Origin of the sequence: Micromonospora sp. NPDC005197 (assembly GCF_040608295.1) — a bacterium.
GTDB lineage: Bacteria > Actinomycetota > Actinomycetes > Mycobacteriales > Micromonosporaceae > Micromonospora.
Map to the genome: position 1 here is coordinate 1 of NZ_JBEXHY010000010.1, position 57,671 is coordinate 57,671.

47 protein-coding genes (1 of these 47 running past the window's edge) are annotated in these 57,671 nt (G+C 71.5%); 23 read left to right on the forward strand and 24 right to left on the reverse strand.

The annotated features are described in order from the left end of the window. Positions 1-126: 126 nt before the first annotated feature. Entirely contained in the window at positions 127-1,032 is a 906-nt protein-coding gene (locus ABZU46_RS06315) for a hypothetical protein (protein WP_354855395.1), read from the reverse strand. A 25-nt stretch (positions 1,033-1,057) separates the two neighbouring features. Next, entirely contained in the window at positions 1,058-1,579 is a 522-nt protein-coding gene (locus ABZU46_RS06320) for a VOC family protein (protein ID WP_354855396.1), read from the reverse strand. Positions 1,580-1,628: 49 nt separating this feature from the next. Between ABZU46_RS06320 and ABZU46_RS06325 the strand changes: the two genes are divergently transcribed. Continuing rightward, positions 1,629-2,090 carry a MarR family transcriptional regulator gene (locus ABZU46_RS06325; protein ID WP_354855453.1) on the forward strand — a complete coding sequence of 154 codons (462 nt, stop codon included), beginning with the start codon at positions 1,629-1,631 and terminating at the stop codon, positions 2,088-2,090. Between the two features lie 57 nt (positions 2,091-2,147). Continuing rightward, a complete protein-coding gene (locus tag ABZU46_RS06330; RefSeq protein WP_354855397.1) occupies positions 2,148-3,779 on the forward strand; it encodes a tetratricopeptide repeat protein in 1,632 nt (543 codons plus the stop codon). A gap of 25 nt (positions 3,780-3,804) precedes the next feature. Here the strand turns inward: ABZU46_RS06330 and ABZU46_RS06335 are convergent, their stop codons facing one another. Both ABZU46_RS06335 and ABZU46_RS06340 read right to left on the reverse strand, forming a co-directional pair. Continuing rightward, positions 3,805-5,187 carry an ATP-binding protein gene (locus ABZU46_RS06335; protein ID WP_354855454.1) on the reverse strand — a complete coding sequence of 461 codons (1,383 nt, stop codon included), beginning with the start codon at positions 5,185-5,187 and terminating at the stop codon, positions 3,805-3,807. Positions 5,188-5,294: 107 nt separating this feature from the next. Further along, the gene (locus ABZU46_RS06340; RefSeq protein WP_234581645.1) at positions 5,295-5,951 is read right to left on the reverse strand and encodes a response regulator transcription factor; all 657 of its coding nucleotides are present in this window, start codon (positions 5,949-5,951) and stop codon (positions 5,295-5,297) included. A 95-nt stretch (positions 5,952-6,046) separates the two neighbouring features. On the opposite strand from ABZU46_RS06340, the gene ABZU46_RS06345 reads away from it, so the two are divergent. Both ABZU46_RS06345 and ABZU46_RS06350 read left to right on the forward strand, forming a co-directional pair. Further along, a complete protein-coding gene (locus tag ABZU46_RS06345; RefSeq protein WP_354855398.1) occupies positions 6,047-7,162 on the forward strand; it encodes a sigma-E factor regulatory protein RseB domain-containing protein in 1,116 nt (371 codons plus the stop codon). A gap of 186 nt (positions 7,163-7,348) precedes the next feature. Continuing rightward, positions 7,349-9,649, forward strand: a complete 2,301-nt coding sequence (locus tag ABZU46_RS06350; protein ID WP_354855399.1) for an ATP-binding domain-containing protein — start codon at positions 7,349-7,351, stop codon at positions 9,647-9,649. A gap of 104 nt (positions 9,650-9,753) precedes the next feature. On the opposite strand, the gene ABZU46_RS06355 is transcribed toward ABZU46_RS06350, so the two are convergent. Then, positions 9,754-10,173 carry a hypothetical protein gene (locus ABZU46_RS06355; protein ID WP_354855400.1) on the reverse strand — a complete coding sequence of 140 codons (420 nt, stop codon included), beginning with the start codon at positions 10,171-10,173 and terminating at the stop codon, positions 9,754-9,756. Positions 10,174-10,491: 318 nt separating this feature from the next. On the opposite strand from ABZU46_RS06355, the gene ABZU46_RS06360 reads away from it, so the two are divergent. Then, the gene (locus tag ABZU46_RS06360; RefSeq protein ID WP_354855401.1) at positions 10,492-10,863 is read left to right on the forward strand and encodes a hypothetical protein; all 372 of its coding nucleotides are present in this window, start codon (positions 10,492-10,494) and stop codon (positions 10,861-10,863) included. 71 nt (positions 10,864-10,934) lie between these two features. Here ABZU46_RS06360 and ABZU46_RS06365 read toward each other — a convergent pair whose 3' ends face one another. The 4 genes from ABZU46_RS06365 to ABZU46_RS06380 all read right to left on the reverse strand — a co-directional run bounded on the left by ABZU46_RS06365 (position 10,935) and on the right by ABZU46_RS06380 (position 14,217). Next, a complete protein-coding gene (locus ABZU46_RS06365) occupies positions 10,935-11,882 on the reverse strand; it encodes a sporulation protein (protein ID WP_354855402.1) in 948 nt (315 codons plus the stop codon). Positions 11,883-11,946: 64 nt separating this feature from the next. Next, positions 11,947-13,011 (reverse strand): HEAT repeat domain-containing protein, encoded by a 1,065-nt coding sequence (locus ABZU46_RS06370; RefSeq protein WP_354855403.1) that lies wholly within the window; start codon positions 13,009-13,011, stop codon positions 11,947-11,949. 118 nt (positions 13,012-13,129) lie between these two features. Beyond that, positions 13,130-13,351 carry a DUF397 domain-containing protein gene (locus ABZU46_RS06375; RefSeq protein WP_354855404.1) on the reverse strand — a complete coding sequence of 74 codons (222 nt, stop codon included), beginning with the start codon at positions 13,349-13,351 and terminating at the stop codon, positions 13,130-13,132. Beyond that, positions 13,348-14,217: a helix-turn-helix transcriptional regulator gene (locus ABZU46_RS06380; RefSeq protein ID WP_354855405.1), complete on the reverse strand. Its 870-nt coding sequence runs from the start codon at positions 14,215-14,217 to the stop codon at positions 13,348-13,350. Before ABZU46_RS06380 ends, ABZU46_RS06375 begins: the two co-directional genes overlap by 4 nt. Before the next feature lie 334 nt (positions 14,218-14,551). On the opposite strand from ABZU46_RS06380, the gene ABZU46_RS06385 reads away from it, so the two are divergent. The 3 genes from ABZU46_RS06385 to ABZU46_RS06395 all read left to right on the forward strand — a co-directional run bounded on the left by ABZU46_RS06385 (position 14,552) and on the right by ABZU46_RS06395 (position 15,673). Beyond that, the gene (locus tag ABZU46_RS06385) at positions 14,552-14,800 is read left to right on the forward strand and encodes a DivIVA domain-containing protein (protein ID WP_354855406.1); all 249 of its coding nucleotides are present in this window, start codon (positions 14,552-14,554) and stop codon (positions 14,798-14,800) included. Positions 14,801-14,883: 83 nt separating this feature from the next. After that, positions 14,884-15,120 carry a hypothetical protein gene (locus ABZU46_RS06390; RefSeq protein WP_354855455.1) on the forward strand — a complete coding sequence of 79 codons (237 nt, stop codon included), beginning with the start codon at positions 14,884-14,886 and terminating at the stop codon, positions 15,118-15,120. A gap of 52 nt (positions 15,121-15,172) precedes the next feature. After that, positions 15,173-15,673: a hypothetical protein gene (locus ABZU46_RS06395; RefSeq protein WP_354855407.1), complete on the forward strand. Its 501-nt coding sequence runs from the start codon at positions 15,173-15,175 to the stop codon at positions 15,671-15,673. 7 nt (positions 15,674-15,680) lie between these two features. On the opposite strand, the gene ABZU46_RS06400 is transcribed toward ABZU46_RS06395, so the two are convergent. Together ABZU46_RS06400 and ABZU46_RS06405 are read right to left on the reverse strand one after the other, a co-directional pair. Beyond that, positions 15,681-16,457, reverse strand: coding sequence for a DeoR/GlpR family DNA-binding transcription regulator (locus ABZU46_RS06400; RefSeq protein WP_354855408.1), 777 nt, complete (start codon positions 16,455-16,457; stop codon positions 15,681-15,683). A gap of 37 nt (positions 16,458-16,494) precedes the next feature. Beyond that, the gene (locus tag ABZU46_RS06405) at positions 16,495-18,498 is read right to left on the reverse strand and encodes a beta-galactosidase (protein WP_354855409.1); all 2,004 of its coding nucleotides are present in this window, start codon (positions 18,496-18,498) and stop codon (positions 16,495-16,497) included. 286 nt (positions 18,499-18,784) lie between these two features. Here ABZU46_RS06405 and ABZU46_RS06410 point away from each other — a divergent pair, with 286 nt between their 5' ends. From ABZU46_RS06410 to ABZU46_RS06440, 7 genes are all read left to right on the forward strand, one after another. Then, positions 18,785-20,113 carry an ABC transporter substrate-binding protein gene (locus ABZU46_RS06410; protein WP_354855410.1) on the forward strand — a complete coding sequence of 443 codons (1,329 nt, stop codon included), beginning with the start codon at positions 18,785-18,787 and terminating at the stop codon, positions 20,111-20,113. A 21-nt stretch (positions 20,114-20,134) separates the two neighbouring features. Next, on the forward strand, positions 20,135-21,091 hold the full coding sequence (locus ABZU46_RS06415; protein WP_354855411.1) for a sugar ABC transporter permease: 957 nt from the start codon (positions 20,135-20,137) through the stop codon (positions 21,089-21,091). After that, positions 21,088-22,002 (forward strand): carbohydrate ABC transporter permease, encoded by a 915-nt coding sequence (locus tag ABZU46_RS06420; RefSeq protein ID WP_354855412.1) that lies wholly within the window; start codon positions 21,088-21,090, stop codon positions 22,000-22,002. The genes ABZU46_RS06415 and ABZU46_RS06420 overlap by 4 nt, the downstream gene beginning before the upstream one ends. After that, entirely contained in the window at positions 21,999-24,134 is a 2,136-nt protein-coding gene (locus ABZU46_RS06425; protein WP_354855413.1) for an alpha-galactosidase, read from the forward strand. Before ABZU46_RS06420 ends, ABZU46_RS06425 begins: the two co-directional genes overlap by 4 nt. Positions 24,135-24,228: 94 nt before the next feature. Beyond that, positions 24,229-24,630 carry a YciI family protein gene (locus tag ABZU46_RS06430; protein ID WP_354855414.1) on the forward strand — a complete coding sequence of 134 codons (402 nt, stop codon included), beginning with the start codon at positions 24,229-24,231 and terminating at the stop codon, positions 24,628-24,630. A gap of 3 nt (positions 24,631-24,633) precedes the next feature. Next, on the forward strand, positions 24,634-25,899 hold the full coding sequence (locus tag ABZU46_RS06435; RefSeq protein ID WP_354855456.1) for a sigma-70 family RNA polymerase sigma factor: 1,266 nt from the start codon (positions 24,634-24,636) through the stop codon (positions 25,897-25,899). A gap of 8 nt (positions 25,900-25,907) precedes the next feature. Further along, entirely contained in the window at positions 25,908-26,228 is a 321-nt protein-coding gene (locus ABZU46_RS06440; protein ID WP_354855415.1) for a multidrug efflux SMR transporter, read from the forward strand. A 54-nt stretch (positions 26,229-26,282) separates the two neighbouring features. Here ABZU46_RS06440 and ABZU46_RS06445 read toward each other — a convergent pair whose 3' ends face one another. Continuing rightward, a complete protein-coding gene (locus tag ABZU46_RS06445; RefSeq protein WP_354855416.1) occupies positions 26,283-27,692 on the reverse strand; it encodes a cellulase family glycosylhydrolase in 1,410 nt (469 codons plus the stop codon). Positions 27,693-28,069: 377 nt separating this feature from the next. On the opposite strand from ABZU46_RS06445, the gene ABZU46_RS06450 reads away from it, so the two are divergent. Then, positions 28,070-29,032, forward strand: a complete 963-nt coding sequence (locus ABZU46_RS06450; RefSeq protein ID WP_354855417.1) for a TIGR03557 family F420-dependent LLM class oxidoreductase — start codon at positions 28,070-28,072, stop codon at positions 29,030-29,032. After that, positions 29,029-29,868, forward strand: a complete 840-nt coding sequence (locus tag ABZU46_RS06455) for an alpha/beta hydrolase (protein ID WP_354855418.1) — start codon at positions 29,029-29,031, stop codon at positions 29,866-29,868. Before ABZU46_RS06450 ends, ABZU46_RS06455 begins: the two co-directional genes overlap by 4 nt. 132 nt (positions 29,869-30,000) lie before the next feature. On the opposite strand, the gene ABZU46_RS06460 is transcribed toward ABZU46_RS06455, so the two are convergent. The 7 genes from ABZU46_RS06460 to ABZU46_RS06490 form a co-directional block, all read right to left on the reverse strand. Next, positions 30,001-31,119, reverse strand: coding sequence for a hypothetical protein (locus ABZU46_RS06460; protein ID WP_354855419.1), 1,119 nt, complete (start codon positions 31,117-31,119; stop codon positions 30,001-30,003). 47 nt (positions 31,120-31,166) lie between these two features. Then, on the reverse strand, positions 31,167-31,955 hold the full coding sequence (locus ABZU46_RS06465) for an endonuclease/exonuclease/phosphatase family protein (protein ID WP_354855420.1): 789 nt from the start codon (positions 31,953-31,955) through the stop codon (positions 31,167-31,169). A 17-nt stretch (positions 31,956-31,972) separates the two neighbouring features. Further along, positions 31,973-33,463: a phosphatase PAP2 family protein gene (locus ABZU46_RS06470; RefSeq protein ID WP_354855421.1), complete on the reverse strand. Its 1,491-nt coding sequence runs from the start codon at positions 33,461-33,463 to the stop codon at positions 31,973-31,975. A gap of 71 nt (positions 33,464-33,534) precedes the next feature. Beyond that, positions 33,535-34,536: a YihY/virulence factor BrkB family protein gene (locus tag ABZU46_RS06475; protein ID WP_354855422.1), complete on the reverse strand. Its 1,002-nt coding sequence runs from the start codon at positions 34,534-34,536 to the stop codon at positions 33,535-33,537. Further along, on the reverse strand, positions 34,529-35,533 hold the full coding sequence (locus ABZU46_RS06480; protein WP_354855423.1) for a diacylglycerol kinase family protein: 1,005 nt from the start codon (positions 35,531-35,533) through the stop codon (positions 34,529-34,531). Before ABZU46_RS06480 ends, ABZU46_RS06475 begins: the two co-directional genes overlap by 8 nt. Before the next feature lie 93 nt (positions 35,534-35,626). After that, positions 35,627-36,205 carry a Clp protease N-terminal domain-containing protein gene (locus ABZU46_RS06485; RefSeq protein ID WP_354855457.1) on the reverse strand — a complete coding sequence of 193 codons (579 nt, stop codon included), beginning with the start codon at positions 36,203-36,205 and terminating at the stop codon, positions 35,627-35,629. Continuing rightward, on the reverse strand, positions 36,205-36,441 hold the full coding sequence (locus tag ABZU46_RS06490; RefSeq protein ID WP_007457155.1) for an HTH domain-containing protein: 237 nt from the start codon (positions 36,439-36,441) through the stop codon (positions 36,205-36,207). Before ABZU46_RS06490 ends, ABZU46_RS06485 begins: the two co-directional genes overlap by 1 nt. 193 nt (positions 36,442-36,634) lie before the next feature. Here ABZU46_RS06490 and ABZU46_RS06495 point away from each other — a divergent pair, with 193 nt between their 5' ends. The 5 genes from ABZU46_RS06495 (at position 36,635) to ABZU46_RS06515 (ending at position 43,822) form a co-directional block, all read left to right on the forward strand. After that, complete coding sequence (locus ABZU46_RS06495) at positions 36,635-37,495, forward strand: universal stress protein (protein WP_354855424.1); 861 nt, start codon at positions 36,635-36,637, stop codon at positions 37,493-37,495. Positions 37,496-37,561: 66 nt separating this feature from the next. Continuing rightward, positions 37,562-39,955 carry a phosphoketolase family protein gene (locus ABZU46_RS06500; protein WP_354855425.1) on the forward strand — a complete coding sequence of 798 codons (2,394 nt, stop codon included), beginning with the start codon at positions 37,562-37,564 and terminating at the stop codon, positions 39,953-39,955. Between the two features lie 10 nt (positions 39,956-39,965). Next, positions 39,966-40,811, forward strand: a complete 846-nt coding sequence (locus tag ABZU46_RS06505; protein WP_354855426.1) for a universal stress protein — start codon at positions 39,966-39,968, stop codon at positions 40,809-40,811. 242 nt (positions 40,812-41,053) lie between these two features. Then, positions 41,054-42,049, forward strand: coding sequence for a nitroreductase (locus ABZU46_RS06510; protein ID WP_354855427.1), 996 nt, complete (start codon positions 41,054-41,056; stop codon positions 42,047-42,049). Positions 42,050-42,190: 141 nt separating this feature from the next. After that, positions 42,191-43,822: a GAF domain-containing sensor histidine kinase gene (locus ABZU46_RS06515; RefSeq protein ID WP_354855458.1), complete on the forward strand. Its 1,632-nt coding sequence runs from the start codon at positions 42,191-42,193 to the stop codon at positions 43,820-43,822. 15 nt (positions 43,823-43,837) lie between these two features. Here ABZU46_RS06515 and ABZU46_RS06520 read toward each other — a convergent pair whose 3' ends face one another. Continuing rightward, positions 43,838-44,476 carry a response regulator transcription factor gene (locus ABZU46_RS06520; protein ID WP_234581614.1) on the reverse strand — a complete coding sequence of 213 codons (639 nt, stop codon included), beginning with the start codon at positions 44,474-44,476 and terminating at the stop codon, positions 43,838-43,840. A 195-nt stretch (positions 44,477-44,671) separates the two neighbouring features. Here ABZU46_RS06520 and ABZU46_RS06525 point away from each other — a divergent pair, with 195 nt between their 5' ends. Further along, a complete protein-coding gene (locus tag ABZU46_RS06525) occupies positions 44,672-45,646 on the forward strand; it encodes a nitroreductase (RefSeq protein ID WP_354855428.1) in 975 nt (324 codons plus the stop codon). A 147-nt stretch (positions 45,647-45,793) separates the two neighbouring features. Here the strand turns inward: ABZU46_RS06525 and ABZU46_RS06530 are convergent, their stop codons facing one another. The 4 genes from ABZU46_RS06530 to ABZU46_RS06545 form a co-directional block, all read right to left on the reverse strand. Beyond that, the gene (locus ABZU46_RS06530) at positions 45,794-46,234 is read right to left on the reverse strand and encodes a hypothetical protein (protein ID WP_354855429.1); all 441 of its coding nucleotides are present in this window, start codon (positions 46,232-46,234) and stop codon (positions 45,794-45,796) included. Beyond that, complete coding sequence (locus ABZU46_RS06535; protein ID WP_354855430.1) at positions 46,231-53,094, reverse strand: polymorphic toxin-type HINT domain-containing protein; 6,864 nt, start codon at positions 53,092-53,094, stop codon at positions 46,231-46,233. Before ABZU46_RS06535 ends, ABZU46_RS06530 begins: the two co-directional genes overlap by 4 nt. 130 nt (positions 53,095-53,224) lie before the next feature. After that, positions 53,225-56,863 carry a LamG domain-containing protein gene (locus tag ABZU46_RS06540; RefSeq protein WP_354855431.1) on the reverse strand — a complete coding sequence of 1,213 codons (3,639 nt, stop codon included), beginning with the start codon at positions 56,861-56,863 and terminating at the stop codon, positions 53,225-53,227. 283 nt (positions 56,864-57,146) lie between these two features. Then, positions 57,147-57,671: the 3' portion of an NAD-dependent epimerase/dehydratase family protein gene (locus ABZU46_RS06545; RefSeq protein ID WP_354855432.1), read on the reverse strand. The gene runs 483 nt beyond the window's last position; 525 of the gene's 1,008 nt are visible here — the last part of the coding sequence; its start codon lies beyond the right edge, outside the window — the gene reads right to left on this strand; its stop codon occupies positions 57,147-57,149.

A 57,671-nucleotide genomic window follows, 5' to 3' on the forward strand; every position in this document is an offset into this window, starting at 1 on the left:
GGGTGCCGGTGATTCACCGGCACCCCGCTCGGCGTCCACCCGCCCCACCCGCACCTCGTCGATCTTGCGGAATCCCCGGTAGGCCGGGGCAGAAATAGCACGATCGCGGAGGGGCAGGGGTGCGCCTCAGCGCGTGGGCGTGATGATTTCGTCGCCGGCGAGGCGGCCGCTGTCGCGTTCGCGGCGTACGCCGCCCGTCTCGACCAGGTTGGCGAGCGCCCGGTTGGCGTCCGCGGCACGGTAGACGGTCGCGGTGAGGGTGTGCCGGCGCAGCTCGGTGACCGGCCGTGGCCCGCCCCGGCGCAGCTCGGCCAGCAGCTCCCCGGCCAGCGGGTCCAGGGCCAGCGGGTCCAGGGCCGGGTCCCCGGCCACGTCCACCGGCGGGGCCGTCGGGTCGGCGGGGTCGCGGTAGCGCACACCGAATTCCGCCCCGACCGTCCAGAGCGCGTCGCGGAGCGCCTCCAGACTCCGGTCCGAACGGCTACCGAAGGCGACCACGCCGGCCGCCGCGCCATCCGGCAGCACCGGCGCCACCTCGGCGACCAGCGGGAAGCCAGCGGCGACGAGGGCCGCACGGGTGACGCCACCGGCGTGCAGCAGTACCTCGCCGGTGCGGCCGTTGGCGGCGGCGCCGAGCAGGTGCGGGGGCACCTCGCCGGGCAGGTCCAGGAAGCAGAACAGCGGCGACCCGGCCGCGCCGGCCGCCTTCACCGCCACCGGCAGCCGGTCCGGACCGCCGGGCAGCAGGTGCACCGTCACCTCGGCAGGCAACTCCGCCTCGATCGGCCCGAGCCGGGCCGGCAGGTCGGCGGCGCCGTCGGCCAGCACCAGCACCGTCACCTGTCGACCGCGCACCTGGGCGGCGTGGCCGGCGACCACCCGCAGCACCGCCTCCGCTGCGCCGCCGTCGGCGCCGGCCCAGGCCAGCGCGACGGTTGCCCGCCGGGAGCGGTGCAGGGCGGCGGGCAGCCAGGTCGTCACCTGACGGACCAGCAGCTCACGAAGGAAGTCGGTGGTCCGGTTGGTCGGCATCGGTCCGTTCTACCCTATGGCCGGCTCAGGCCGGCACGGAGATCCCCACACCACCGCGGGTCTGCCCGCCGTAGCGCTGCCGCTCGGCGTCCAGGTCGAGCCGGCCGATGCGCTTGCGGGCGGCCAGGGCGGTGTCGTTGAGCAGGTCGGCCGGGATCAGCCAGACCACCTCGAACTCCAGACCGTCCGGGTCCTGGCCGTAGAGGCTCTTGGTGGTGCCGTGGTCGGACGCGCCGACCAGCGCCCCGGCGGCGGTGAGGCGCTCGGCGGTGGCGGCCAGCTCGTCGAGGGTGTCGACCTCCCACGCCAGGTGGTAGAGCCCGACGGTGGCTCGGCCGGCGGTGGACCGGCCGGCGGCCGCGCCGATCTCGAACAGGCCGAGGTCGTGGTCGTTGGTGGAGTCGGGGGCCTGGAGGAAGGCGGCGCCCCGGAAGCCGTCCGGGGTCATCGCCACCGGGCGGAAGCCCAGCACGTCGCGGTAGAAGGCGACGCTGCGGGCGAGGTCACTGACGTAGAGGACCGCGTGGTTGAGCCGGTGGATACCCATGACCCCAGGCTAGCGCCATTTGATTGAACGTTCAACCATCGCGCGTATGATGGCCGTCATGACCCGCTGGTTGGACCCCGATGAGCAGCGCACCTGGCGGGCGTTCCTCGCCGCCTCCCGGGCGCTGATGGACACGCTCGACCGCGAGCTGCAACGCGATGCCGGCATGCCGCACGCCTACTACGAGATCCTGGTCCGGCTCTCCGAGGCCCCGGGTCGGCAACTTCGGATGAGCGACCTGGCCGATGCGGCGGGGTCGTCACGCAGCCGGCTCTCGCACGCGGTGGCCCGCCTCGAGGCGGCCGGCTGGGTACGCCGCGAGGACTGCCCCACCGACCGGCGCGGGCAGATCGCGGTGCTCACCGACGACGGTTTCGCCACCCTCGCCGCCGCCGCCCCGGGCCACGTCGAGGGGGTACGCCGACACCTGTTCGACGCGTTGAGCCCGGCCCAGGTCGACCAGTTGCGCCGGATCAGCGAGACGTTGGCCGAGCACCTGACCAGATCCTGACCGATCGGCACCGGCGCGGGTCTTGTACTTACCGTCGTCGGATGAGCACGATGGGGCGTGTCCTCCGGCTTCGACGAGTTGACTGACCAGGCGCACCACCTCGTGTCCACTGGCGACGTGGCCGGTGCGCAACGGCTGCTCTCCGACGCGCTCACCGACGCCGACCCCCGCCCGGCCAACGCCACACCCGAGCTGGCCGAGGCGGCCAGCCTCCAGGCGCGGGTGCTCGTCGCCCTCGGCGAGCCGCACTCCGCGCGCGGCTGGGCAGCCTTCGCGTACGCGGCCACCACCCGGTTGCACGGCCGCTCCGACCCCCGCACCGTCGCCGCCGCAGCCACCCTGGCCGCCGTGCTGCACCGGGTGGGCAGCCACTCCCGGGCCGCCCGGCTGTACCAGGAAGTCATCATCGAGCTGACCGCGCAGGACGGGCCCGAGTCGCTGCGGGTGCTTGCCGCACACGCCGACCTGGCCACCGTCGAGTACGCCCGGGGCCAGTGCACGGTGGCCCGCGACCGCCTCCAGGACGCCTGGGAGCTGCACCGTGAGGTGTACGGCGACGGTCACCCCAGCGGGATCAAGATGCTGGCCCGGCTCGGCGCCATGCAGCGCGACTGTGGGCAGTTCGCCGAGGCGCACGACAACCTGGCGCTGGCCCGCGAGCTGTGCCGGCAGCACCTGGCCGCCGACGACCCGCTGGCGCTGCAGGTGGCGGCTCTCGCCCGGGCAGCGGCCAACCCCGACCATGTCTGCGCCGACGACGCGCCCGCCGACCGGGACGCCCCGGTGGTGCCGGCCGCGCGTACCGCGCCGCACAACGACCGGCCGGTCGAGTCCGCCTATCACCCATCCGCGCCCCCGCCGCGCCAGGTGGACCCGGGGATGACCGGTCCGGCCGACCGCGACGACGAGGGCCGGGCCGGGCACGGGGTCGGCTCGGTGCCGAACCCCCGGGTGCCGGCCGACGAGCCGGACGGGTCGCCGGGCTTCCGCTGGCCGCCGGACCCGACCGACGAGCCCGCCCCGCACTCCATCGTCCCGCCGGTGCCCCCATCGGTGGCCGGGTTCACCGCCGGCACCGAGGAGACGTCCGGCGTCTACCGGCTGCACCGCCCCGGCGCGTCGACCCAGCCGGACCAGCCGGCGGAGCCGTACGCGCCGCTGGAGCCGTACACGCCGTCCCGGCTGCTGCCGGTGCCGGTGCACCGGGCGAAGGCGTCGCCGCGCAACCGGCTGGTGCCGGTGCTGGTGGCCGGCGTCGTCGTGGTGCTGCTGGGCACGGCGGCGGTGATCGCCGGGGTGGCGCGGGTCGGCGACGGGGACGACCCGAAAGCCGGGCCGGACAACGGCTCCCCCAGCGCCGGCCCGACCGGCACGGGTGCGCCGGCCGCCACCGGCACGGCAACGCCGGCCGCCGCACCCGGCACCCCGCCCGGCGCGGTGAGCCTGCGCGACAATCGGGACAACATCGCTCTGCGCTGGACGTACCCGGCCGGGGGCGAGGGGCCGGTGGTCGTGTCGGCCGGCCGGGCCGGGCAGGAGAAGACGGCGATCGCCACGCTGCCCGCCGGCACCGACAGCTACATCGTCTACGCGCTGAACCGCGCCAACGACTACTGCTTCACCGTGGCCGTCGTCTGGTCCACCGACACCGTCGCGAGCGCCAACCAGGTCTGCACCCGCCGCCGCTGACATCCCGACCGGCTGACCACCGTCGTCATGGTGTGTCGACCGCCGCTTGCTGGCCGTCGCCGGTCGGCGTCCTCGGGAGCAGCAGACGCACCCGCAGCCCCTGCGTGCCGTCGGCGTCGGTCAGGGTGATGGTGCCGCCCGCGCGGCGGACCAGCTCCCACACGATGGCGAGGCCCAGGCCGGCGCCGCCGTCGTCACGGCCCCGACCGTCGTCCAACCTGGTGAAACGGTCGAAGACCCGTCGCCGGTCGGCCGCCGGGATCCCCGGGCCGTCGTCGGTCACCGTCACCAGGTGGTACGCGGCATCGTCGTGCGGCTCGACGGTGAGGACCACGCTGCCCCGCGCGTGCCGGACCGCGTTGTCGACGAGGTTCGACAGCACCCGCCGCAGCTCGGCCGCGTTTCCGGCCGTCCACAGCGGGCCCGGCGGCGGCACGAGGAGCACCGGCGGCGACGGGTACCGGGCGGCGACCTCGGTCACCAGCGCGCCCAGGTCGACCGGGCCGGTCCCCCGGGCCGGTGGCATCTCGTCCAGGCGGGCCAGCAGCAGCAGGTCGTCGACCAGCCGACTCAGCCGCTCCGTGTCGGAGAGCAGGTTGACGGTCACCGCCGTCCAGTCCGTGCGGTCGGCGAGCCGCTGGGCCACCTCCAGCTCGGTGCGGATGTTGGTGAGCGGGCTGCGCAGCTCGTGGGCCGCGTCGGAGACGAAGGCGCGCTGCCGGGTCCGCGCCGACTCCAACCGGTCCAGCATCCCGTTGAGGGTGACCGCCAGCCGGTGGATCTCGTCGGCGGAGGCGGGCACCGGCAGGCGGCCGCCGCCCGCGCGCCCGGTGATCTCCTCGGCGCCCCGGCGCAGCGCCTCCACCGGACGCAACGTCGCACCGATCACCCGCCACGCCACCCCGGCCAGGATCGCCACCAGCAGCGGGAACGCCACCAGCAGGATGGCGCGTACCACGTGCGTGCTGTGCCGGACGTCTGCCATCGACCGGGCGACCAGGACGGTGAGCGGATCCGCTGCCGTGCCGGCGGGTACGGCGACCACCCGAACCGGGCCGGCGAGCCCCGCTCGCTCCGCCGGCACCACCAGACGCTGACGGCGACCGGTGTCCAACCGCTCGGGGCGGACCATCGGGACCAGCCGGTCCGCGTCGATCGAGGCGGCCCGGATCCGACCCTGCGCGTCGATCACCTGGACTCGGACCTGGCCGCCGGCCACCGGCAGCGGGTCGGGCAGCGCGTCCTCGGCGGCGAGCAGGGCGACCGCGTCGGCGGTCCGGAACGCCTCGGTGTCCACGGTGCGCTGGAGCACGAAACCGAGCGCGCCCAGCAGCACCGCCCCGCCGAGGGCCAGCCCGAGGGTGAGACCGACCACGCCGAGCGCCGTGAGCCGCCCGCGCAGGCCCAACCCGCGCAGGCCCAACCCGCGCAGACCCAACCCGCGCAGGCCCAACCCGCGCAGACCCCACCCGGGCAACCGGCGGACCCGGCGACCGCCCGCCGGGTCGGCCGGTGTCACGTCGCCAGCCGGTAGCCGGCGCCCCGGACGGTCTCCAGCCGGTCCCGGCCGAGCTTGCGGCGCAGATAGCCGACGTACACCTCGACCGCGTTGGGCGCCGTCTCCAGGCTGGCGTCCCACACGTGGTCCAGCAGCTCGATCTTGGAAATCACCTGGCCGGGACGACGCATCAGATAATCGAGCAACGCGAACTCCCGCGCGGTCAACGTCACCTCGGCGTCGGCACGGGTCACCCGTCGGCGGGCCGGATCCAGCCGCAGGTCACCGACCGTCAGCACGGTGGGGCGTTCCGGCGCTCCCCGACGCAGCAGGGCCCGCAGGCGGGCCAGCAGCACCACGTACGAGAAGGGCTTGGTCAGATAGTCGTCGGCGCCGCAGTCCAGGCCGTCGGCCTGGTCGTACTCGCCGTCCTTGGCCGAGAGCATCAGGACCGGCAGCCAGTGCTGCTCGGCGCGCAGCCGGCGGACCAGCTCGTAGCCGGACAGCCCGGGCAGCATCACGTCAAGGATCATCGCGTCGTACCCGCCGTGCCGGGCCGCGTCCAGGCCGGCAGGGCCGGTCGCCGCCACGTCGACCGCGAACCCCTCCGCCTGCAGGCCGCGTTGCAGGGCAGCCGCCAGCCGGGCCTCGTCCTCCACCACCAACAACCGCACGGTCCAAGGGTGCCACCCGGGTCACAGTCGGAGGTTCGGCGTCCTCAGCGCCTTCACAGCGCCGACCGGGCAGGATGTCTGGCAGGAGGTGCACCATGTCGATCCTGAGAAGCCGCCCCGTCCTGCGCTGGTTGGTCCCGGCGGCCGCTGGCGTCGCCGTCATCGGCGGAGGCGCCGCGATCGGCACGTTCGCCGCCGAGGCGGAGCCGAGCCTGCCGCCGCGTACCGCCGCCCAACTCCTGGTGGATCTTCAGACCTCCCGGCTGGAGGGGTTGTCCGGGACGGTCGTCCAGCGTGCCGACCTCGGTCTGCCGCCGCTGGTCGGGCTGATTCCCGGCAACGACCTGACCACCCTGCTGACCGGCACGCACACCCTGCGGGTCTGGTATTCCGGCCCGGAGCGGCAGCGCGTCGCGCTGATGGACACCCTCGGCGAGCAGGACGTGATCCGCAACGGCCGGGACGTGTGGACCTGGGAGAGCCGGGGCAACACCGCACGCCATCGCACGCTGGGCGACGCGGGCACGACCGGAAAGCCGGGTCCCGCGGCGACGCCGAGTCTCCCCGCCACCCCGCAGGAGGCCGCCGACCTGGCGTTGGGCGCGATCGATCCGAGCACCGAGGTCAGCGTCGGCCGCTCGGCCACCGTCGCCGGTCGGGACGCCTACGAGTTGGTGCTCCAGCCGCGCGACCGCGACTCGCTGGTGCACCAGCTGCGGATCGCCATCGACGCCACGCAGCACGTGCCGCTGCGTTTCGAAGTGCTCGCCAAGGGCAGCGACCAGCCGGCGTTCGAGATGGCCTTCACCCAGGTCGACTACCGGCGTCCCGACGCCGACCAGTTCGCCTTCAACCCGCCACCCGGGGTAGCCGTCACCGAGGAGACCGCCGAGCGGCCGTCCGCGGGCCGGCCCGCGCAGGCCGCACCGGGCGGAGACCCGCAGGTGCGTGCCGTGGGCGACGGCTGGGCCACCGTCCTGGTCGCGCGCCTGGACGGGACCCCGGGCAAGCCGGCCGGCGGCAAGCCGGCCGGCGCGGCGGCGGACGCGGACGTGTCGAAGCTGCTCGGCGGGCTGCCCGCGGTCAGTGGGGACTGGGGCAGCGGCCGACTGCTCACCGGGAAGCTGTTCAGCGTGCTGCTCACCGACGACGGTCGGGTGCTCGCCGGAGCGGTCACCCCCGAGCGGCTCTACCAGGTGGCCCGCGGCTGATTTCCCGAAGCGCTCACGCCGGGTCGACCAGATGGTCGGCCCGGCGTCCGTGGTTGTGTGACTCGAATCAGCCCGGTCGGCTTGGTGACAGCGGGCGGACCGCGCTATCTTCAACAATTCGAGGGCACGAAAAAGAACGGCATAAAAGCCGTTCCTGCAAAGGATTCTAATCTTAAGGGAGACGGCTTGTCAAGGCACTCCGGCGGTACCGGTGAATTGCCGCTCGACGACGAGATCGGCCGCGAGCAGGAGTACGTCTCGATGCTCTACGACCGGCTGGACGGGTTGCGTGAGCAGGCCACCCACCGGCTCACCGCCGAGCTGCGCAACACCGGCGGCACGCTCCAGGACCGCTCCCAGCGCGACAGCTCCGTGGCGATGTACGCCGACCAGGTCGAGCAGTTCTCCGCCGTGGAGAATGGTCTCTGCTTCGGGCGGCTCGACGGCGACGACGACTCCCGCCGCTACATCGGCCGAATCGGGATCTTCGACACCAGTGGCGACTACGACCCGCTGCTGATGGACTGGCGGGCCCCCGCCGCGCGTCCGTTCTACCTCGCCACCGCCGCCAACCCGCAGGGCGTACGCCGGCGGCGGCACCTGCGCACCCGCCAGCGCAAGGTGACCGGGCTCAACGACGAGGTGCTCGACATCGACAGCGCCTCGCCGGGCGGGCACGAGGAGCTGACCGGCGAGGCGTCGCTGCTCGCCGCCCTCAACGCCGGCCGGACCGGCCGGATGCGCGACATCGTGGAGACCATCCAGGCCGAGCAGGACGGGATCATCCGCGCCGATCTGCCCGGCGTCATGGTGGTCCAGGGCGGCCCCGGCACCGGCAAGACGGCGGTCGCGCTGCACCGGGCGGCGTACCTGCTCTACACACACCGGCGGGAGCTGTCCAGCCGGGGTGTGCTGCTGGTCGGCCCGAACGCGACGTTCCTGCGCTACATCTCCCAGGTGTTGCCCACTCTGGCCGAGACGGGCGTGCTGCTGCGTACCCAGGGTGATCTGTTTCCCGGGGTGAGCGCCCAGCGCGTCGAGCCGGCCGAGACCGCGGCGCTCAAGGGCCGGGCGGTGCTCGCCGAGGTGCTGGCGCTGGCCGTCCGGGACCGGCAGTGGGTGCCGGACGAGCCGCTGGAGATCGAGGTGGAGCGGGAGGTGCTGACCCTCGACCCGGAGACGGTGCGCGCCGCCCGGGACCGGGTGCGCCGCACCGACCGGCCGCACAACCTGGCACGGGCGCTGTTCGACGTGGAGATCGTGCACGCGCTCGCCGACCAGGTGGCGGAGCGCATCGGCGCCGACCCGCTGGGCGGGGACAACCTGCTCGACGAGGCCGACCGCGCCGAGATCCGTCGCGAGCTGCGCGAGGAGACGGAGATCCAGGCCGCCCTCGACCGGCTGTGGCCGGTGCTCACCCCGCAGCGCCTGCTCGCCGACTTGTACGCGGACCCGGACCGGATCGCCGCCGCCGCACCGATGCTCACCGAGGACGAGCGGGCCCGGCTGCATCGCGAGCCGGGCGGGTGGACGCCCGCCGACGTGCCGCTGCTGGACGAGGCCGCCGAGCTGCTCGGTGAGGACGAGCGGGCCGCCGCCGCCCGCCGGGACCGCATCCGGATGATGGAACGGGAGTACGCCGAGGGCGTCCTGGAGATCGCTCGGGGTTCCCGCTCGATCGACGTCGAGGACGAGGCCGAGGGCGGTGAGATCCTCGGCGTGACCGACCTCATCGACGCCGACCGGCTGCTGGAGCGGCAGGAGGAGGCCGACCGGCTGACCACCGCGCAGCGCGCCGCCGCCGACCGGACCTGGGCGTTCGGGCACGTGATCGTGGACGAGGCGCAGGAGTTGTCGCCAATGGCGTGGCGGCTGCTGATGCGCCGCTGCCCGAGCCGGTCGATGACGATCGTCGGGGACGTGGCACAGACCGGCGCGCTCGCCGGGACGCCGTCCTGGGCCGATGCCCTCGCCCCCTACGTGGCGCAGCGCTGGCGGCTGACCGAGCTGACGGTCAGCTACCGCACGCCGGCCGAGATCATGGCGGTCGCCGCCGACGTACTGGCCGAGATCGACCCGGCGCTGCGACCGCCGCGCTCGGTGCGCGAGAGCGGCCTTCCACCGTGGGACCGGGCGGTGCCCGACGAGCAACTGCCCGCAGAGCTGGTGTCGGCGGCGACGCGCGAGGCCGCCGGGCTGACCGAGGGCCGGCTCGGCGTCATCGTGCCGGCCAGCCGGGTGGACGCGCTCGGCGCGGCGTTGACCGCCGCGCTGCCGGAGGCCACGGTGGGCGAGCACCCGGAGTTGGAGAGCCGGGTGGTCGTGCTGACGGTCGCGCAGGCCAAGGGCCTGGAGTTCGACTCGGTGCTGGTGGTCGACCCGGACCGGATGGTGGCGGAGTCGCCGCGCGGGCGCAGCGACCTGTACGTCGCGCTCACCCGGGCCACCCAGCGCCTGGGCGTCCTGCGCCCCACCCACGCCAGTTGATCATGAGGCTGGCGGGAGCCCTGGTGATCGAGGTGCCCGTCCACCTCATGATCGACGGGTAGTGGCGGCGTGCGGCGCCCCGAGGACGGGGCGCCGCAGGGCGATCAGTCTCCGGCCTTGTCCCGGATGGACTTCGCCGGCCCGGTCGCCGATGTGGACTGGTCGCTGGTGCTGCCGCCCATCGGGGTGCTCAGACCGCCGGTGGTGGCGTCCCCGGTCGTCGTCGGGGCCACCTTGCCGGGGTGCCGCTCCGGCTGGCGGGCCACCCGCCGCACGCTCGCCGGCCCGGCGGTGCCACCGGTGGTGGTCACCGCACCCTGCCCGCCGACCGGGCCACCGTCGCGCAGCACCTGCGGGTCGACCCGCTCGTGCGCCGGGTCGAGCGGGTCGTCTCGCTGGATCTGGCTCTCGATGTCGGTGGGGGGCACTGTGACCTCGTCGAGGGCGCCCTCGCCGTACACGCCGCCGGCGATCCGGTTCTCGGCCTGGCGGGCGGCCTCCTGCCGCATGTCGTCTTCACGCACGTCCATCACCTCGCAGAAGCTGTGGAACTGACTGCGTGCCCGGCCACCCGTCGACCAAACCCGCAGTGCTCAGGTGCCGAGCGGGAAACGGACATCCGCCCCGATGTGCCCCAACGGTGAGACCCGTCCGACGACCGCGCCGACCACTGCGTGGCCAGCCGTCGTCGATTCTTTTTCGAGCCGAGGAGTGTTACCTGGTCGGCGGCCTCGGGTAGTCGGGGGGCGTCCCCGCCGTGCAAGCGAACCGTGCCGTGGCCGACACGCGGTAGCGGGGCGAGGGAATGCAGGTACGACTCATCGCATCCTGAGGAGGACCAGATGAGCACGCAGGCTGCTTCCACCCGGCCGATGAACCGGCCGATGAACGACCCGCAGAATCCCGCAGCGATGCGGGAGACGCAGCAGATGCCGGTCATGCACGACGGGCGTCGCAACGACATGCAGGCACCCGGTACGGAGACCAAGCAGGCCTTCAAGACCACCGAGTTCTGGATCTACCTGATCGCGGTGGCCGCCGTACTGGGCGCGTCGCAGGTCGTCGGGCGGAACTCGGCCGGAGTGGACATCTTCCGGGCCGACAACGCCTGGTTCCTGATCACCCTGCTGACGTTGGGCTACCTCGGTAGCCGCGGCCTGGCCAAGGCCGGCAGCAACTGGCGCAGCAGCGAGGAGCGCAAGGCCCGGCACTGACCGGGTGACAGCACAGCGCACGGTGGCCTCCGGGAGAGTTCTCCCGGAGGCCACCGTCGTCTGTGGAGGCGTTACTCGTCGCCGCCGAAGTCGCCGAAGTCGCCCTCGAAGGCGTCCTCGATCATCTCGCCGGCGATCATGCCGCCGGCGACGCCGAGCGCCGCGCCGGCCACCATGCCGCCCACGCCGCCCATACCGCCGTGCCCGCGGCCGTGACCGTGGCCGTACTGGGAGCGCAGGCTGCCGTAGCGGGACGTCGTCTCGCGCAGCCAACCGTCGACGACCTGCGCCCAGTCGACGCGGTCGACGTCGGCGTGCGACACCTGGTAGCGGCCGAACGCGTCGTGCCCGGCGCTGAGGAAGCCGCCCCGCTTGTCACACTCCAGGATCACCTCGACACCACGCTGACTCGTCACGAAGGTCAGCTCGACCTCGTTGATGGTGCCCGCGTACTGCGGGGAGGCGACGAACTCGATCTCCTGGTAGAACGGCAGCGTCTGCTGCACGCCCCGGATGTGACCGCGCTCCAGGTCGGCGTGCTTGAACCGGAAACCGAGCCGCTGGAACGCCTCCAGGATCCGCTCGTGCACCGGCAACGGGTGCACCGCCACGTGGTCCAGGTCGGTCTTGTCGACCGCGCGGGCCACCGACAGCTCCGTCCGCAGGCCCATCGTCATGCCGTGCAGGCGCTGGCCGTACACGTCGGTGATCGGGGTCTCCCACGGCACCGGAAGCTGGAACGGGATCGACAACTCCTGCTTGGGCGCGAGCTGGAACGCGCCACTGACGGCCATCCGGTGAAACTCCATGGTGCCCGCGTACTCCGTGTCGTGGCCCTCGACTTCGACCCGGGTGACCAGACCGATCACCACCTGCTCGATGGCCGCCGGGCTGTCACCGCCGACGAGGTTGACCTGCCCGTCGAGGGTCAGGCCGGGCCGGGTGTTGGGGTTGGTCAGCACGGTGTCCACACTGGGACCGCCCACACCGAACGCGCTCAACATCTTCTTGAAGACCATCGAAACTCCTGTGCGACAGCCGACCGCTCCTGTGTTGGAGTCGGACGTTGACTCGACGGGCACCCTATCCAGCACCCCTGTGAGATGGCTGTGAAGCGCCACGCGTCTCCACGTCCGCGATCGCCAGGTCGGCGGCCCGATCCGGGTCGTTTCTGGCCCGTCTCAGCAGCGCATCCGCGAACCAATGGTCGGCGACGCCCGACCCGTCGGTGACGTCGAGATACAGGCCGAGGTCGCACCGTTCGCCGAAGATGGTGACCCGCAGATCGGGGCGGCGGCGGTGGATGACGTCGAGAAGCCGCCACACCGCCTCGTCGCGCTGGACGCGGCGCACCGGGTCACACTCGAGCAGGGCCTGGGCGACCCGGTCCGCACTGGGATCGAACCCGTCCAGCAGCGGCAGCAACGACGGATCTGCCAGGTACGCGGCGGCCCGGATGGTGAACCTGTGGACCTCGTCGTGGGAGAGCATCTCGCGTACCAGTGGAAGTGCCCGCGCGTCCCGGCGCCGGGCCAGCCCGCGGGCACCTTCCGCGCGTACCTCCGGGTCGACGTCGCGGGTACGGTCCCACAGCGCCCGGCGGACGGCGTTCCCGTCGGCGGTGCTCACCCAGCCGAGCCCGAAGGTGGCCCACTCCCGCACGGCGGTATCGGAATCGGTGGACAGGTCGATCAGCACCGCCTCGCCGGCTTCGGCCGGAGGATCGTCGAGGACCGCCGGCACCGCGACAGCGACCTGGAACCGTACGTCGCTGTCGGGACTGCCCGCGAGGGTGACAAGGGTCGGCAGGGCGCGGGGATCGCAGGTCGCGCCCAGGGCGCGCGCGATCGACCAGTGCACCTCGGGATCGGCCTCGGTGCTGGCCAGCGAGATCAGGGCCGTCGCGGCGGCCGCACGCAGGTCGTCCCCGTGCACAGCGCTCGCGTAGCCGAGCAGGTCGCACGCCGCCGCGCGCACCACGCGGTCCGGATCGGCGAGCCGATCGACCGCCAGCCGGACGGCCACCCCACCCGAGTCGGCCGCCTGCCGGAGCAGCTCCGATCCGTCGTCGGATTCGCCATCCTCGACGGTCCGCCGTAAGCGCTGCACCGCCTGGTCGAACAGGTCCGCCACCTCGTGCGCCTCCACGCTCGACATGGTGCCCCCCGGCCAGTGGCTGCCGCCACCAACTTTTGATCGACTCGACATCGCCGATATGGGGCTATCAGCCGGCCGGGACACCCCGACATCGGCGATGTCGAGTCGATCACGGCTCGGTGCGGCCGAACGTGCCGTCTTTGACCCCGTTGACGAAAGCAGTCCAGCCGCTGACGCCGTAGACGAGGGTCGCCGCCGCGCGGTCCTTGCTGTCCCGCACCGCCACCCGACCAGAACCGTCGAGAACAGGCCCCGCCTCGACACAGCTCCCGCCGTTACTGTTGCTCCGAGTGCTGATGTGCCAGGCCACGGCCGGCAGGGCTTCGTTCATGGCAGTTCCTCCGTGATCTTCGCGATCAGCTCGGCCGCCTCGCGCTGATCGAGCGCGACATCCTGCAGGCGATGGTACGCAAGCGCGTAACGTCTCGACTTCGGAGATTCCATGAATCGGCGCCCACCCAGAGTCTCGGCATATGCCACTTCGGGATACGGCTTCGGCATCCGGAAGAGAACGAACGAGCCGTCCAGCCCGGCGTGCAGGCCGACCCGCGATGGCAACACGCGGACGTCGATGTTCTGCCGTCGCATCAGCCCGGCGAGGTGTTGTAGTTGGCCGCGCATCACGGCCGGACTCCCGACTGGTCGACGAAGAACGCTTTCGTCGATGACCGCCGCTACACGGACGGCGGGATCGCGCGTGAGCACACGCTGGCGGTCGACCCGCAGTTGCAGCCACTTGCGGACCGAGAAATCCGATGCCTGCTCTCCCTCGGCGTTACGGATCACCGCTTCCGCGTAGGCCGCCGTCTGCATCAGCCCCGGCATGAGGAAGGCATCCCACGAGCAGATGTGCTCGGCTCTGGTCTCCAACCAGGGGAAATCGATGAACGAGGCGTCCACCAACTCGTCGTAGTCGTCGTCCCAGCGGTCGGTCCGCCAGGCGTCTTCGGCAAGCTGGAGGAAGCGGTTGCGCTCGCGCCCGTCATGCTCGCCGTAAAGATCGAGAAGCGATTCGACAACGCCTCGGCGGAACGGCCACTCGGCACGCTCCCAGCGGGCGATGGACGAAAAGTCCCGCTCCAGAAACTCGGCCGCCTGCTTGAGAGTGATGCCGCGCTGTTCCCGCAACTGTCGCATCTGCTGGCCGAGCCACTGGGCACGCAATGTCTGGACGAACGATTCACGCCTGGCGGGCATGGGTCCCCTCTCTGACGTCCCTCATGACGAACTTCGTTGGTGTCGTTGCACCAATGCCGGGGCCACTGGAAACGTGGCCCGCGGGTGAGGGTGATCGCCGGCCCCCGGGGAAGCCCGGTGCAAACACGGCAACCGCAGCTGTGCCAACAGCCGAGAAGGTGACGAGAGGCGGCCTCGCGAGTGGCAGTCGCATACCGGCTCTCGTCGGGTCTCAACTAGAGCGTCGGGATGTACGAATCCCGGCTCCGAACCGACTTGCACGAATACCTACCACGAAGAAGGGCGCTCTCGCGACCCCGACGCACCCATCGACCGACGACGACAGAGGTGACCGATGACCAGAGGCACGCACCACGACGGCGGTCGGCTGCATCCGCGGCACGTGCGCGACCACCAGTTCGCCACCGTCGGCTTCGGCCGAAGGGGCCTCGACCCCCGGGAGGTGCGGCGGTTCCTGCACCGCGTCGCGCTCGACCTGACCGCGCTGCACCACGATCTGGCGCTGCTCAGCGAGGAGAACGCGCGGGTCAAGCGGGCGCTGCGGGCCCGGCAGGGTGCCTGGTCCGAGGGGCAGCGAAGGTGATTCCGCCGGATCGGGTCTTCGTACCGCTGCCTCGGGCCGCCGTGCTGGCGTTCACCGAGCCGCCCGAACCGCCGCCCCGGCACGTGATCCACCTGCCGGTGGCGGTTGTCGACCTGGCCGGCGCACTGGAATTGGCCCGTGCTCTCGCCCGGTCGCTGACCGCGACGTCACAGATCGACATCGGCGGCATCACCGTGTCGGCCGAGGACGCGCAGCACGTACGACACTGGGTCTTTTGTGACCGGATCATGCCCGATCGCCGGCGATGTGCGCGGCCGGCCGACCACGACGGACCCTGCTCTCCTGTCGACGATCCCTGACCCACATCTATCCTCGTGGACGATGACAATGGGGAGACGGGCACACGCCGCCGTGCTCGCTGCGGCGGTCGCGTTGCTGGCGGTGGTCGGGTGCGACACGGCAGCGGTTGACGAGACGCGTGGATGCCAGGAGCAGCGGCAGGTCGACGAGGCGAAGGTCCGGGTCAGCCGCTGGGAGCCGCCGGATGAGCTTCCGTTTATCGGCGACTATTCGGAGATTCACTGGCAAGCGCGCGCGTTGGGCAATCCGTGTTCACGGATGCCGGGCCCGACGGACTGGGAATACCAGGGCGTCATCATCCTGCGTCCCGAGGACGCACACCGGTTGGCCGAGCGGTTCGAGTTCGTTCCGTTCACATCCATCGACCCGGCCGAGCTGATCCACTCACACACGCCTACGGACGTGCGACCGGACCTCGCACCGTTCCTCCCGACCAAGCCACAGTGGCTGCACAGTCAGACCTACAACGATGCGCTACCGTCGACACGCTGGCGGGTGGTGTTCCTGGACGTGCAGCATCACACGCTCCTGTTCATGCTGAACGATCATTAGAAGAGTCCTAACCGGTCTCCACGACGACCAGTTCGCCTACCTGTTCGCCGATCGTGGTGCGGGCGTCCGCTGGCAGCCCTCGGTCGGTGATCAGCACGTCGGCCGCCTCCAGCGGGGCGATGGTGGCGATGCCGATCGTCTCCCACTTGGTGTGGTCGGCGAGCACCACGAGCCGGCGGGCCGCGCCGATCAGACACCGGTTGACGCCGGCCTCCAGCAGGTTCGGCGTGGTGAAGCCGGTACGCGGGCTGAGCCCATGCACACCCAGGAACAGCAGGTCGACGTTGAGCGCGCTGATCGCGGCCTCGGCCACCGGACCGGTCAGCGCGTCCGACGGGGTACGGATGCCACCGGTCAACACGACCGTCTGGTCGGCACGCGGGTTCTGGTAGAGCGCGTCGGCCACCGGGATCGAGTTGGTCACCACGGTCAGCCCGTGCACATCGGAGAGCAGGGTGGCCAGCGCGGCGGTGGTCGTCCCGGCGGACAGCGCGATGGCCATCCCCGGCTCCACCATCGTCGCCGCCCGCTCGGCGATGGCCCGCTTCTCCGTCTGCTGGCGGATCGACTTCGCGGCGAACCCGGGCTCCTCGGCCGAGCCCGGGCCGGCGAGGGTCGCGCCGCCGTGGACCTTGTCCACCAGGCCGCGCTCGGCCAGCACCTCCAGGTCGCGCCGGATCGTCATGTCGGACACGCCGAACCGGCTGACCAGGTGGCTCACCCGCACGCCGCCACGCTGGCGGATCAGATCGAGGATGGCGGTCTGCCGCTGCTGGGCCAGCATCTCAGGGAACCTCCTTCGCGCCGCGCTGGTCGCCGGGTCAGGCCGACTCGTCGGCCCGGTCCTCGCGGACCACGGCCACCTCGCCGGCCGGCACTGTCAGCTCACCCGCACACCGCGTCCCGGTCAACAGCTCGGTGCCGCGCGCCGCGACGCGTACCTCGGTCTCGGTGTGGTTGATCGCGAACAGCCAGGTCCGCTCGCCGTCGCGCCGTCGTACCACCTCCACCCCGGTCGGCGCCTGCGCCGCCGGGCGGACGCCGGCCTCGTCGAGCAGCCGGGCGACGAGCCGGTCGGTGGCCGGTTCGTCCAGCCGGGTGCCGACGTACCAGGCGGCGCCCGCGCCGACCGGCCGCCGGGTCAGCGCAGGCACGCCCGGCAAGGGCCCGTCGGTGTACGACGCCAGCACCTCGGCGTCGTCGGCGTGCAGCCATTCGGTCCACACGTCGGCGGTGCTGCCGTCGTCGAGCCGGACCCGCTCGCCCTCGCGCAGCGGGAAGAACTCCTCGGTCCGTACGCCCAGCAGGTCCCGGAACGCGCCCGGGTAGCCGCCCAGCCGGATGTGGTCGTTGGGGTCCACGATGCCGCTGAAGTAGGTGACGGCCGCCGTGCCGCCGGCCTCGACGAACCGGCGCAACGCGTCGGCGTCGGCGTCGCGGACCAGGTAGAGGGTGGGCACCAGGACCAGACGGTAGCCGCTGAGGTCGGCCGACGGGTGGACGATGTCGGCGGTCACGCCGGCCCGCCACAGCGCGCCGTAGAGGGCGTTGATCCGGTCCGCGTAGGTGACGTCGGCGCTGGGGTGCGAATCCAGCTCGACCGCCCACCAGGCCTCCCAGTCGAACAGGATCGCCACGTCGGCGTCCACCCGGCTGCCGCGGATCTCGGCCAGCGCCTTCAGGTCCGCGCCGAGCTGGCAGACCTCGCGAAACACCTTGGTGTCCGGGCCGGCGTGCGGCACCAGCGCGGAGTGGAACTTCTCCGCGCCGGCCCGCGAGGCCCGCCACTGGAAGAACAGCACCCCGTCGGCGCCGCGGGCGACGTGCGCCAGGCTGTTGCGGCGCAGCTGCCCGGGCAGCTTGGCCACGTTGCGCGGCTGCCAGTTGACCGCGCTGGTGGAGTGCTCCATGAGCAGCCACGGGTCACCGCCGGCGACGCCCCGGGTGTGGTCGGCGGCGAACGCCAGCCCGAGGTGCGCCTGCGGGTTGGCGGCGGTCAGGTAGTGGTCGTTGGACACCAGGTCCACATCGGGGGCCCAGGAGTGGTAGTCCATGTGCTTGACGCCCATGCCGATCATGAAGTTGGTGGTGACCGGCTGGCGGACCAGCGTCGTCAGCACCTCGCGTTCGGCGCGCAGTTGGGCGCGCTGCTCGTCGGAGGAGAAGCGCAGGAAGTCGAGTTGCTGCGTGGGGTTGGCGAAGGTCGGCGCGGTGCGCGGCGGGTTGATCTCGGCCCAGTCGCCGTAGCGCTGGCTCCAGAAGGCCGTGCCCCAGGCGTCGTTGAGCCGGTCCAGGTCGCCGTAGCGGTCCCGCAGCCAGCCCCGGAACGCCTCGGCGCTGACGTCGCAGTAGCAGTGCACGTTGTGGCAGCCCAGCTCGTTCGAGACGTGCCACATGACCACGGCGGGATGCTCGGCGTACCGGCCGGCGACCGCCCGCACCAGCTCCAGGGAGCGCTCGCGGAACACCGGGGAACTGGGGCAGTACGCCTGCCGGCCGCCCGGCCAGAGGATCGCGCCGTCGGCCCGGCGGGGCAGCGTCTCCGGGTGCGCGCGGGCCAGCCAGGGTGGCGGGCTGGCGGTGGCGGTGGCCAGGTCGACCTGGATGCCGCCGTCGTGCAGCAGATCCAGGACCCGGTCCAGCCAGCCGAACTCGAACCGGCCCGGGGCGGGCTCCAGCAGAGCCCAGGAGAAGATGCCGACGGAGACCAGGTTGACCCCGGCCCGACGCATCAGCTCGACGTCCTCCGACCAGGTCTGCTCGGGCCACTGCTCGGGGTTGTAGTCGCCGCCGAAATAGATGCCGTTCCCCTGCCATCGCCGCATGACAGCTGAGGGTGCACCTGCCGCCGCACGGAAGTCAACAGGTTCCAACATCGACTTTGTTTCCAACGTTTACCACGTAACAGCCGTATCACGACTGGGTTATCAGAGGCGAACAGCCCTCTTGACAGCGGCCTATGGAGGGGTAGCTTGAGGCCCCAACTGGCCGATCGTGTTCGCCAATGTGGATTCTCGGTGGATCACGATGCGTATCCACAAGGCCGGACGCGCTCTTCACCACCCCTGACGGCCCTTGGGCGTAGCACCTCTTCATCCGCAGGAGGCACAGATGTCCCGTCCCCGATCCCAAGCCGAGTACCTGGCTCGGCTCGTACCGCCCTCCGTCGCCGGCATCAACCGACGGTCGCTGCTGGCCGGCGCGGCCGGCACGGGCGCGCTGCTCGGCACCGGTCTGCTCGCCGGCTGCGGCGACGACTCCGGCTCCGGCGGGTCCAGCAAGGACGTGTCGCTCGGATCCAACCAGTCCGACCCGAAGCCCAAGGACGTCCTCGCGAAGGTCGCCGACGGGTTCAAGACCGCGTCCGGCGTCCAGGTCGCGGTGAACACGGTCGACCACAACACGTTCCAGGAGAACATCAACAACTACCTCCAGGGCAAGCCGGACGACGTCTTCACCTGGTTCGCCGGCTACCGGATGCGCTTCTTCGCCCAGAAGGGCCTGGCCAGCGACATCAGCGACGTGTGGGGCAAGCTCTCGGGCTACTCGGACGCCTTCAAGAAGGCGTCCACCGGCGACGACGGCAAGCAGTACTTCGTCCCGGCGTCGTACTACCCGTGGGCCGTCTTCTACCGCAAGTCGGTCTGGCAGCAGCACGGCTACCAGGTGCCCACCACACTGGACCAGTTCACCGCGCTCGGCGCGCAGATGAAGAAGGACGGCCTCATCCCCGTCGCCTTCGCCGACAAGGACGGCTGGCCGGCGATGGGCACCTTCGACATCCTCAACCTACGGATCAACGGCTACCAGTTCCACGTCGACCTGATGGCCGGCAAGGAGGCCTGGACCTCCGACAAGGTCAAGAAGGTCTTCGACACCTGGGCCGGCCTGCTCCCCCTGCACCAGCCGGACAGCCTCGGCCGCACCTGGCAGGAGGCGGCGCAGTCGCTGCAGCAGAAGAAGAGCGGGATGTACCTGCTCGGTCTCTTCGTCGGTCAGCAGTTCAGCAACGACGAACAGAGCGACCTCGACTTCTTCACGTTCCCCGAGATCGACCCGTCCATCGGCGCGAAGGCCCTGGACGCCCCGATCGACGGCTACATGATGGCCCGCAAGCCCAAGAACGAGGACAACGCCCGCAAGCTGATGGAGTACTTCGGCGGCAAGACCGCCGCGGACATCACGGTCAAGAGCGACCCGACCACCCTGGTCGCCAACACCGGCGCCGACGTCAGCGGCTACACCGCGCTGCAGAAGAAGGCCGCCGAGCTGGTCGGGTCGGCCACCGAGATCGCGCAGTTCCTCGACCGGGACACCCGGCCGGACTTCGCCTCCACGGTGATGATCCCGGCGATCCAGCAGTTCATCAAGAACCCCAAGGACATCGACGGTCTCACGTCGTCCATCGAGAACCAGAAGAAGTCGATCTTCACTGACTGACGGCGGAAGGGGGAGGACATCGTGTCCGACCTGCCCCTGATCCAAGCGGATCGCGCCGTGCCGCCGCCGGCCGCGACCACCTCAACGGGTGGTCGTCGCCGGCGGCTACGGCTCCTGTCCCGCACCGACCGCGTGGTCATCACGCTGATGGTGCTCGTCCCGCTGCTGCTCGTCACCGCCTTCGTCTGGCTGCCGGCGCTGGCGACCGTGGTGCTCTCCAGCACCGACTGGGACGGCATCGGCCCACTGAACGAGATCGACTTCGTCGGCGCTCGCAACTACAGCGACGTCGTGAACATCTACCCGCCGTTCGTGCCGGCGATCCAGCACAACCTGCTCTGGCTGGCCGTGCTGTTCGTGGTCGCCACCCCGTTCGGCATGTTCCTGGCCGTGCTGCTCGACAAGGAGCTGCGCGGCAGCCGCTTCTACCAGACGGCGCTGTACCTGCCGGTGGTGCTCTCGCTGGCACTGATCGGCTTCGTCTGGCAGCTGCTCTACTCCCGCGACCAGGGTCTCATCAACGCCGTCTTCGGCAGCAACGTCGACTGGTACGGCGACTCGAACGTCAACATCTGGGCGGTCATGATCGCCTCCGGCTGGCGGCACGTCGGCTACATCATGCTGCTCTACCTCGCCGGCCTGAAGGGCGTCGACCCGTCGCTGCGGGAGGCCGCGGCGGTCGACGGCGCGTCGGAGAGCCGGACGTTCTTCCGGGTGGTGTTCCCGGTGCTGCGGCCGATCAACATCATCGTGCTGGTGGTGACGGTGATCGAGTCGCTGCGCGCGTTCGACCTGGTCTGGGTCGTCAACAAGGGACGCAACGGTCTGGAGCTGATCTCGGCACTGGTCACCCAGAACGTGGTGGGTGAGGCGAGCCGGATCGGCTTCGGCTCCGCGCTGGCGACGATCATGCTGGTCGTCTCGCTGGTCTTCATCACCATCTACCTGGCGACCGTGATGAGGGAGGACCGGGAATGAGCACCGCGACCGTGACCCGGCGTACCGAGGGTGGCACCGACACCCCGGTCCGCCGCCGCAAGCTGACCCCGGCGCGGCTGCTGCTGCACGGCTTCCTCATCGTCGTCTCGCTGGCCTGGCTCTTCCCGATCGCCTGGGCGGTGCTGACCTCGCTGCGCTCCTACGATTACACGGCCGCCAACGGCTACGTCTCGTTCGGCGGCTGGACCTTCGACAACTACGTCACCGCGTGGCGGACAGCGGAGTTCGGCAAACACTTTCTCAACTCGGTCTACATCACCGTGCCGGCGGTGCTGCTGACGCTCTTCCTCGCCTCCTGCGTGGCGTTCGTCATCGCCCGGTTCAACTGGAAGATCAACCTCGTCCTGCTCGGGGTGTTCACCGCCGCCAACCTGCTGCCCCAGCAGGCATTGCTCATCCCGCTGTTCCGGCTGTTCACCGAGGTGCCGCTGCCGGAGTTCATGAGCGACTCCGAACTGCTCTACGACAGCTACTGGGGCCTGATCCTGATCAACGTGGCCTTCCAGTGCGGGTTCTGCGTCTTCGTGCTCAGCAACTACATGAAGGCGCTGCCCCGCGACCTGTACGAGGCGGCGATGGTCGACGGGGCCAGCGTCTGGCGGCAGTACTGGCAGGTCACCATGCCGCTGTGCCGGCCGGCCCTGGCAGCGCTCGCCACCCTGGAGGTGACCTGGATCTACAACGAGTTCTTCTGGGCCACCGTCCTCATGCGCACCGGCGACAAGTTCCCGGTGACCAGCTCGCTCAACAACCTGCGCGGCGAGTTCTTCACCGACAACAACCTGGTCTCGGCGGGCAGCGTGCTCGTCGCGATCCCCACCCTGGTGATCTTCTTTATGCTCCAGCGGCACTTCGTCCGGGGCCTGACCTTGGGAGCCTCCAAAGGATGACGATCCTGCACCTGCGCCGCGCGCGGACCAGCCTGGTGCTCGACGCGCGCGGCCCGGGGCTGCCCCGCGTCGTGCACTGGGGCGGCGACGTCGGCGACCTCGACGACGACGCCCTGCGCCAGCTCACCGACGCGACAGTGCCACCCGTGGTGCCGAGCAGCTTCGACGAGCCGCCCGCGCTGTCCCTGCTGCCGGAGGCGAGCGCCGGCTGGAGCGGTCGGCCGGGACTGGTCGGGCATCGTGACGGGCAGGACTGGTCCACCGCGTTCCGGCTCGACGGTCTCGACGTCGACCAGCCCTCCGACGCTCCGGCGCGGGTCACCGTGCGGGCGTCGGACCGGGTCGCCGGGCTCGGCCTGACCGTCGAGATCACGCTGGACCGGTACGGCCTGCTGACCATTCGCCATCGCCTGCGCAACGACGGCGACGGCGCGTACGAGGTGCACGGGCTGACGCCGGTGCTGCCGGTGCCGGCGGTCGCCACCGAACTGCTCGACCTGACCGGCCGCTGGTGTCGGGAACGCTCGCCACAGCGGCATCCCTGGCAGCACGGCGCGTGGGTCCGCGAGGGCCGGCACGGGCGCACCGGGCACGATGCCACGCTGTTGCTGGTTGCCGGCGCCGCCGGGTTCGGCTTCGGCCACGGCGAGGTCTGGGCGGTGCACACCGCGTGGAGCGGCGACCACGTCACCGTCGCCGAGCGGCACCCCACCGGCGAGTCCACTCTCGGCGGCGGCGAACTGCTGGCGCCCGGCGAGATCCGGCTCGCCCCCGGCGAGGAGTACGACACTCCCCTGCTCTACGCCGTCTGGTCCGACGTCGGGCTGGACGGGCTCAGCGACGTACTCCATTCGCATCTGCGGGCCCGGCCCGGACACCCGCGCTCCCCCCGCCCGGTGACCCTCAACGTCTGGGAGGCGGTCTACTTCGACCACGACCTGGACCGGCTGCGGGCCCTCGCCGACCGGGCCGCGCACCTCGGCGTGGAACGGTTCGTGCTCGACGACGGCTGGTTCCGCGGCCGGCGCGACGACACCGCCGGGCTCGGCGACTGGTACGTCGACGAGGGCGTCTGGCCCGACGGCCTGCAACCGCTCGTCGACCACGTGACCGGCCAGGGCCTTCAGTTCGGCCTGTGGGTGGAGCCGGAGATGGTCAATCCCGACTCCGACCTGTTCCGCGCGCACCCGGACTGGCTGCTGGCCGTGCCGGGGCGGCTGCCGCCGGCCTGGCGCAACCAGCAGGTGCTCGACCTGGGCCGCCCGGAGGCGTACGACCACGTGCTGGAACGCCTCGACGCGCTGCTGCGCGACCACCCCGGCATCAGCTACCTCAAGTGGGACCACAACCGGGACCTCACCGAGGCCGGGCACCACGGCCGGCCCGGGGTGCACGGGCAGACCCTCGCGGTCTACCGCCTCCTCGACGAGCTGCGCCGCCGGCATCCCGGCGTCGAGATCGAGAGCTGCTCGTCCGGCGGCGCCCGGGTGGACCTGGCCATCCTGGCCCGCACCGACCGGGTCTGGGCCAGCGACTGCAACGACGCCCTGGAACGGCTCAGCATCCAACGCTGGACCGGTCTGCTGCTGCCTCCGGAGCTGATCGGCACGCACATCGGCCCGGAACGCTCGCACACCACCAACCGCGTGCACGACCTGGGCTTCCGGGCGGCCACCGCGCTGTTCGGCCACCACGGGATCGAGTGGGACATCGCCTCGATCAGCGCTGCCGAACAGGCCGAGTTGGCCGCCTGGGTGGCGCTGCACAAGCGGCTGCGTCCGCTGCTGCACGCCGGCCGGGTGGTCCGCGTCGACCACCCGGACCCGGCCGTCTGGGCGCACGGCGTGGTCGCGGGTGACAAGACCCGAGCGGTGTACGCGGTGGCACGGCTCGCCACCTCGGTGGCGCAGGTTCCGGGCGCGGTACGTCTGCCCGGCCTCGATCCGACGCGGCGTTACCGCGTACGAGCGGTGGCGGACGTGCCGCCCCCGGCGACCATCGAGCGGGCCGCGCCACCGTGGCTGGCCTCCGGTGTCACGCTCAGCGGAGCGGCGCTGGCCCGGGTGGGTGTGCAGCTGCCCGCGTTGCACCCGGAGCAGAGCCTGGTGCTGGAGGTCGACGAGGCCAGCTAGAAAATTCTTCCGCCGGAGTGTCGAGAACGGTGACGCGTGCTTCTACCTCAGGGTGAGAGCACCGACCACGGTGCGCGGACGTGAGGGGCGAACCATGAAGTACATGCTGCTGATGCAGTTCAGCGCCACCGGGACCGACTTCCCGAGCATCGACACCTGGACCCCGGACGAGGTCCGGGCCCACATCGCGTTCATGGGCGAGGTCAACGAGAAGCTGACCGCCGCCGGGGAGTGGGTCGACGCGCAGGGCCTCGGTGGCCCGCAGCAGGCGCGGATCGTGCGTGCCGGCGAGGGCAGGACGCCGGTGGTCACGGAGGGGCCGTTCGCCGAGACGAAGGAGTTCCTCGCCGGCTTCTGGATCGTCGACTGCGACAGCCCGCAGCGGGCGGTGGAGGTGGCCGCGTACATCTCCACCGCGCCCGGCCCCGGTGGCCGGCCGCTGAACATGCCGATCGAGGTGCACCCGGTGATGTCCGCACCCACCGAGGAGTTGTGAGGGCTGACCACCGATCCCCACATCGAGGACCTGCTGCGCGAGTTGGCGCCGCAGGTCCTCGGCGTGCTCGCCCGCCGGTTCGGTGACTTCGCCACCGCCGAGGACGCCGTGCAGGAGGCGCTGCTCGCCGCCGCGACCCAGTGGCCGGCCGACGGGTTGCCCGCCAACCCGCGCGGTTGGCTGATCCAGGTCGGCTACCGCCGGATGATCGAGCTGATCCGCGGCGAGCAGGCCCGGCGCCGCCGGGAGGACCTGGTCGCCCGCCGGGATCCTGACGACCGGCAGTACGCGCCGGCAGCGGACGAGGAGTTGACCGCCGAGCGGGACGACACCCTGGTGCTGCTCTTCCTGTGCTGCCACCCGGCGCTCGCCCCCACATCGGCGGTCGCGCTGACCCTGCGCGCGGTCGGCGGGCTCACCACCGCCGAGATAGCGCGCGCGTTCCTGGTGCCCGAGGCGACCATGGCCCAGCGGATCAGCCGGGCCAAGCAGCGTATCCGCGCGTCCGGGCTGCCGTTTCGGATGCCGGAGGAGGCGGAGCGGGCCGACCGGCTGTCCGCCGTCCGGCAGGTGCTCTACCTGATCTTCACCGAGGGGCACACCAGCACCGCCGGCCCGGCCCTGCGCCGCGTCGACCTCGCGGCCGAGGCGATCCGGCTGACCCGCGCGCTGCACACGCGGCTGCCCGACGACAGCGAGACGGCCGGGCTGCTGGCGTTGCTGCTGCTCACCGAGGCGCGCAGCCCGGCGCGCACCGGCCCCTCCGGAGAGTTGATCTCCCTGGCCGACCAGGACCGCAGCCACTGGGACGCCGCGGCGATCGCCGAGGGCGTCGCACTGATCACCCGGGCGCTGCCGCGCGGCCCGGTCGGCCCGTACCAGGTGCAGGCCGCCATCGCCGCCCTGCACGACGAGGCGCCGAGCACCGACGCGACCGACTGGCCGCAGATCCTGGCGCTGTACGAGGTGTTGGAACGGCTCGCCGGCACCCCGGTGGTGGCGCTCAACCGGGCCGTGGCGACCGCCATGGTGCACGGGCCGACAGCCGGCCTCACGGCCCTCGACGCCCTGGGCGACGATCCCCGGCTGGCGGGGCACCACCGGCTGGCCGCCGCCCGCGCGCACCTGCACGAGATGGCCGGCGACCGGGAGCGGGCGATCGCGGACTATCGCGCCGCCGCCGCGCGCACCAGCAGCCTTCCCGAACAGCGCTACCTCACCATGCGGGCCGCCCGGCTCGCCGCCGGTCCACCGACCACCGAGGACTGAGGAACCCTATGGCGTACGTGCTGCTGGGGATCGCCATCCTCGCGGAGGTTCTGGCGACCAGCCTGATCAAGAGCACCGCCGGATTCAGCCGACTCTGGCCGACGCTGGGATGCCTGACCGGGTACGCGCTGGCGTTCCTCCTGCTGGCCCAGGCCGTGAAGGAGATACCGGTCGGTGTCGCGTACGCCCTCTGGTCGGGTCTGGGCACCGCGGCCATCGTGGCGATCGGCGCGGTGTTCCTGGGCGAGTCGGTCGGGCCGGTCAAGCTCGCCGGCATCGCTCTGATCATCGCGGGGGTGGTCATCGTGAACCTGACCGGGGAGCACTGACCGCGGACGACGCGGTGGCCGGGCCCGGTGCGGGCCCGGCCACCTGGACGTCGGTCAGCTTGCCGTGCAGGTCACCTCCGGCTTGGGGTTGGTGCCGGTCCAGCTGCCGATGAAGCCGAAGCTGGCGCTGGCGCCGGCGGCCAGCCGGCCGTTGTAGTCCACGTTGCGCGCGGTCACCGTGGATCCGCTGCTGGTCACCGTCGCGTTCCAGGCCTGGGTGACGCTCTGACCGCTGGCGAAGGTCCACCGCGCGGTCCAACCGGTGATCGCGCTCGTGCCGGCGGTCACCCGCACCTCGCCCTGGAAGCCGCCCTGCCACTGGTTGGTGATGGTGTAGCTGGCCGAGCAGCCACCGGCGGGCGGTGGAGTGGTCGTCGGCGGAGGCGTCGTCGGCGGAGGCGTGGTCGGCGGGGGCGTCGTGGGCGGGGGCGTGGTCGGCGGAGGCGTCGTGGGCGGGGGCGTGGTCGGCGGCGGGGTACCGCCGAAGACGCTTGCCTCGCGGGCGGTCTGCCGGATGCCGTTGGCGCCGTTGAAGACCCGCTGCCCCCAGGTGGTCAGGTTGGCCGGGTTGAACGCGGTCGCCATGTCGAGGTACTCCACGCCACCCCCGTTGCCGCTCCACGACCAGCCCAGCCAGCCGATCCCGTTGGCCTGGCTGTACGCGAGGATGGTGTCCTCGTCCGGGTCACCATCGGAGTGGTTGAAGCCGAACTCACCGACCACGATGGGCAGCCCGGCCGCCCGGAAACGGCCCAGGTAGTCGGTGATCTCGGCGGCGGTGTCGAAGACGCCGTACATGTGGATGGAGAAGACCGTGTTGCGGGCCGGGTCCGCCGCGAAGACCGCGGCGGCGTTGTCGCGCATGGTGAACGACCAGTCCTGCCCCCAGTTCGGGGCGTCCACCATGATCGTGTGGGTCAGCCCACCGGCCCGCAGTCGCTTGATCGCGTTGGCGTTGTCGGTGGCCCACGAGGAGTAGTTCTGGTTGCCGTACGGCTCGTTGCCGATGTTGACGATGACGTACCGTTCCTGGCCGACCAGCACATCTTTAAGGCTGAGCCAGTAGTCGACGGCGCGGTCCAGCGTGATCGCGCCGCTCTGCTCGCCGTAGCCGGTGGTGTCGTGCACCTCCAGTACGCAGATCAGCCGGTTGGCCTTGCACAGCGAGATGACGTTGGCGACGTCGGCGTTGGTGTTGCGGGTCCACCGGTCGCCACTGGCGAGCACCACCCGCACGGTGTTCGCGCCGAGTGCCTTGACGTTCGCGAACGTGCTGGTCTGCTGCGGATACCAGGTGTGGGCGTGGTTCACCCCACGCATGATGAATTGGGCGCCGTTGGCGTCGTACAGCTTGCCGCCCGCGACGGAGAAGCCGGCCGCGGCGTGCGCCGGCTGGCTGAACGCCAGCACGGCGAGGAGCAACGCGAGCAGGGCCGAGCCGGCGGCGGAGAGTCGAGTCTTCATGGCCTTCCTCAGGGAGGACCCCCGGTGCCCGACAGGGGTGGGACGTGACAGGGGAAGGCGGCTGCAGCCCGACAGCCGCCGCCCGGCTCCCGGCGACGCTCGCATCAGCCTAGGGCGATGGATCAGCCCTAGCAACCGGTTCAGTAGCCTGGTCAGGGACGCGGACAGCCGTAACGGCCCGCGTGGAAGCGGGCCGTCACGGGGCGATCATCCCCACCACAGGATGTGCGCCAGACCGTAGGTCTTAACCGGTTAAGACGACCGTAGGCCGGTCGCTGGCATCCGTCAAGCATCGGCCGTCCGAACCGGACGAGAGGGTTGACGGCCGCTGACCTGGGTATCTCGGGACGAACCGTCGGCGAGAAGGAGATACCCGGATGGTGAGCGTCGGCTACACCCTGATGTGCGAGCAGGCCGGTCCGAAGCAGCTGGTGGACCACGCGGTGCGGGCCGAGGCGGCCGGCTTCGACCAACTGGTGATCTCTGATCACTACTATCCCTGGCTCGACGCCCAGGGCCACTCCCCGTACGCCTGGTCGGTGCTCGGCGCGGTCGCGCACGCCACCTCCCGCGCGGAGCTGATGTCCTTCGTGACCTGCCCGATCCGCCGCTACCACCCGGCCGTGGTCGCGCAGAAGGCCAGCACCATCGGGGCGCTCTCGGACGGGCGGTTCACCCTCGGCCTGGGCGCCGGGGAGAACCTCAACGAGCATGTCGTCGGCGGCTGGCCGCACGTGCAGCAGCGCCACGAGATGTTCGAGGAGGCGCTGCAGATCATCCGGCCGCTGCTCAACGGTGAGACGTTGACCTTCTCCGGCAACCACTTCGACGTGCCCGACGCCTACGTCTGGGACCGCCCCGAGCGGCCGGTGCCGATGGCCATCGCCGCCTCCGGCCGGCAGTCCGCCACGCTGGCGGCCGAGTACGGCAACGGCCTCGTCTCCACCGAGCCCGACCGGCACATCATCGAGATGTACGACGACGCCGGTGGCGTCGGCCAGCCCCGCTACGGGCAGGTGGCCATCTGCTACGGCCCGGACGAGGCCGAGTGCCGCAAGACCGTGCACGACCAGTTCCGCTGGTTCGGAATGGGTTGGAAGGTCAACGCCGACCTGCCCGACCCGGACGCCTTCGCCGCCGCCACCCAGTTCGTGCGCGAGGAGGACGTCGCCGAGGGCATCTCCTGCGGCCCGGACGTGGACGCGCACGTCGAGGCGTTCCGCAAGTTCGTCGACGCCGGCTTCACGCACGTGGCGATCATCCAGGTCGGCGGCGAGAGCCAGCCGATGTTCCTGGACTGGGCACAGGAGCAGCTGCTGCCCCGGCTGCGCCAACTGTGAGGCTGACGCCCGCCGGCCGCTTCGGGCCGGCCGAGCTGCGGCTCGCCATCGCCGCGCCTCGGCCGGCCGCCGGCTTGACAAGCGAGTGGCGGCTCGTCGACGGGCTGCGTACCCACACCCGGCGTGGCCCGGACCCCGGCACCGGCAACCCGCCCGTGGTCCTGGTGCACGGCCTGGCGGTCTCGCACCGCTACCTCACCCCGCTGGCCGTCGCGCTCGCCCAAACCCATCCGGTGTACGTGCCGGACCTGCCCGGCTTCGGCCTGACCGCGCACCCCCACGGCGCGTACGACGTGCGCCGGCACGCCGCACACCTGGCCGCCTGGCTGGCGGCGTACCGGTTGCCGCCGGTCTGCCTGCTCGGGCATTCGTTCGGCGCCGAGGTGGCCGCCGCGCTCGCGGCGACCCACCCGGAGGCGGTACGCGCGCTGGTGCTGGCCGGGCCGACCGCCGACCCGGCCGGCCGGTCCCGCCGGGCCCAGTTCGGCCGGTGGCTGGTGGACACCCTGCACGAGTCGCCGTTGCAGGCGCCGATCCTGCTCCGGGACGTCTGGAACGCGCGACCCTGGCGGGTCCTGGCGACGTTGTCGCACTCGGTCCGCAACACGATCGAGGCGGACCTGGTCCGGATCACGGCGCCGACGCTTGTCGTCACCGGCGCGCGGGATCCCGTCGCGCCGGCCGCCTGGCGGACCCAGGTGGCCCGGCTGGTCCCGGACGCCGATCTGGTGGTCGTTCCCCGGGCCGCACACAACGTGGCCACCACGGCTCCGACGGCGGTCGCCGACGCGATCCGCCACCTGCTCACCCCGCAGCCCGCACTCACGGACAGGTGAAACCCATGCGTTTCGGTAACACAGAGATCCGCCCGCTCGGTGGTGGCCTGGGCTGCCTCCTGATGATCCTCTTCTCGATCCTGGCCTCGGTGGTGCTGACCGTGCTGCTCAACCTCGTGCTCTGAGGCGTCGTCAGCGGCGCAGACCCAGTGCGCTCAGCACTTCCCGGGACGCCACCCGGGCCGGGTCGAGCACCGCGCGGCGGGTCCACCGGGCCGCCGGCGTGATGGTCGCCCGCCAGACCGCTCGCAGGCTGCGCGCCGCCGGCACGACCGTCACCGACCAGACCCAGCGGATGCCCGACAGCAGCGGACGTACGGTGTGCCGCCACAGCCAGCGCAGCCCCAGCCCGACCGGGCGCAGCAGCAGTCGGTAGACCCACCGCAGCAGCCAGCCGGCGGTCTGCCACGCTCCCACCAGCGCGGCCACGACCAGCCGGCCGAACCCCGCGACGAGCCACCAGACTCCCCGCGCCAGGCCGACCACGACCCACCAGAATCCCCGCGCCAGCGCGACGAGCGCGGTGCCCAACGCCCCGGCGAGCACGGCGACGCCGCGCCACAGCAGCCGTCCGGCGGGGGCGAGCGTCGCGCCCAGCCAGCGCAGCGGCCGCACGATGAGGTGCTCGGCGAGCCAGACCAGCACGCGTCCCAGGGCCACCAGAGGCGGGCGCAGCCCATGGTGGGCCAGCCACACCAGCGGCGACCAGAGCACCGTGCGGACCGTCCAAGCGAGGGCGTACCCCAGCCACACCAGTGGCAACCACACGAGGGTGCGGGCCACCCACGCGACACCCCGCCCCAACCACACCAGTGGCAACCACACGAGAGTGCGGGCCACCCACGCGACACCCCGGGCCAGCCACACTAGGGGCACCCAGACGAGATTGCGGGCCGCCCAGCGCAGGGGACGCCACAGTAGACGGTCGGCGCACCACAGCAGCGGACGCCAGAGCAGCCGGTCCAGGGCCCAGACAAACGGGGCCACCAGCCAGTCGCGCAGGAACCGTCCCACCGGGGTGAGCAGGTACCGGCGCAGCAGCCGGCCGGCAGCCGCGATCAGCTCCCAGAGCAGGCGTACCGGCAGCACGAAGACCAGCGCGACACCGCGCGCGACGGCCGCGACCAGCGGGAGCGCGACGGCGGCCGGCTCCGCCGTGCGGACAGCCGACGGGGCTCGGGCCGCGAGCATCACCGGGGGCGCGGCCGGGTTGTCGGCGGGCGGCGCGGGGAGCGGTGGTTGGTCGGTCACGGTGGGCACGGTAGCCCGGCGACGCCATCGGCCAGGGCCCCGCGCGGTCACGGGTCGATGGTGGCCAGCAGTGGATAGTGGTCGGAGGCCGTGTCCGCTGTTGCACCACGGATCACCTGGCAGCCATGCACCCGCTCGGCCACCGCGCGGCTGCCGAAGAGGTAGTCCAGCCGCATGCCGGCGAACTCGGCCCCGCCGAAGCGGGTGGGCACGGTGAGACCGTCGGCCTCCGGCGCTCGGACGTTGGACGACGGCCACAGGTCGACGAGGTTGGCGGCGAGCAGGCGGGCGATCGCGCGGGTGTCCACGGCGCCACCGCCCCGGCGCACATGCCGTCGCCGGTAGATGGCGCTCAGGCCGGTCAGGCGAGCGGTGTGGTCGACCGTCGGGTCGAGCGAGTTGAGGTCGCCGGCGAGCAGCGTCAGCGGCCCCGGGGCGCGGCGCAGCGCCGCCACCAGCCAGTCGACCTCCATCCGTCGGCGTCCGCCGGAGTACGGGTAGAGGTGGGTGCCGAGCACGGTGAGCGGGCCGGCCGAGGTGGACACCACGACGCGGGCGGCGGCGTGGTGGAACGGCCGGCGCAGCGCCCCCGCGGCGAGAACCCGGTACGGCGGCCGGACCAGCACCGCCACCGGCTGCCCGAAGCAGGACCGGGCCAGGTGGGGCGTCATCCCCACCCGGCCCGCCACCGTGGCCATCAACCCGTCCCGGTCGAAGCCGCGCAGCTCCTGCAGGGCCAACACGTCCGGCCTCTGCTGGTCGATGACCTGAACCACCTGATCCAGCCGGTCGGAGCCACCGCGGTCCCGGCCGCCGGTGCGGATGTTCCAGGTCATCACCCGCACGGCAGCGCTCAGTCGGCTCGGCCGGCGCGCGCCAGCTCGTCGTCGAGGGTGTCCACGTCGTCGGACTCGATGGCCGGCTGGTTGCCCTCCGTCAGGTCGGCGTTCGGGCGGATCACGAGGTAGAGCAGCGCGATCCAGAGCGCGGAGAGCAGGATCGCGCCCATGAAGTCGGTCGGGTGGTGCATCCCCCGGTACATCCGCGAGGTCGCCACCCCGGCCGGCATGATCACGGCCAACGCCACGAAGACCCACCGCCACCAGCGGTCGGTACGCGGGAACACGATGAGGGTGATCGCCAGCCAGACGCAGATCGTCGCCGCGATGTGCCCGGACGGGAAGGAGGAGGTGGGCATCTGCCCGTCCAGGTTCTCCACCGGGGGCCGTGGCCGGTCGACCGCACGCGCCGAGGCGAGGAAGAGGGTCAGCTCACCGACCATCGCCAGCGCCACGAACAGCACGGGCCGCCACCGCCGCCACACCGCGAGCACCAGCGGGCAGAACACCAGCGAGATGAGCAGGATCGCGTGGGTGTCACCGAACTTGCTCCACCACCAGCTCACCTCGGTCAGCATGTCGGTGTGCCGGGCGGCGAACCAGCGGGGAACCTCGGTGTCGAGGGTGTCGAAGAAGGTGCCCTTGGCGTGATAGCTGACGTACGTGCCGAAGCCGTACAGCGCGCCGAACACCAGCACCCAGCCGACCAGCAGCTCGGCCACCGCCGAGCGGGGGTGCGCCAGCACGTGCTCCTCGGCCGGGGCGGGGGCGATCTCGTGCCCGGCCTCCGGCTCCAGCCCCTCGCTCAGCGGCGGCACCGGCCGGCCGCGCTCGCGCCGCCACAGCCGGAAGGCGTACGCGGTCACGCCCAGCCACGTGGCGCCGAGCAGCCAGCCGGCCAGCACGTCGGAGACGAAGTGCACGCCCAGCGCGATCCGGGTCAGCCCGATCAGCGCCACCAGCACACCGACGCCGACGATCGCGGGCTTGCGCCAGCGCGGTGCCATCGCCGGCAGGAACACCAGCAGCAGCGCCCCGTACGCGACGAACGAGCCCAGCGCGTGCCCGCTCGGGAAGCTGTTGCCGGGTGCGCTGGCGACCGGGATGTCCACCACCGGGCGGAGCCGGCCGACGAGGGTCTTGAGCGACGGGTCGAGGATCAGCCCACCGACCCCGGTGATGATCAGGTAGACGGCCAGCCGGGGCTGCCGTCGGATCAGCAGCCCGACCACCGCGATGGTGACCAGCCAGATGAGGATCGGCCGGCCGCCCAGGTCGGTCACCGCCTGAAGCACGGTGACCAGCGGGTGGTGCGGGGCGACGAGCGAGTTGAACCACTCGGCGACCGCGTGGTCGGCGTCCTGCAACGGGCTCCACCGCACCCGCACGAGCAACAACAACAGCCCGAAAGCCACGCCGGCACCGGTGACGGCCACCAGGCCGGCGATGCTCCGTTCGGCGAAGTGACCGATCGGACGTCGAGCCACCTCTTTGACCGCGGTCACCCCGCACCTCCCTTGTTGTACCTGGCGAGGCGCTGTACCCGATCCGGGTCAGGCGTACACCCGGGCGCCGCTCAGAGCGCCGTCATGTCCCCGGTGTCGAGCAGCTCGGCGCGGTCGGTCTCGGGCTCCCACAGGTCGGGCTGCGCCGGCTCCTCCACGCCGATGCGCAGCGCCTCCAGCTGGGCTGCGAAGGCCAGCCCACCGAAGAGCGCCATGCCGGTCAGGTTGGCCCAGAGCAGCAGCGCCATCATGCCGGTCAGCGCGCCGTAGGTCTGGCCGAAGCCGTCGCTGAACCGCACGTACGCGGCGAGCAGCAGGCTGGCCAGCCACCACAGGGCCGTGGCGATGCCCGCGCCGAAGAAGAGCCAGGACAGGCCCGGTTGGTTGCGGCGTGGCGCGTGCCGGAACAGCACTGCCACGGCGACCACGGTCAGCCCGAGGCTCAGCGGGAAGCGGACCACGTCCCAGATGCCGTTGGCGACCTCGCCCCACTCGTAGTGCTTGCGGACCGAGTCGCCCATCGCCCCGCCGCCGACGAGGATCAGGAAGCCGGCCAGCGCGGGCAGGCCGGCGGTGACGGCCAGGATGGCCGCCCGCAGGTATTTCGGCAGGGCCGGGCGATCCCGTTCGACCCCGTAGATGCGGTTGGCGCCCCGCTCGATCTGGGCCATCGTGGTGGTCAGCGCGACCAGCCCGGTGAGCAGACCGAGGGTGAGCGCCAGCTCACCGGCGTCCTCGACGCGTTCGCCCTCGCCGAGCAGCTCGCCGACCACCTGCGCGCTCTGGCCCGGGGTGAGCGCCAGCACGGTGTCGGCGACCACCTGGCCGCCCTCCTCGACACCCAGCTTGCTGATCAGACCGGTGAGGGCGATCAGGAACGGCACCACGGCGAGGCAGAGCTGCAACGCGAAGGCGCGGGAGTGGCTGAACCCGTCGCCGTAGCGGAACCGGATGAACGCGTCGCGCAGCAGGTGCCAGCCGCCCTTGCGGCGCAGTGTGTGCCAGGCGTCGTCGGCCGACAGCTCCTCGTTGGCCATCAGCCGGGTCTCCGGCACGATCCGGGTGCTACTCACGGCGCGCTTCCTCGATCAGCTGCTCGCCCCGCTCCCCGGCGGCCTGCGCGTCGACGGACAGGTCGGGGGCGTCCTCGGGCTGCGGGACGCAGAGCCAGAGCGCCCCGGGCCGGATCTCGGCGTGCAGCCGCCGACCGGGGGCGATGAGGTCGCCGTCGAGCTCCCGCGGCTGCGCCCGGTCGCTGCTGACCACCACCGTCCGGCCGCGGAAGACCTCCATCTGCGGCACCTGGCCGCTGCGGCGGATCACCGCCCAGCCGAGGGCCAGCCAGTGCCGCAGGTTGCGCGGGGTGAGCACGGCGACGTCGAGCCAACCGTCGTCCGGCTCGGCCTCGGTGAGCAGGCGGACCCCGCCCTGGAGCCGGCCGACGTTGGCGATCAGCACCGAGCGGGCCCGGCGGCGCACCGGCGGGCGGTCGTCGATGCGGATCTGCACCCGCATCGGCCGGTCCCGCAGGTGCCGGGCAGCGCCCATGACGTACGCCGGCCAGCCGATGCGGGCCTTGGTGGTCTCGTTGGTGGCGGCGAGCATCTGGGCGTCGAAGCCCATGCCGGCCATGACGGTGAAGTACTGGTCCTCCACCGCGCCGACGTCGAGCAGCCGCCGGCCGCGTTCGACGGCGACCTGGAGCCCCGCCGCGAGGTCGGTGGAGAGGCCGAGGTTGGCGGCGAGCAGGTTGCCGGTGCCCTGCGGCAGCACGGCGAGGGCAACGTCGGTGCCGACGAGCCCGCTGACGCAGGACATCACTGTGCCGTCGCCGCCGCAGGCGAAGACCAGGTCGACGCCGGCCTTGACGGCCTGCTCGGTCTGGCCGCGGCCGGGATCGTCGACGGTGGTCTCGAACCACTGCGGCTCGGGCCAGCCGGCGGCGCTCAGGGCGTCGTTCACGGTACGGCGCAGCTCGTCGAGATCGTCAACCTTGGCCGGGTTCACCACCACGGCGGAGCGCAGCCCGCCGTCGCCACCCGAGGGGCGCCTGTCCTGTCCAGCATCCACGGCGCAAGTGTGCAGCACCGGGCCGCCTTCAGCGACCCGATGACCGGCCGGCGTCGGAAGTGCCACAGACAGGTTTCAACGCGTACGCGTGCGTCACGCCGCCGTCCGCAGCGCGGTCTCCACCTGTCGGCGCAGATCGTCGAGGTCGACGCCCGCTTCGGTGAGCACCAGCGCGCCCAGCCCCTGGCCCTCGCGCAGCACCCCGAGCAGGATGTGCTCGGTGCCGATGTGCTTGTGGCGCAGCCGCAGCGCCTCGCGCAGCGACAGCTCCAGCGCCTTCTTCGACCGGGGCGAGAACGGCCCGCCGAGGTAGCGTCGACGCCGCCAGCGGCGGCGCGGCGCCGGGACGGCCTCGCGCAGCGCGTCGGGGCCGAAGGACTGCTCGATGCGGGCCACGATGGCGGCCAGGTCGATGCCGATCTCGCGCAGCGCCGCCGCGTCCGCGTCGCCGAGGCCAGCGCCTCCGCCGCTGGTGTGCCGCCGGACCCGCTCGCGCAGGTCGTCGGCGCGCACCCCGGCGTCGGTGAGCACCCGGCTGGCCAGGCCGGCCTCGTCGGCGAGCAGGGCGAGCAGCAGGTGCTCGGTGCCGACCGGCCGCTGACCCTCGGCCCGCGCCTCCTCCAGCGCCTGCCGCACCACGCCGCGCGCCCGCTCGGTGAACCGTTCGAACATCACGCCTCCCAGGATGAGTTGACCGCCGGTCGCCCAGCGTGTTTCTTGTGCACCGCCTGCCGGCTGACCTCGAGCGCGTCGGCGATCTCCTGCCAGGACCAGCCCTGTCGACGGGCGTTGTCCACCTGGACCACCTCGAGTCGCTCGAGCAGCCGGCGCAGCGCGCGGACGGCGCGCAGCCCGACCCGGGGGTCGGTGCTGCCGGCTGCCGCCGCGAGTTCCGTCGCCTGACTCATGCCGTCAACATACGTTGACACCACCACCGCTGTCAACCTTTGTTGACGTCCGGTCGCGTCGCCCCCCCGATGCGCGGACCACCGCAGGCCCGTCGGCGCGGCCCGAACCGGCCCGCCGCCGCGTCCACCCGACTACCCTCAGTCAGGAGACAGCGCGGTCGTGCCGGGCGCGACGCCCGGGAGGTGATATCGGATGGCGGTATCCGCCGACGCGGAGGTGCTGGTCGGCCTCGGCTCGGACGGTGACCTTCCGGTCGTGGAGCAGGCCGCGCAGGAGGCCGCCGGGCACGGCCGACCGCTGCACGTCGTGCACACCTTCGACTGGCACGCGGCCTTCGAGGCGGCGACCGTCGCCGCGCCGCGGAACGAGGCCGAGAACCTGATCACCCGGGCCGCCCAGCTCGCCCACCAGGTCGAACCCGGTCTGACCGTACGCGCCGAGATCGTCGAGAGCGGCCTGCTTCCCACCCTCATCCGCCGGTCCGAGACGGCCTTCCTGCTGGCGGTCGGCGACAGCGGAATGGCCGGCAGCGGCCAGTGCGTCCCGGCCGAGACGTCCGCCGTGCAGTTGGCCGCGCGAGCCAACTGCCCGCTGCTGGTGGTCCGCCGCGAACCGCCGCCGCAGGGCCCGGTCCTGGTCGGGGTGGACGGCTCGCCCAGCTCACACCTCGCCCTGCGGTGGGCCGTGGACTGCGCACGCAGGCGCGACGCCCGCCTCGTGGCGCTGCGGGTGGCGGAGAGCAACGAGGACACCCACGCGGTCGCCGAGCAGCTCAGCGAGGCCCTGGCCCGCCACACCGACCGCCACAGCGGGGTGCCCACCGAGTGCCGGGTCGCCCGCGGCGACCCCGGGCAGGTGCTCGTCGACACGTCCCGGTCGGCCCAGCTGGCGGTGGTCGCCGCCCGGGGCGACGAACCGGGACGAGCCATGCTCGGCGCGGTCGCCCAGTCCCTGCTCTACCACTCCCCCGCCCCGGTGGTCGTCGTACGCGGCCTGGCCGAGATGCCGCTCACCGAGCCCGACGCCCGCCCGACCCGGGACCAACGGCCCTGACCGGCCGCGTCGGCGGCGGCGAGGCTGGACGCCGGACACCCGCCCCTACCCGCGAGAGGCAGCATCATGGACATCGCTCTCGACGTGCAGCGCGCACTCACCGACGAGGAGCTGCGCCGGCTGGACGCCTACTGGCGTGCCGCGAACTACCTCACCGTCGGGCAGATCTACCTGCTGGGCAACCCCCTGCTGCGCGAGCCGCTGACCCCCGACGACATCAAGCCACGGCTGCTCGGACACTGGGGCACCAGCCCCGGACTCAACCTGATCTACGCGCACCTCAACCGGGTGATCGTCGCCCGCGACCTGAACGCGATGCTGGTCACCGGCCCCGGGCACGGCGGCCCGGCCATCGTGGCCAACACGTGGCTGGAGGGCACCTGGTCGGAGCGTTACCACGACGTGGCGCGCGACGAGGCCGGGATGGCCCGGCTGTTCCGGCAGTTCTCCTTCCCCGGCGGCATTCCCAGCCACGTCGCGGCGGACGTGCCGGGCTCGATCCACGAGGGCGGCGAGCTCGGGTACGCCCTGAGCCACGCCTACGGCGCCGCGTTCGACCACCCGGACCTCGTGGTGGCCTGCGTGGTCGGCGACGGTGAGGCGGAGACCGGGCCGCTGGCCGGCAGCTGGCTCTCCAGCGTCTTTTTGAATCCGGCCCGCGACGGCGCGGTGCTGCCCATCCTGCACCTCAACGGCTACAAGATCGCCAACCCGGCCGTGCTGTCCCGGATACCCGAGTCCGATCTGCTCGACATCATGCGGGGTTCGGGCTACCAGCCGTACGTGGTGTCCGGCGACGACCCGGCCGTGGTGCACCGCACGCTCGCCGCGACGATGGACCGGGCGCTGGACGAGATCGCCGAGATCCAGCGGCGGGCCCGTTCCGGCGGTGTCGTCGAACGCCCCCGCTGGCCGATGATCGTGCTGCGGACGCCGAAGGGCTGGACGGGCCCGCGCGAGGTCGACGGCACCCAGGTGGAGGGCACGTACCGCGCACACCAGGTGCCACTGTCGGGCGTCCGCGACAACCCCGCCCACCTGGCCGAACTGGAGCACTGGCTGCGCAGCTACCGGCCGGAGGAGCTGTTCGACGCCACCGGCGCTCCGGTCGACGAGCTGCGCACGCTGCCGCCACGCGGTGACCGACGGATGAGCGCCAACCCGGTCACCAACGGCGGAGTGGTCCTGCGCGACCTGACCCTGCCCAACTTCCGCGACTACGGCCTGGACGTCCGGGAGCCGGGCCAGCCGATGGCCGGCGCGACCGGGGTGCTCGGCCCGTGGATCCGCGACGTGATCACCGCCAACCCGCAGACGTTCCGACTGTTCGGCCCGGACGAGGTCGCGTCCAACCGGTTGGGCGCCGCCTTCGAGGTGACCGACCGGGCCTGGATCGCCGGCACGGTCCCCGGCGACGACCACCTCTCCCCCGACGGCCGGGTCATGGAGGTGCTCTCCGAGCACCTGTGCCAGGGTTGGCTGGAGGGTTACCTGCTGACCGGCCGGCACGGCGTTTTCACCAGCTACGAGGCGTTCATCCACATCGTCGACTCGATGGTCAACCAGCACGCCAAGTGGCTGAAGGTGACCCGGGCGATCCCCTGGCGGCAGCCCCTCGCCTCGCTCAACTACCTGCTGTCCAGTCACGTTTGGCGGCAGGACCACAACGGTTTCTCGCACCAGGACCCCGGCTTCATCGACCACGTGGTCAACAAGAAGGCCGAGGTGGTGCGGGTCTACCTGCCGCCGGACGCCAACACGCTGCTCGCCACGATGGACCACTGCCTGCGCAGCCGGCACTACATCAACGTGGTGGTGGCCGGCAAGCAGGCCGCGCCGAACTGGTTGACGATGACGGAGGCGATCCAGCACACCCGGCGTGGCCTGGGCATCTGGGAGTGGGCCAGCAACGACGGCGGCAGCGAGCCGGACGTCATCCTGGCCTGCTGCGGTGACGTGCCCACCCTGGAGACGCTGGCCGCCACCGAGCTGCTGCGCGAGCACCTGCCGGAGCTGAAGGTGCGGCTGGTCAACGTGGTCGACCTGATGCGCCTGCAGCCGGACACCGAACACCCGCACGGCCTGCCCGACAAGGAGTTCGACACCATCTTCACCGCGGACCGGCCCGTCATCTTCGCCTACCACGGCTACCCGTGGCTGATCCACCGGCTGACCTACCGCCGCTCCAACCATGGCAACCTGCACGTGCGCGGCTACAAGGAGGAGGGCACCACCACCACCCCGTTCGACATGGTGATGCTCAACGACCTGGACCGCTTCCACCTGGTCATCGACGTCATCGACCGGGTGCCCGGCCTCGGCGCCCGCGCCGCGCACCTGCGCCAGGACATGGTCGACGCCCGGCAGGCCGCCCGCGACTACACCCGCGAACACGGCGAGGACGACCCCCGGGTCGCCGAGTGGCGCTGGGTCCGCGAGACCGACCCGACCAACCCCTGAGGAGGACGACGTGCGGGACGCGGAGATCCTGGTCGGCTACGACGGCTCCACCGACGCGTCGGTGGCCCTGGACTGGGCGCTGGCCGAGGCCGAGCGCAGCGGCCAGCCGGTGCGGCTGGCGTACGTCTTCGAGTGGCTGACGGTGGCCAGTTGGGTCGGTCCGGGCGTGGCGCCCGGCGTCTGGCCGGACGACACCGCCCGGAGACAGGCGGACGACCTGGTTCGCAAGGCCGCGGCGGACGCCGCCGCCGCGCACCCCGGCCTGACGGTCACCGGCGAGGTGTACGACGGGCCGCCGGCCCTGGTGTTGCAGGAGCGCTCCGCCGACGCGGGGCTGCTGGTACTCGGCAGCCGCGGCCACGGAGGGTTCGGCGGGCTGCTGGCCGGGTCGACGGCGGTGGCGGTCGCCGCGCACGCGCACTGCCCGGTCGTGGTGGTCCGTGACGGGACCGCCAGCGGACCGGAAGCCCCGGTGGCGGTCGGTGTGGACGGTTCGGAGCCGTCGCTGGTGGCGCTCGGGTTCGCGGTCGAGCGGGCCGCCCAACGCCGGGTGCCGCTGCGCGTGCTGCACGCCTGGACCCCCGGCCCCGAGGCGGCGGCCGGGACGCCCGACGAGCAGGCCGCCGTCGAGGAGGCGCTGGAGCCGTGGCGGCGGACGTTCCCCGAGCTGGACATCACGCTCGACCTCGTCGCGGGCAGCCCGGCGGGGACGCTCATCGAGTCGAGCCGGTCCGCGCAGTTGGTGGTGGTCGGCAGTCGGGGCCGGGGTGGGCTGGCCGGGATGCTGCTCGGCTCGGTCAGCCAGCAGCTGATCCAGCACGCCGGCTGCCCGGTCGCGGTCGTCCGGGAACGCTGAGGCCGCGCCCGCTCGACTGCCCGCGTCGGCGGGTGGCGCGACAGCAGCGCGTCCCGGTGGCTCGGCGCATTCGCCGGCACCCGAGCCGGCCGCCGGTCGAGGCACCAGGTGGGCGCAACGACCCGCCGATTCGGGACCTGCGGCCCCTGCCCGGCGTCCGGGATTGCCCCACGATGGAGCGGCAACACACCGCGCGACAGCGCCAGGTGAGGCACGATGGCTAAGACGGAAAGGTCGTGACGATGAGTCAGGACAGTCAGCTGACGACCGCGCTGACGGAGGCCGCCACCACCGCCGGCCAGGCCCCCTCGGTGCACAACACGCAGCCGTGGCGGTGGCGGGTGCTCCCCGACGCGCTGGAGCTGCGTACGGTCACCGACCGGCAGCTCGCGGCCAGCGACCCGGAGGGGCGGCTGCTCACGATCAGCTGCGGCGCGGCCCTGCACCACGCCCGGCTGGCGCTCGCCGCCGAAGGCTGGCGCGCGGTGGTGCAGCGCCTGCCCGACCCGGGCGACACCGACCTGCTGGCCCGGCTGACCGACCTGAGCCGGACCGCGGGCGACCCGGACGCCATGCGGATGGTGCAGTGCATGTCGGTGCGGCACACCGACCGGCGGCCGGTCAGCGACGAGCCGGTGCCGACCGCCGCGATCGGGGAGATCGCCCAGGCGGTCACCGCAGAGGGCGGCCGCCTACAGATCCTGGACCGCGACCAGGTGCTGGAACTGGCCGCCACGGCCGGGCACGCCGACACGGTCGAGGCCGAGGACCCGGAGCTGCGCGCCGAGCTGGCGTACTGGACGAGCCGCGCCGACAGCGGCACCGGTCTGCCCCCCGAGGTGCTCCCCGAGCAGCCGCCACAGACCACCGTGCCCGGCCGTGACTTCGGCCGCCCCGGCAGCCTGCCGGTCGGCCCCGGCCACGACCGGGCGGCGGTGTACGCGCTGCTGCACGGCGACGAGGACGAGCGGGACAGCTGGCTGCGCGCGGGTGAAGCGCTCTCCGCCGCCTGGCTGACCGCCACCCGGCTCGGCGTGTCGGTGGTGCCGCTGAGCGCGGTGGTCGAGGTCCCGGGCACCCGACAGACCCTGCGTCAGGTGCTCGCCGGCATCGGCTTCCCGTACCTCGTGCTGCGTCTGGGCATCGCGGACCCGGCACACGCGGGCCCGCCGCACACCCCGCGGCTGGCCAGCGAGCAGGTGGTGGACACCTCCGCGGTGCGCGGCGAGCGGGCCTGACGGGCGATCGACGGTGTACGCCGACGCTACGATCGCGCGGTGACCAGCAGCGTTCCGCAGCCCCGCCCGGAATCCCCGGTGACGCCGTCGCTCGGGCTGAGCCCGCTGTCCCGGGTCCGCCTCGACGAGCTGTTGCAGGAGATGCTGGACCGGGTCGGCGAGGTGATGACCAGCCGGGAGCGGCTGCGGGCGCTGCTCGACGCGGTCGTCGGCATCGGCACCAACCTGGATCTGCGCACCACCCTGCGACGCATCGTGCAGGCGGCCTGCGAGCTGGTCGGCGCCCGGTACGGCGCGCTGGGCGTGGTCGGCCCGGACCGGCTGCTGCACGACTTCATCGTGCACGGCATCACGCCCGAGCAGCACGCGCAGATCGGCGACCTGCCGCACGGGCGGGGCGTGCTCGGCCTGCTCATCGACGATTCCCGCCCGCTGCGCATGCCGGACATCACCCAGCACCCACGCTCCTACGGCTTCCCCGCCAACCACCCGCCCATGCACAGCTTCCTGGGCGTGCCAGTGCTCATCCGGGAGCAGGTGTTCGGCAACCTCTACCTGGCCGAGAAGCAGGGCGGCGCGCAGTTCACCGAGGACGACGAGGAGATCGTCGTCGCGCTCGCGGCCGCCGCCGGCGTGGCCATCGAGAATGCCCGCCTGTACGCCCTGGCCCACCGGCGGGAACGCTGGCTCGCCGCGACCGCCGAGATCACCACGGTGCTGCTCGGCGAGGTGCGCCGCACCGACGCGTTGACGCTGGTCGCCCGCCGGGCCCGGGAGGTCGCCGAGGCGGAGCTGGCGCTGGTGCTGCTCCACGACAGCGAGACCGCCCAGTTCACCGTGGAGGTCGTCGACGGCGTCGACGAGCGGGCCCGGGCGCTGGTCGGCGCGGTCCTGCCGGCCGCCGACACCAGCTTCGGGGCGGCCGTGGCCGAGGGTCGGCACGACCAGGTGGACGACCTGGCACACGCCGCGCCGTGGCCGGCGCTGCTGCACACCGGGCCCGCGATCGTCTCACCGCTGGCCACCGCCGACACGCTGCACGGCGTGCTGATCGTGGCGCACCGGCCGGAGCGCGGCGGCGGTGCCAGTGCCGAGGACGTGGCGCTGCTGGGCAGCTTCGCCGGTCAGGCGGCGCTGGCCATGGAACGGGCCCGCGGCCAGGAGGAACGGGAGCTGCTGGTGGTCCTGGAGGACCGCGAACGGATCGCCCGCGACCTGCACGACGTGGTGATCCAGCGGCTCTTCGCCACCGGCCTGCAGTTGCAGAGCGCCGCGCCGATGATGGCCCGCCCCGAGGTGGCGAAGCGGATCAACGCGGCCGTCGACGACCTCGACGCCACCATCCGCGACATCCGGCGCACCATCTTCGAGCTGCGGACGCCGATGACCGCCGCGCTGCGCACCGAGATCCGCGAGGCCATCGAGTTGGCCGCCGAGTCGCTGGGCTTCAAGCCGCACCTGGAGGTGACCGGCCCGGTGGACAGCGCCGTGCCGGACGCCCTCCGCCCGGATCTCACCGCCGTGCTGCGCGAGGCGCTGTCCAACACGGTCCGCCACGCGCAGGCCACCCGCGTCGACGTGGCCGTACGCGTCGACGGCGGGCAGGTCAGCGTGACGGTCACCGACAACGGGGTGGGCTGCGACCCGGCCGCCGCCCGAGGTGGCCTCATCAACCTGCGGGAACGCGCCGACCGCCTCGGCGGCACCTTCACGATCCGCCCGGTCGAGGCGCACGGCACCGAGCTGTGCTGGTCGGTGCCCCTGCGCGACTGACCGGCGCGGGTCGGCTCAGGGCGTTTTGCCCAACAGACGGGTGGCCAGGACGGCGGCCTGGGTGCGGCGCTCCAGGCCCAGCTTGGCCAGCACGCTGGAGACGTAGTTCTTCACCGTCTTCTCGGCGAGGAACATCTTTCCCGCGATCTCCCGGTTGGTCAGCCCCTCGGCCACGTACTCCAGGATCCGCCGCTCCTGCTCGGTGAGCGACTTCAACTCGCGCGGCTGCTCGACGCCGTTGCGGATGCGTTCCAGCACCCGGGTGGTGATCGCCGGGTCGAGCAGGGACTGCCCGGCTGCCACCCGACGCACCGCGTCGACCAGGTCGGTGCCGCGGATCTGCTTGAGCACGTACCCGGCGGCCCCCGCCATGATCGCGGCGAACAGCGCCTCGTCGTCCTCGTACGAGGTGAGGATCAGGCCCTTGATGGACGAGTCGACGGCCCGGATGTCGCGGCACACGTCGATGCCGTTGCCGTCGGGCAGCCGGGCGTCGAGGATCGCGACGTCGGGCCGCAGCGCCGGGATGCGGCGGGACGCCTCCTGCGCGGAGCCGGACTCGCCGACCACCTCGATGTCACCGCTGCTCTGCAGCAGGTCGGCCAGGCCACGGCGGACGACCTCGTGGTCGTCGAGGAGGAAGACGCGGATCATCCCTCGTTTCTACCCGCGCCGCTCGGCAGGCGCACGGGCCGAAGGTCCCGACCGGAGGGACCGACTGTCGGTGGGGCGGTCGGGCCCGGTGGATCGGGACGTCCGGCCCTGCTCGGCGCCCATCCGGCGGGCGGACCGTGGGGGTGCGCCGGCCGCCGCGACTCGACGACCGGCCCACCGGAAGGGAGCACCGCCATGCACATCGGCTACACCACAGCCCAACTGCGAGCCGCCGCCGCGGACGCGGTCCGCGCGCCGTCGCTGCACAACACGCAGCCGTGGCGGTTACGGCTACGCGACGGTGGGATCGAGGTGCTGGCCGACCCGGCCCGGCGGCTGCCGGCGACCGACCCGAGCGGTTGGGGCGTACGGATCGCCTGCGGTGCAGCCCTGTTCAACCTGCGGGTCGCGCTGGCCGTGGCCGGCGTCCCGGCCCGGGTACGGCTGCGCCCCGACCCGGCCGAGCCGGACCTGCTGGCCCGGCTGGTGCCGGACATCCCGCGCCGGCCCACCCCCGCCGAGCAGAGCCTGCACGCGGCCATCCCCCGCCGGTTCAGCAACCGGCTGCCGTTCTGGCCGGACCCGGTGCCGTCCGACGCGCGGTGGCGCCTCGGTGAGGCGGCCCGCGCCGAGGGGTGCTGGCTGGAGTTGCTGATCGGGGTGAGCGCGGTGACGGCATTCGGGGAGATCGCCCGCAGCGCGCACCGGGTGCTGGAGCGCGACCCGGCCTACCGGGCGGAACGCGAGCGGTGGCTGCGCCGGGAGCCCGCGCCGGACGGCGTACCCGCCTCGGCCGGCGGCCCGCAGCACGAGCCGCAGGACGTGCTGCCGACGCGCGGCTTCGGCGGGCGCGACCGGGCGCCGGGACGGGACTTCGAACCCGAGCCGCTGGTGGGGGTGCTCGGCTCGGTCGGCAACACCGCCATCGACCAGGTGGTCGCCGGTCAGGCCCTGCAACGGGTGCTGCTCACCGCCACCGACTCGGGGTTGAGCGTGTCGATGCTGTCCCAGCCGATCGAGGTGCCGACCGCGCGGGAACAGCTGCGGGTGTCGCTGGGGCGGTTCGGCGCGCCGCAGATGGTGCTGCGCATCGGGTACGGCCAGCCGGGCCGCCCCACCCCTCGCCGGGCGGTTGAGGACGCCTTGGAATTGCCGGTGATCTGTCCGTGAGCAGATCCCGGTCCGACCAGGCCCGCGCCGATCAACGTCGAATCTGGCCGACCGGGTGGACCTCTCGTTCCGAGAAGCCCACCCGGTCGCTGTCAATTATTCACGACGTTGCTGAGTACCACTTATTGATCAACCACGTCAACCGCTTCAGCCTGAATGTTCGGGCGGTCGGCGGAAGCTGGCCTCCTCTATCAGCCAGACCTTCGTCACAACATCGAAGTCCCTTGAGCTCACTACCAGAGTCGGCCGCTCCGCAGTCTCCAAGGCAGCATCAACTGCAGATACCACAGCAACGGCGTCAGGCCGCTCACCGAACGGCCAGATCAGCGGCAGTCGCGAGTCCGCCGCTACTTGCAGCAACTGCCGTTCTGCCGAACGCTCGGTGAGCGCGGAGAACAAGAACAACCTCTCACTGAGGTCCTCGCTACTGGGCAGTTCCGCGAAGAGCTGGAACTTCCAAAGCCCCTTCCCGGCCGACAGCAGAGCCAATCCTTCGATAGGGCCATCTCGCCAGTCCACGACAACCACTGCCTGGAGCTTCAGCGCACCGCTACGCGCAGATTCCAGAAGATCGTCGACCTCACTCATCGACGCCTACCGAAGACTGTGTTGAACGCTCTCGCAACACCTGAGTCGACAGGCTTGGGAAGCTCAAGCGTATGGTGCATCGCATCATTTCTCGTCGGCGTGTATCTGAGGCTGAAGCCTGCAGCTTCTACCTCCTGTCGAGTTGCCGTGCTCGCGCCTTCCGCAGTACGAGTTGTCACCGAAACTCCGTGACCGAACCGTTCGCTCGCCTCTGCGGCAGCAGCCGATCGCTCAAGGCGTCCCGTGCTTTCCCAACTGGTTCCAAGTCGAGTAAAGCTCTGATCCGCACTACATGTGCACGGAGTACCGAATTCCTGCCCAGGCCCACAATTGTGAACCAGGACGGGCGTGGAACCGGCCACCACATAGTACGTGTGGATGTCGGCGACCGTGAGGTCGTACATCGCTTCCAGGCCGGCGTACGACCGGACGGCCTGGACCGTGATCGCCGTGCCGTCGAGCGCCCGCAGCGCCTCACCGACCTGGACGTCGGCCGCGTCGATCCAGTCCTGACGATCCTCACTCCAGAACGGGTGGTGCTGGGTGGTCTTGATGACCGTCGCCTCGGCGCCGTCGGCCTTGACCGTGAGGTCCGTCAGGTCCGCATCCTCGTTGCGGTGCGTCCTGGTGACCTCGCGAGCCTCGGTCTTTCCGGTCTCCGGGTCGGTGGCGAGGACCAGGTCACCCTCGCGCAACTCCTCGATGGCCTTGTAACCGCCGCCGGCCAGCACCACCTTCGTCCCCGGCGCGAAACTGTGCCGTTTTACCAGACAACTCTCGGCTGCCTCGAGGACGTCGTCAGCCCACTTCGTCTCCTGGCTCCACTTCAACAGCGCCTTACCGGCCCTGGTGATCGTCTTGGCCATGGGCTTGGCCTTGCGGAGGAACTGGAGGGCCTTACCCACGGGCAGCATGCCGGCGAGCGTGAAGGCACAGGCCATCAGATCGCCGTGGATGCAGTCCAGGATGTCGTTGATGCCGAAGAAGTCGAGCAGGAGCTTCCCGCCGGCCTGGATGATGATCGAGACGGCGTTCTGCTTCTTGACCTCCTTGGCCCGCTTGATCTCCTCGTCGGTGGGGCCACCGTTCTTGCCGCCACCCTTGCCACCGCCGCCACCGTTGCCGCCACCGGCTTCGTGCGCCGCGCGGGCCTCGGCCCAGTCGTCGTCGCCACAACTACCACCGCAGCCGTCGTTGTCGCCCTTGACCTCGACGTAGTTGCCGTACATGTCCTCGTAGTCGGCGCCCGGACCGCAAGCGTCGTCGGAGCAGGCCCGCAGGCCGCTCGGGTCGGAGAACGTGATCGGGTTGTTGTTGCTGTAGGTGTACGCGTTCCATTGCTGCGGATCCGCGAGGTCCTGCACCGGGTCGACGGAGATGAACCGTCCCAGAGCGGTGTCGTACTGCCGGGCTCCGACATTGGTCAGGCCCGTCGGATCCTTGTCGCCGCCGACGAAGCCCTTGTTGTTCGTCCACTGCGGCTGGGTGCCGCGGGGGTCGCCGTACGGTGTCTGTCGGCGGACGGTGACCGCCTGGGACGCGGCGTTGATGCCGGTCTGCTGGGTGCCCTGGTGGTCCGAGTAGAGCCAGGTCAGCGCGCTGGGCGTACGGTTGGCGACCATCCTGCCGGCGAAGCTGTAGTAGCGGGTGCCGGTGACGATGGAGTTGTTGTCGCGCCGGATCTCCTGACCCGGCAGGTAGAGCGTGCTCCCGCTGGAGTCGCGACGGATCAGACGCGCGCCCTCGGCGTCGTAGATGTTGGTTTCGACGGTCTGCCCGCCGACGCTCACCGAGGCGAGCTTGCCCTCGGTGTTCCACTTCAGCGTCTGCGAGTTGGTCCCGTTGGCGCAGTTGTTCGCCGTGGTGGCCGCCGGCCGGCAGGTCATGTTGCCGACGTTGTCGTACGCGTACTGGGTGGTGACGGCGGCTTGGCCGGGCGCCTCGGTGAGGACCGAGGTGACCGCGTGCGGTCGTACGGCGTCCTTGCCGCTGGCCGGCGACGTGTACGTGCGGGTGGTGTCACCCGCCGCCGTGTGCACCTTCTCCGTGCTGCGGTTGCCGACCGCGTCGACGGTCCACTCGTGCCAGTACGGGGCCGGCCCGCCCAGGTTCGACACACTCGGATCGGTCTTGCACTCGACACCCGCCTTGGGCGTCCACGCGTTGGTCATCCGGCGCAGGTCGTCGTAGCGGAAGCACTGGGTGTCCGCCGTGCCGACCTGCGGGGTGTCCTTGATCCAGAGGATGTTGCCGACGGCGTCGTGTTCGTAGTCGGTGTCCACCACCGTTCCGGCGGCGGTCTCCGGCTTGACCGTCATCCGGTCGACGCGTCGGGTGGTGAGGTCGTAGTAGGTGTTGTCCTCGACGTACACGCCGCCGTCGGTCTTGCGGGTGGTCAGTGTCGGCTCGCCGTACTGGGTGTACTGCTGGCCGATCACGTAGCGACCCACGTTGATCAGATTGGTGGACAGTTCGGTGGGTAGCCCGGTCGTCGAGTCGTACGTCGTCTGGACCTTCTCGGTGGTCAGACCACCGCCGGCCGGATAGGTGACCGCCGTCGGACTGCCGTCGTAGGGCGAGTACTCGTAGCCATAGACCCAGGTGCCGGCGAGATTCGCAGCCTCGTTGGTCGGGATGACGTAGTTGGTGCCGGTGGGTTGGTAGCGGTCGCTGAAGCCGCGCACCTGCCACTTGTAGGCGTTCGACGATCCGGCCGACTCGTAGCGGATGCTCTCGGTGAGCTGACCTCGGACGGTCTGACCGGTGTAGAGCTTGTCGTACTTCCACTCGGCCAGCTTGTTCGCGGCGCTCACGCTGCCGGCGTAGAGACCCTTGCGCCGCCCCAACGAGTCGTACTCGTTGACGAGCACACCGTTGGCGTCGGTGACCGTCTCCACCTGGTCGTACTGGGTGAAGGTGGTCGTGGTGGTGCCCTTGTCCGGGTCCTTCGCGCTGGTCTGGCGGCCCTTGACGTCGTACGTGTTGACCCACTCGTTCTGGGCCGTGTCCCGGACGAGGGTGAGCTGGCCCTTGCGGTTGTAGGTGTAGGTCGTGACGTGGTCCGGCGTTACCTGCGTCCGGTCGGTCTGCTGGCGCAGCTCCACCGTCCGGCCCTGCACGTCGGTCTTGGTGGTGGTGACGGTGCCGCCCGGCGGCGGGGTCACCTTCGTGGTGTCGCCGAGGTACTCGGTCCTGGTGCGCCACTTCTCGATGAGGTTGGTGACCCCGTCGGTGCCGAAGAACACCTGGTCGGTGGGCCGGGAGGCGTTGTCGTAGAGCGCCTTGGTCAACGCCGGCACCGACCACTCGGGCTCCCACCAGAGCGCGCCGTCGGGCGTGCCCGGCTCGGCGTGGGCCTGGTAGGAGGTCACGGCCCGACCGGTCGCGTCGTAGAGGGTGTCGGTGACGACCCGGCCACCGCCCACCCCGGCTGCCTGCGTCTGGCGAGGCCGCAGGAAGGCGTCCATGATGTCGTACGACGTCAGGTACCCGCCGCCGGCGTGGAGGACCCGACTCTTCGTGTACGGGTAGGCATCCCGGTTGGGCGCGTAGTAGTAGATGTACTCGACCGACGGGCTGTTCGGGTGATCCGCCTGCGGCCAGCCGACCTTCCAGCCCTTGGCGAGCCGCCCCATGGGGTCGTACACCAGGTCGGACTGCTTGCCGTTGTAGTCCTTGGTTCTGACCGGCTGGCCCCAGTAGGGCCGCACCTCGATGCTGTTCTCCCAGTCGACGGTGCCGCCGTTCGGATCCGGCGTCTGGGTGGTCACCTTCGTGACGGGTCCACCGGTCGCGGGGGTGTACACCGTCTTCACCGTGCGGCCACGGGCGTCGGTAGCGATCGCCGGCCGCCCGTAGGCGTCGAAGGTGGCCTGGCTGATGGTCTGCCAGACCGTGCCACCGGCGACGGACCAGTCCTTGAGCCGGTCGATCCGGGTGACCTCACCCCGGGTGGGTTGAGCGTCGATGCTGGTGGCGCCGTCGTAGAACTTGCGCTCGTCCGCCACGATGTCGTCCTGGCTGGCGGGCGCGGTGGCACAGGGCAGAGCCTTGACGGTGATCTGCTTGACCGTCCCGAGCAGGTTCGCGTCGGTGTTGCGGTTGTAGAGGTAGGTGGTGCAGGTCTCGTCACCGGTCTTGCCGACGTCGCCGTCGGACTGGATCGACTCGGTGCTGCCGTAGTCCTCGTTGAAGGCCGACACCGTACGCGAGGTGCGCCAGCCGGATGCCCCGTTGACCCCCAGCGCCACCGCGTTGTAGGTGACCCGGGTGTTCGTGAAGTGGGCCGAGACCACGTCCTTGTTGATGGTGCGGGTCGCGAGCGCCTTCGATCGCCACGGCACGTTGACCGTCTTGCTGACCGGCTTGCTCTCGACGCCGTTGTAGACGACCTGCTCGCGGACCATGCCAGCGAACTGGTCCTCGTCGTACACCGTCTCGCCACCGAGCGAGGCGCCGACGGTGACGTCACGGGTGCCGCCGGACGGAGCGAGCCGGTCACCGTGCATGCCGCGCAGGAAGGTCGTGCGGGTCAGTGTCTGGGCCGGGGCGTCGCCCTTGCGGACCTCCACCTGCCCGAAGCCGCGGAACTGGTTCCACGTCTTGCGCTTCGGCTGCACCAGCCCGTTGTCGTCGGCGTAGTGCCAGGCAGGGTCGCCCACGTAGTCGTAGTAGGTGTTCTGCACCGGCTGGCCGTGGTCCGTGCCGCCGGCCATGACCTTGATGTCCGACTCGGACACCTGCTTGACGACGTACTTGTGCCAGTACTCGGTGAGTTCCTTGCCCGGCTCGTACGGGTCGGGCCCCACCACCGGGTAGCAGAGGCGCGTATTGGTGTTCGGGGCGGACGGAAGGCTGTTGCTCTTGCAGTCAGGCAGGCTGTACGTGACCTGGATCTGCCCCCCGGTCTCGGTGAAGATGTTGCCGATCCGCATCCGGTTGTTGCTGGTGTTGTTCTTGCTCAAGACCCGGTTCGCCATCGACACCGGCTCGAAGGTCACCGGCGGCATGACGACGGTGCCCCCGACCAGGCCCTTGTGCACCAGCGAGGTAAGCCACATTCCGGCGTGGTCACTGCCGTCACCGACGGGCGGATAGGTGTGACCCAGCGTCCAGGAGTCCACCGGCTGCCAGCCCGGGGTGGTCTTGGTGGTGTCCCAGACCTGTGTGGTGACCGTCGAGAGCCGCTTGGTCGTCCAGAACGTCGGACCGTAGTTCTCCTTGCAGTCCGCCGCGGCCGCCGTGCACTCCTGGTCCCAGGGGACGTCCTTCCAGTTGCCCCGGTTCGAGCAGTCGGTCACGCAGCGGTCCGCGATGTCGAGGACGACCTGGGCCAGGGGCTTGACCGAGCGGTCGGTGGAACTGCGGTCCCAGGTGCCGTAGTCGATCCGCCGCAGCGATCCGCCGCGGACGTAGGACGCCTTGTTGGTGGAGGTGGCGAGCTTGGCGTAGTAGTTGGATTCCTTCTCGTACCAGTACGACAGGGTGTTGCCGCGCGGATCGACGACGTAGTCGAGGTTCCACCGCCAGGCCTGGTTGCAGAACGACGAGGCGAACGAGGAGCCGTTGCACGGTTCGTTCGCGTGGTTGCCGGCGACCGGGACGGTCCAGGCGGACTCGGTGGTGGCGCTCTGACCGGGCAGCGTGTTGCGGCCGAAGAAGTACTGCGTGCCGTCGGGCGTGGTCGCCTTCCAGTACTCACCGTCGTCGTCACCGTTGGCGGTGCCGGTCAGCTTCTCGATCTTCGTGCCGTCCTCGTTGCGGCTGTGCCAGCCCTTGCCGGCCTCGAAGATCAGTTCGCCACCCCGACCGTTCAGCGACATCGTCGCGTTCTCGGAGCGCCAGCACTGGTCCCCGGTGCGGTTGGAGCTGTTGTTGCCGCCGCTCATGTCGTCGGCGCACGGGACGTAGCTGCGCTCGATGTAGCCGGACCAGAGGCTGAAGCCCTCACCGACCCACGACGGCTGGCTGTTCGAGGCGTCGGACTGGCCGTCGACCGCGTCGGACGTGTAGGAGAGGCCGAGGCTGGGTGCCGGGCCGCCGATCGCTGGCGGCATCCGCATCGGGTACGACCAGGAGAAGCCACCGGTCGACGTGCCCGCCGACCAGGTGGCGCTGGCCGACATCGGGGTCGCGGAGAAGTCACCCTCCGGACCCGAGCTGCCCGCGGCGAGCGCGACGAGCGTTCCGGCCTGCCCGGCGGTCCGCGCCGCCGCGCTGTCGGCGGCCACCGGCACCTCGGCGGTCACCGAGGTGCCGTCGTTCCTGGAGATCAGGGGCTTGGCCGCGCACTCGGCCCGCTGCGGGTCGCGCAGTCCGCACTCGGGGACCTGCCACAGCCGCAGCCGAGATGCCCAGTCGCCACCGAAGGCGTCCCGGAAACCGCGGTAGTCCACCGAGACGGTGGCCGCGCCGGGCTGAGCGGGTGTCGTGGACCGCGCGGGCGCCTGACCGGCGTCGTCGATCCGCAGCATCAGTCCGTCGCGCCACCGGGCCGGCACGGCCGCGCGGTCCAGCAGTTGGACCGAGACCGCCGAGGTTCGGGCGCCTGCCGTGCCGGTCGCCCGCTGGACCGACACCGGCAGCGCACCAGCGGGCACCGCCGAGGACGAGGAGCGGCGCTGACCGGCCGCGCCTGCCGCGCCGTCCGACGGCAGGGTCACCGTCGCCTCGCCCGGGGCGGGCCACACGGGCGCGGCGGGCTTGGCGTTCGGTACGGCCTTCGTCGGCCGGGCACGACCGACCGCCGGGCCGCCGTCCTTGTCGAGCTTCTCTCGCTGACCGGTCCCGGGCTTGGGGCCGCCCGGCGCGGCCTGCGCCGGAACCGACAGCCCCATGGTCAACAAAGCGGCGCTGAGCAACCCCGCCAGGAGAGCCTTGCCGGTTTTATGGGGCTTTTGAAGGGTTTTACGGAGAGTTTTTGAGTAGGGGTTCACCATGCCTCCACGGACGAGGTCGACGTGCGGGGTTCGGTCAGGGGCTGCGGAGCGGTCAGTCCTCGGGTGCTTCCACCGACTCCGGCGACTCCGCATCGAAGAGCGTCTTGACCGTCGCGTCGGTCAGTGCACCCTGATAGAGGCCGAGCTTGTCGATGTCGCCCCGCCAGAGGTCGACCCACCGTGTCGTTCCGCCCACTGGGGTGAAGCGGGCAGCGCCGACGACGAGCGGACCGGTCGCGTCGAAGGCGCCGGTGAAGGTGCCGCTGCTGAAACCCTTGATCCCCTCCTGCTTTCCGTTGACATAGAGCCGGATCTCGCGCCGGGACGCGTCGTAGACGGCGACCAGATGCGTCCACCGGGCCCAGTCGTCCTCCGTCAGGACCCCCGACGTCATCGGAACCGCCACGGTCTGACCCGTGGTGTCATCGTCGTCGACGCCGAAGACGCTGACACACCACCGGTACTCGGTCGTGGTGCCCACCGTGAAGGCACGCTGGCCGAGGTAGAAGGCCGACTGTTGCGTGCCGGCCTGACTGACGGCGGTCATGGTGCCCAGTGCCTGTGCGTCAGGTCGCACCCAGACGGACACCGAGAAGGACTGATCCGTACGCAGCACGCGGCCGTCCTGCCAGACCGGGTTCTGCGGCTCGGCGAGATTGTCCTGTGAGCGCCCGTACTCTGTCGTCAGCTGGGCCGGATCCTCGATGCCCTGTCGGTCCAGCGTCAGGAACTTGTCGTCGGAGAGAGAGCCGAAATCGGCGCCCGCCGTCAGAGCCAGCCTGCGGCCGAACTGACCGTCCTCCGGCGCGCTGCACAGGGTGGGGTCCGTCGACTCCACGTAGCACGGCATGCCGTTGCCGAAGCCCCAGTCACCCACTTTGACCGCCGACAGCATTCCCGGCTCGTCGAAGCCTCCGGAGTCCGGATCCTCGGCGAGCTGACCGGTGAAGTCGTGGTCGACCAGCACCCGGTCGTACACCTGCACGTCGGCCAGGTTGCCCTTCAGCCAGTTGGCCGGCGCGCCCGAGGTCCAGCCCCGCCCGACGCTGAACGGGCCACCGGCGCTCCACGCGGCCGCGGTCCGATCCGTCTCGGCGGTGAGTTTGCCGTTGACGTAGAGCCGGATCTTCCCGGCGGTCTTGTCGTAGACACCGGCGATGTGCGTCCACCGCCCGACGTCCGCCGTTGTCAGGGCGGAGCTGACCGCTGCTCGGGTGGAACTGGATTGCAGGTCGGTGTCCTTCATCAGGAACGACCAGCGCGGCGTCAGCGGGGAACCCTCCAGCCGGGTACCCAACACGAAGCCGGCCGTGCTGGTGCCGGCCTGGGCGGCGACCGCCATGTCCGCCGTGGTGGGAAGCGCCGCCAGGCGTACCCAACCCGCGACGCTGAACGACTGCGTGGTGTCCACCACCGGCCCGGTTGTGGCCAGGCTGGACGAGGTGCCGTTGAACGAGGCGGTCTCGCCGCGAATCAGCCGCAGATCTCCGGTCCACGAGACGCTGCCCGAGGACAGCGGGGTCCTGCCCGAGGGGGGCGACTGCTGCGTGTCGTCCAGGGCCTGTGACGCCGTGACCCCGGGGTAGGTCTCCAGACCCCAGCGGGCTGTCGCCGGTGTCGGCCGTAGGGCCGTGAACTCCAGCGAACCGTAGCCGATGTTGCCGGCACCATCGGTTGCGGAGATGTAGAGCGTGTTCAATCCGTACTTGGGCACCACCAGCGATACCTGCGCCTGCTTCACGGTGATGGGTTCGCTCGGTGGCCTCATCACTATGCGACCCACCGCCGTGACCTCGGTGACCGGCGGGTTGATCCAGCCGTACCGGAACTTGGTCACCGTGGAATCGGTGGACGAGATGAGGAAGGTCGCCGTGCTGCCCGGCAACCCAGTTCCGGAGGTCAGCGTCGCGGTCACCGGCGGCACCTTGGTGTCGGCCATGAACTTGCACCAGTCGGACCAGACACTCGTCCGGCTGTACGGAGCGGGGTCCGTCGCCTTGGCGCGGAACGCGTATGTCACCCCCTCGCCGGCCGTCACCGCGGCCGTCGTCGAGCGACCTCCGGCGGGAACCGACGCTCCGGCCGGCGCCGACCGGCGCGGGGTCGACGCGTCGATCACACCGTTGGCGGGTACCTGGACCCACTCGTACCCGGTCGTCAGCGCCTGCGTACCGTCTGCGTCCGGGAAGATCGCGGAGAACGTCGGCTTCAGGGTGCCGATGACCAGCGTCGTGCTGGCCGAGCAGGCAACGCCGGCCGCCTGCAGGTTGTTCGGCTTACCGGGGATGGAGTCGAAGTCGACCACCAGCTTCGCGTTGCCCGGGAAGAACTTCTTCCACCGGTCGGTCGTGGACTCGCCCGACCCGTCGGTGGCGCTGCACGCGCAGAAGCCGAAGGTGATGTTGGTGGCACTGCTGGTCGCGGAGGACTGGATCACGCTGGTGACCGCGGACCCGGTGAAGTTGACGGTCATGTCCGGCTGTGGCGAGTCGGAGCACCCGGAGCCCTCGTTGGCGTGCGAGCTGGCCGAGGACTTCAAGCCGATCAGCTTCGGCGCCCAGTTGGTACGCGGAGTCGAGGCGATGCCACCAGAGTGGTACATGTAGGTCGGCGTGTTGCCGCACGACCAGGAGTGATCCAGCTTCATCTGCACATACGCGGACTCGATGTGCTTGCCCCGCACGGTGGTCAACGGGAAGTCGAAGTAGGACCGGTACAGCTTCCCGGAGTCCGGGTCCCGGCCCACCCGGGCCACCGAGGTGTCCGTGTTGTTGCTGTTGTTGTTCGTCGAGTACGCCCATCGGGACTTGCCGGTGGACCAGGCCGGGTCGATGTAGACCGGGAAGGTCGCGCCGGCCGGCGAGAGCAACGCGGCGTCCGGGCGGAGGACCAGGTCACCGTCGGCGACCTGGACATCGACGGCGGCGACACGCGCTCTGTCACCCGGCGCCGCCGACGACGAGAGGTCGGACGACGACCCACCCGCGGACGCGGCGTCCCCGGCCGAGGCCGTCGCCGATCGCTGGCCTGACGTTGCGACACCGGCGTGGGAGTCCCACATGACGGCGCTGTCGGCGGCGGCGAGGACCTCGTCGCCGGCGAGCGCCGACAGGCGACCGTCTCGACCCCGCACCACCCGCGCGTCGCCGCCCAGGTCGAAGCGGAGTTCGCGCAGACGCGGGTTCGCCGCTGCCTCCGGCGTCTTGACCACGAGGACGTGGGTGAACCCGGTCCGGGTGGCCCGCAGCACCAGGTCCGTGCCGGGCAGCACGTCGGTGTAGGTGGCCGAGTCACCGGACACCGAGGGTCGGGGTAGACCACCCGGCCAGGACAGGGAGAACGACCGGCCGTTGCGGGACAGGACCACCGCGGCGGCATCGCCACCGTCGGAGAAGCGCACGTCCGCAACCGACGCCGTCGGCCGCCAGCCGTCCGCACCCCGACGTAGCGCGAGGTCGACGACCGCCCACGAGCCGTCGGGGCGCTTGACCTGCTGCGGCACCACGGCCAGTTCCGCCGTGAAGCCCCCGGACGGGTTGGCGAACACCTGGGTCAGTTCGGTACGCGCCGACGCGACCTCCACCCGCTTACCGGAGCGGCGCGCGGCGGCGGACGCCGAGGCGGGGTCGGCGGTCTCGGAGATGGCGGTTGACGGTTTCGACGCGGCAGCCGGCACGGCCTGTGCGGGCACCGCGACGGATGTGCCGAGAAGCGCGACCGCGCTTCCGACTACGAGAAGGGAACGTCTCTTTAGGAGCGCGGGCAGCAGCCAGCGGCCAGTGGTCATCAAAAACCCCCGTGCTGATGAGAACTAGTCGGCCGAACTGTAGGGCTGGCTTACAGGTTTGTCTATGTCCGCTACCGCCCGTGATAACAAATGGGGTACCAGCCCGCAATGATGACTACGGCCGCACCCGCCGTCACCGGTGAACGGCTGTCCGGCGCCTCCACGTGAGTGATCCGGCGGCCGCCGGTCAGCCCGCCGCCGGCTGGGTGGCGAGCAGTGCGGCCTCCCGGGCCGGGTCCAGGCCGACCGCAGCGCGGCGGGGCCTGCCGGCGCGCGGCGGAACCGTGCCCACCTCCCGCAACCACCGCCACGTGTCCGCCACGGTCTCGGCCACCGGCCGGCAGGTCAGCCCCGCCGCGTGGGCCCGGCTGGTGTCCCGCTCCAGCAGCCAGCGGTACGGATGCCCGAGCGGCAACCAGATCGGCAGGTCGTTCCACGGCTCCACCCCGGCGGCGAGGATCGACTCGGGGTCGGTCCAGCGCAGCCGGGCGTCGGAGCCGGTGACCGCCACGCACTCGCCGAGCAGCTCACCCATGGTGCTGTGCCCGGGGCGGCTGACCGCGTTGAACGTCCCGCCCCGCGCTCGGGCGCCCTGGTCCAGCATCCAGCTGGCCAGGTCGCGCACGTCGATGCACTGGATCGGCAGCTCGGCCGGGCCGGGGGCGAGCACGTCGCCGCCCCGCGCGATACGGCTCAGCCACCAGGGCAGCCG

Bases quoted from the DNA above. Each gene is read 5' to 3' on its own strand.
- ABZU46_RS06315 (WP_354855395.1), bottom strand. From the start codon at position 1,032: ATGCCGACCAACCGGACCACCGACTTCCTTCGTGAGCTGCTGGTCCGT.
- ABZU46_RS06320 (WP_354855396.1), bottom strand. From the start codon at position 1,579: ATGGGTATCCACCGGCTCAACCACGCGGTCCTCTACGTCAGTGACCTC.
- ABZU46_RS06325 (WP_354855453.1), top strand. From the start codon at position 1,629: ATGGCCGTCATGACCCGCTGGTTGGACCCCGATGAGCAGCGCACCTGG.
- ABZU46_RS06345 (WP_354855398.1), top strand. From the start codon at position 6,047: ATGTCGATCCTGAGAAGCCGCCCCGTCCTGCGCTGGTTGGTCCCGGCG.
- ABZU46_RS06360 (WP_354855401.1), top strand. From the start codon at position 10,492: ATGAGCACGCAGGCTGCTTCCACCCGGCCGATGAACCGGCCGATGAAC.
- ABZU46_RS06365 (WP_354855402.1), bottom strand. From the start codon at position 11,882: ATGGTCTTCAAGAAGATGTTGAGCGCGTTCGGTGTGGGCGGTCCCAGT.
- ABZU46_RS06375 (WP_354855404.1), bottom strand. From the start codon at position 13,351: ATGAACGAAGCCCTGCCGGCCGTGGCCTGGCACATCAGCACTCGGAGC.
- ABZU46_RS06380 (WP_354855405.1), bottom strand. From the start codon at position 14,217: ATGCCCGCCAGGCGTGAATCGTTCGTCCAGACATTGCGTGCCCAGTGG.
- ABZU46_RS06385 (WP_354855406.1), top strand. From the start codon at position 14,552: ATGACCAGAGGCACGCACCACGACGGCGGTCGGCTGCATCCGCGGCAC.
- ABZU46_RS06400 (WP_354855408.1), bottom strand. From the start codon at position 16,457: ATGCTGGCCCAGCAGCGGCAGACCGCCATCCTCGATCTGATCCGCCAG.
- ABZU46_RS06405 (WP_354855409.1), bottom strand. From the start codon at position 18,498: ATGCGGCGATGGCAGGGGAACGGCATCTATTTCGGCGGCGACTACAAC.
- ABZU46_RS06410 (WP_354855410.1), top strand. From the start codon at position 18,785: ATGTCCCGTCCCCGATCCCAAGCCGAGTACCTGGCTCGGCTCGTACCG.
- ABZU46_RS06420 (WP_354855412.1), top strand. From the start codon at position 21,088: ATGAGCACCGCGACCGTGACCCGGCGTACCGAGGGTGGCACCGACACC.
- ABZU46_RS06425 (WP_354855413.1), top strand. From the start codon at position 21,999: ATGACGATCCTGCACCTGCGCCGCGCGCGGACCAGCCTGGTGCTCGAC.
- ABZU46_RS06430 (WP_354855414.1), top strand. From the start codon at position 24,229: ATGAAGTACATGCTGCTGATGCAGTTCAGCGCCACCGGGACCGACTTC.
- ABZU46_RS06440 (WP_354855415.1), top strand. From the start codon at position 25,908: ATGGCGTACGTGCTGCTGGGGATCGCCATCCTCGCGGAGGTTCTGGCG.
- ABZU46_RS06445 (WP_354855416.1), bottom strand. From the start codon at position 27,692: ATGAAGACTCGACTCTCCGCCGCCGGCTCGGCCCTGCTCGCGTTGCTC.
- ABZU46_RS06450 (WP_354855417.1), top strand. From the start codon at position 28,070: ATGGTGAGCGTCGGCTACACCCTGATGTGCGAGCAGGCCGGTCCGAAG.
- ABZU46_RS06465 (WP_354855420.1), bottom strand. From the start codon at position 31,955: ATGACCTGGAACATCCGCACCGGCGGCCGGGACCGCGGTGGCTCCGAC.
- ABZU46_RS06485 (WP_354855457.1), bottom strand. From the start codon at position 36,205: ATGTTCGAACGGTTCACCGAGCGGGCGCGCGGCGTGGTGCGGCAGGCG.
- ABZU46_RS06490 (WP_007457155.1), bottom strand. From the start codon at position 36,441: ATGAGTCAGGCGACGGAACTCGCGGCGGCAGCCGGCAGCACCGACCCC.
- ABZU46_RS06495 (WP_354855424.1), top strand. From the start codon at position 36,635: ATGGCGGTATCCGCCGACGCGGAGGTGCTGGTCGGCCTCGGCTCGGAC.
- ABZU46_RS06500 (WP_354855425.1), top strand. From the start codon at position 37,562: ATGGACATCGCTCTCGACGTGCAGCGCGCACTCACCGACGAGGAGCTG.
- ABZU46_RS06510 (WP_354855427.1), top strand. From the start codon at position 41,054: ATGAGTCAGGACAGTCAGCTGACGACCGCGCTGACGGAGGCCGCCACC.
- ABZU46_RS06515 (WP_354855458.1), top strand. From the start codon at position 42,191: ATGCTGGACCGGGTCGGCGAGGTGATGACCAGCCGGGAGCGGCTGCGG.
- ABZU46_RS06520 (WP_234581614.1), bottom strand. From the start codon at position 44,476: ATGATCCGCGTCTTCCTCCTCGACGACCACGAGGTCGTCCGCCGTGGC.
- ABZU46_RS06525 (WP_354855428.1), top strand. From the start codon at position 44,672: ATGCACATCGGCTACACCACAGCCCAACTGCGAGCCGCCGCCGCGGAC.
- ABZU46_RS06530 (WP_354855429.1), bottom strand. From the start codon at position 46,234: ATGAGTGAGGTCGACGATCTTCTGGAATCTGCGCGTAGCGGTGCGCTG.